Source organism: Vibrio sp. Hal054 (assembly GCF_037162405.1).
Lineage (GTDB): Bacteria > Pseudomonadota > Gammaproteobacteria > Enterobacterales > Vibrionaceae > Vibrio > Vibrio diazotrophicus.
Window position 1 is genome coordinate 230,686 of sequence record NZ_JARLUT010000002.1, and the last position, 57,671, is coordinate 288,356.

General features: G+C 41.5%; 51 protein-coding genes and 2 pseudogenes (2 of these 53 only partly in view). 29 read left to right on the top strand and 24 right to left on the bottom strand.

Annotated features, from left to right (window positions below; genetic code table 11):
• From P4S58_RS17005 to P4S58_RS17045, 9 genes are all read left to right on the top strand, one after another.
• Nucleotides 1–723, top strand: partial view of an ABC transporter substrate-binding protein gene (locus P4S58_RS17005; RefSeq protein ID WP_337164854.1) — the end only. The gene continues 1,197 nt to the left of window position 1, outside the view; the window shows 723 of its 1,920 coding nt (coding positions 1,198–1,920); the start codon falls outside the window, past its left edge; its stop codon occupies nt 721–723.
• Between the two features lie 170 nt (nt 724–893).
• Nucleotides 894–1,901, top strand: a complete 1,008-nt coding sequence (locus P4S58_RS17010) for an ABC transporter permease (protein WP_337164856.1) — start codon at nt 894–896, stop codon at nt 1,899–1,901.
• Between the two features lie 2 nt (nt 1,902–1,903).
• A complete protein-coding gene (locus tag P4S58_RS17015; RefSeq protein ID WP_337164857.1) occupies nt 1,904–3,064 on the top strand; it encodes an ABC transporter permease in 1,161 nt (386 codons plus the stop codon).
• Nucleotides 3,064–4,752 (top strand): dipeptide ABC transporter ATP-binding protein, encoded by a 1,689-nt coding sequence (locus tag P4S58_RS17020; RefSeq protein ID WP_102953532.1) that lies wholly within the window; start codon nt 3,064–3,066, stop codon nt 4,750–4,752. The genes P4S58_RS17015 and P4S58_RS17020 overlap by 1 nt, the downstream gene beginning before the upstream one ends.
• A gap of 63 nt (nt 4,753–4,815) precedes the next feature.
• On the top strand, nt 4,816–5,511 hold the full coding sequence (locus P4S58_RS17025) for a hypothetical protein (RefSeq protein ID WP_337164859.1): 696 nt from the start codon (nt 4,816–4,818) through the stop codon (nt 5,509–5,511).
• A gap of 59 nt (nt 5,512–5,570) precedes the next feature.
• Complete coding sequence (locus tag P4S58_RS17030) at nt 5,571–6,785, top strand: methyl-accepting chemotaxis protein (RefSeq protein WP_337164860.1); 1,215 nt, start codon at nt 5,571–5,573, stop codon at nt 6,783–6,785.
• Nucleotides 6,786–7,099: 314 nt separating this feature from the next.
• A complete protein-coding gene (gene kdgR, locus P4S58_RS17035; protein ID WP_337164862.1) occupies nt 7,100–7,888 on the top strand; it encodes a DNA-binding transcriptional regulator KdgR in 789 nt (262 codons plus the stop codon).
• Between the two features lie 225 nt (nt 7,889–8,113).
• Complete coding sequence (locus P4S58_RS17040) at nt 8,114–8,464, top strand: helix-turn-helix transcriptional regulator (RefSeq protein ID WP_337164864.1); 351 nt, start codon at nt 8,114–8,116, stop codon at nt 8,462–8,464.
• 205 nt (nt 8,465–8,669) lie between these two features.
• Nucleotides 8,670–9,677, top strand: a complete 1,008-nt coding sequence (locus P4S58_RS17045; protein WP_337164866.1) for an IS481 family transposase — start codon at nt 8,670–8,672, stop codon at nt 9,675–9,677.
• A 120-nt stretch (nt 9,678–9,797) separates the two neighbouring features.
• On the opposite strand, the gene P4S58_RS17050 is transcribed toward P4S58_RS17045, so the two are convergent.
• The 3 genes from P4S58_RS17050 to P4S58_RS17060 form a co-directional block, all read right to left on the bottom strand.
• Nucleotides 9,798–10,121 carry a cupin domain-containing protein gene (locus tag P4S58_RS17050; protein WP_102968626.1) on the bottom strand — a complete coding sequence of 108 codons (324 nt, stop codon included), beginning with the start codon at nt 10,119–10,121 and terminating at the stop codon, nt 9,798–9,800.
• A gap of 13 nt (nt 10,122–10,134) precedes the next feature.
• Entirely contained in the window at nt 10,135–10,653 is a 519-nt protein-coding gene (locus P4S58_RS17055) for a YgjV family protein (RefSeq protein WP_112403647.1), read from the bottom strand.
• 328 nt (nt 10,654–10,981) lie between these two features.
• Complete coding sequence (locus P4S58_RS17060) at nt 10,982–11,524, bottom strand: helix-turn-helix domain-containing protein (protein WP_102965858.1); 543 nt, start codon at nt 11,522–11,524, stop codon at nt 10,982–10,984.
• Nucleotides 11,525–11,623: 99 nt separating this feature from the next.
• On the opposite strand from P4S58_RS17060, the gene P4S58_RS17065 reads away from it, so the two are divergent.
• The 3 genes from P4S58_RS17065 to P4S58_RS17075 all read left to right on the top strand — a co-directional run bounded on the left by P4S58_RS17065 (nt 11,624) and on the right by P4S58_RS17075 (nt 14,381).
• Nucleotides 11,624–12,784 carry a benzoate/H(+) symporter BenE family transporter gene (locus P4S58_RS17065; protein ID WP_337164869.1) on the top strand — a complete coding sequence of 387 codons (1,161 nt, stop codon included), beginning with the start codon at nt 11,624–11,626 and terminating at the stop codon, nt 12,782–12,784.
• A 231-nt stretch (nt 12,785–13,015) separates the two neighbouring features.
• A complete protein-coding gene (locus P4S58_RS17070; protein ID WP_258005500.1) occupies nt 13,016–13,759 on the top strand; it encodes a hypothetical protein in 744 nt (247 codons plus the stop codon).
• A gap of 169 nt (nt 13,760–13,928) precedes the next feature.
• Complete coding sequence (locus tag P4S58_RS17075; RefSeq protein WP_337164871.1) at nt 13,929–14,381, top strand: EF-hand domain-containing protein; 453 nt, start codon at nt 13,929–13,931, stop codon at nt 14,379–14,381.
• A 60-nt stretch (nt 14,382–14,441) separates the two neighbouring features.
• On the opposite strand, the gene P4S58_RS17080 is transcribed toward P4S58_RS17075, so the two are convergent.
• Nucleotides 14,442–14,984 (bottom strand): glutathione peroxidase, encoded by a 543-nt coding sequence (locus tag P4S58_RS17080; protein ID WP_337164872.1) that lies wholly within the window; start codon nt 14,982–14,984, stop codon nt 14,442–14,444.
• A gap of 299 nt (nt 14,985–15,283) precedes the next feature.
• Nucleotides 15,284–16,042 carry a DUF2931 family protein gene (locus P4S58_RS17085; protein WP_337164873.1) on the bottom strand — a complete coding sequence of 253 codons (759 nt, stop codon included), beginning with the start codon at nt 16,040–16,042 and terminating at the stop codon, nt 15,284–15,286.
• A gap of 97 nt (nt 16,043–16,139) precedes the next feature.
• Here P4S58_RS17085 and P4S58_RS17090 point away from each other — a divergent pair.
• A pseudogene (locus P4S58_RS17090) lies at nt 16,140–16,327 on the top strand (3-oxoacyl-[acyl-carrier-protein] synthase III C-terminal domain-containing protein); the annotation flags it as partial.
• Nucleotides 16,328–16,462: 135 nt separating this feature from the next.
• On the opposite strand, the gene P4S58_RS17095 reads toward P4S58_RS17090, so the two are convergent.
• Genes P4S58_RS17095 through P4S58_RS17110 form a run of 4 tightly spaced genes read right to left on the bottom strand, consistent with a single transcriptional unit; the run spans nt 16,463 to nt 22,134 of the window.
• Nucleotides 16,463–17,218, bottom strand: coding sequence for a DUF2931 family protein (locus tag P4S58_RS17095; RefSeq protein ID WP_337164874.1), 756 nt, complete (start codon nt 17,216–17,218; stop codon nt 16,463–16,465).
• On the bottom strand, nt 17,208–19,304 hold the full coding sequence (locus P4S58_RS17100) for a phospholipase effector Tle1 domain-containing protein (protein ID WP_337164875.1): 2,097 nt from the start codon (nt 19,302–19,304) through the stop codon (nt 17,208–17,210). Before P4S58_RS17100 ends, P4S58_RS17095 begins: the two co-directional genes overlap by 11 nt.
• Complete coding sequence (locus tag P4S58_RS17105) at nt 19,301–20,080, bottom strand: DUF4123 domain-containing protein (RefSeq protein ID WP_102969830.1); 780 nt, start codon at nt 20,078–20,080, stop codon at nt 19,301–19,303. The genes P4S58_RS17100 and P4S58_RS17105 overlap by 4 nt, the downstream gene beginning before the upstream one ends.
• The gene (locus P4S58_RS17110) at nt 20,077–22,134 is read right to left on the bottom strand and encodes a type VI secretion system Vgr family protein (RefSeq protein ID WP_337164876.1); all 2,058 of its coding nucleotides are present in this window, start codon (nt 22,132–22,134) and stop codon (nt 20,077–20,079) included. Before P4S58_RS17110 ends, P4S58_RS17105 begins: the two co-directional genes overlap by 4 nt.
• A 559-nt stretch (nt 22,135–22,693) precedes the next feature.
• Between P4S58_RS17110 and glgC the strand changes: the two genes are divergently transcribed.
• The gene (gene glgC / locus P4S58_RS17115) at nt 22,694–23,950 is read left to right on the top strand and encodes a glucose-1-phosphate adenylyltransferase (RefSeq protein ID WP_102964766.1); all 1,257 of its coding nucleotides are present in this window, start codon (nt 22,694–22,696) and stop codon (nt 23,948–23,950) included.
• Nucleotides 23,951–24,108: 158 nt separating this feature from the next.
• Here the strand turns inward: glgC and P4S58_RS17120 are convergent, their stop codons facing one another.
• The 3 genes from P4S58_RS17120 to P4S58_RS17130 form a co-directional block, all read right to left on the bottom strand.
• Nucleotides 24,109–24,435: a hypothetical protein gene (locus P4S58_RS17120; protein WP_337164879.1), complete on the bottom strand. Its 327-nt coding sequence runs from the start codon at nt 24,433–24,435 to the stop codon at nt 24,109–24,111.
• Nucleotides 24,436–24,456: 21 nt separating this feature from the next.
• A complete protein-coding gene (locus P4S58_RS17125) occupies nt 24,457–25,536 on the bottom strand; it encodes a hypothetical protein (RefSeq protein ID WP_337164880.1) in 1,080 nt (359 codons plus the stop codon).
• Between the two features lie 282 nt (nt 25,537–25,818).
• Entirely contained in the window at nt 25,819–26,784 is a 966-nt protein-coding gene (locus P4S58_RS17130) for a nitrilase family protein (RefSeq protein ID WP_337164881.1), read from the bottom strand.
• A gap of 98 nt (nt 26,785–26,882) precedes the next feature.
• Between P4S58_RS17130 and P4S58_RS17135 the strand changes: the two genes are divergently transcribed.
• From P4S58_RS17135 to P4S58_RS17145, 3 genes are all read left to right on the top strand, one after another.
• Nucleotides 26,883–27,770 (top strand): LysR family transcriptional regulator, encoded by an 888-nt coding sequence (locus tag P4S58_RS17135; protein ID WP_337164882.1) that lies wholly within the window; start codon nt 26,883–26,885, stop codon nt 27,768–27,770.
• Between the two features lie 247 nt (nt 27,771–28,017).
• A complete protein-coding gene (locus P4S58_RS17140; protein ID WP_102953523.1) occupies nt 28,018–28,362 on the top strand; it encodes a YajD family HNH nuclease in 345 nt (114 codons plus the stop codon).
• Nucleotides 28,363–28,668: 306 nt separating this feature from the next.
• Complete coding sequence (locus P4S58_RS17145) at nt 28,669–29,220, top strand: DUF4019 domain-containing protein (RefSeq protein WP_337164885.1); 552 nt, start codon at nt 28,669–28,671, stop codon at nt 29,218–29,220.
• A gap of 516 nt (nt 29,221–29,736) precedes the next feature.
• Here the strand turns inward: P4S58_RS17145 and acnA are convergent.
• The 4 genes and pseudogenes from acnA to P4S58_RS17165 form a co-directional block, all read right to left on the bottom strand.
• Entirely contained in the window at nt 29,737–32,460 is a 2,724-nt protein-coding gene (gene acnA / locus P4S58_RS17150; protein WP_337164887.1) for an aconitate hydratase AcnA, read from the bottom strand.
• 246 nt (nt 32,461–32,706) lie between these two features.
• Nucleotides 32,707–32,909, bottom strand: a pseudogene (locus tag P4S58_RS17155) (cold-shock protein).
• A 409-nt stretch (nt 32,910–33,318) separates the two neighbouring features.
• On the bottom strand, nt 33,319–34,452 hold the full coding sequence (locus P4S58_RS17160; RefSeq protein WP_337164889.1) for an alanine/ornithine racemase family PLP-dependent enzyme: 1,134 nt from the start codon (nt 34,450–34,452) through the stop codon (nt 33,319–33,321).
• Entirely contained in the window at nt 34,449–35,654 is a 1,206-nt protein-coding gene (locus P4S58_RS17165; protein WP_337164891.1) for a DUF1611 domain-containing protein, read from the bottom strand. The genes P4S58_RS17160 and P4S58_RS17165 overlap by 4 nt, the downstream gene beginning before the upstream one ends.
• Nucleotides 35,655–36,024: 370 nt before the next feature.
• On the opposite strand from P4S58_RS17165, the gene P4S58_RS17170 reads away from it, so the two are divergent.
• Together P4S58_RS17170 and P4S58_RS17175 are read left to right on the top strand one after the other, a co-directional pair.
• Nucleotides 36,025–36,618 (top strand): LysE family translocator, encoded by a 594-nt coding sequence (locus P4S58_RS17170; protein ID WP_337164892.1) that lies wholly within the window; start codon nt 36,025–36,027, stop codon nt 36,616–36,618.
• A 13-nt stretch (nt 36,619–36,631) separates the two neighbouring features.
• Complete coding sequence (locus tag P4S58_RS17175) at nt 36,632–37,462, top strand: AraC family transcriptional regulator (protein ID WP_102966894.1); 831 nt, start codon at nt 36,632–36,634, stop codon at nt 37,460–37,462.
• A 219-nt stretch (nt 37,463–37,681) separates the two neighbouring features.
• Here P4S58_RS17175 and P4S58_RS17180 read toward each other — a convergent pair whose 3' ends face one another.
• Nucleotides 37,682–38,071: a helix-turn-helix domain-containing protein gene (locus P4S58_RS17180; RefSeq protein WP_042487382.1), complete on the bottom strand. Its 390-nt coding sequence runs from the start codon at nt 38,069–38,071 to the stop codon at nt 37,682–37,684.
• A 90-nt stretch (nt 38,072–38,161) separates the two neighbouring features.
• Here P4S58_RS17180 and P4S58_RS17185 point away from each other — a divergent pair, with 90 nt between their 5' ends.
• Nucleotides 38,162–38,656: a DUF2938 domain-containing protein gene (locus P4S58_RS17185; protein ID WP_337164895.1), complete on the top strand. Its 495-nt coding sequence runs from the start codon at nt 38,162–38,164 to the stop codon at nt 38,654–38,656.
• Between the two features lie 419 nt (nt 38,657–39,075).
• Here P4S58_RS17185 and gcvP read toward each other — a convergent pair whose 3' ends face one another.
• Nucleotides 39,076–41,937, bottom strand: a complete 2,862-nt coding sequence (gcvP, locus tag P4S58_RS17190) for an aminomethyl-transferring glycine dehydrogenase (protein WP_337165816.1) — start codon at nt 41,935–41,937, stop codon at nt 39,076–39,078.
• Between the two features lie 88 nt (nt 41,938–42,025).
• A complete protein-coding gene (gene gcvH / locus P4S58_RS17195; protein ID WP_042487376.1) occupies nt 42,026–42,406 on the bottom strand; it encodes a glycine cleavage system protein GcvH in 381 nt (126 codons plus the stop codon).
• Between the two features lie 585 nt (nt 42,407–42,991).
• Here gcvH and P4S58_RS17200 point away from each other — a divergent pair.
• The 4 genes from P4S58_RS17200 (at nt 42,992) to P4S58_RS17215 (ending at nt 48,355) form a co-directional block, all read left to right on the top strand.
• Complete coding sequence (locus P4S58_RS17200; protein ID WP_337164897.1) at nt 42,992–43,615, top strand: helix-turn-helix domain-containing protein; 624 nt, start codon at nt 42,992–42,994, stop codon at nt 43,613–43,615.
• Nucleotides 43,616–43,905: 290 nt separating this feature from the next.
• Nucleotides 43,906–45,039, top strand: a complete 1,134-nt coding sequence (gcvT, locus tag P4S58_RS17205; RefSeq protein ID WP_337164898.1) for a glycine cleavage system aminomethyltransferase GcvT — start codon at nt 43,906–43,908, stop codon at nt 45,037–45,039.
• 117 nt (nt 45,040–45,156) lie between these two features.
• Nucleotides 45,157–46,167, top strand: coding sequence for a S1 family peptidase (locus P4S58_RS17210; protein WP_337164899.1), 1,011 nt, complete (start codon nt 45,157–45,159; stop codon nt 46,165–46,167).
• A gap of 223 nt (nt 46,168–46,390) precedes the next feature.
• Nucleotides 46,391–48,355: an LTA synthase family protein gene (locus P4S58_RS17215; RefSeq protein ID WP_443089022.1), complete on the top strand. Its 1,965-nt coding sequence runs from the start codon at nt 46,391–46,393 to the stop codon at nt 48,353–48,355.
• An 11-nt stretch (nt 48,356–48,366) separates the two neighbouring features.
• Here the strand turns inward: P4S58_RS17215 and P4S58_RS17220 are convergent, their stop codons facing one another.
• The 3 genes from P4S58_RS17220 to P4S58_RS17230 form a co-directional block, all read right to left on the bottom strand.
• Nucleotides 48,367–50,106 carry an EAL domain-containing protein gene (locus P4S58_RS17220; protein WP_102963987.1) on the bottom strand — a complete coding sequence of 580 codons (1,740 nt, stop codon included), beginning with the start codon at nt 50,104–50,106 and terminating at the stop codon, nt 48,367–48,369.
• A gap of 299 nt (nt 50,107–50,405) precedes the next feature.
• Entirely contained in the window at nt 50,406–51,710 is a 1,305-nt protein-coding gene (locus tag P4S58_RS17225; protein WP_042487356.1) for an inosine/guanosine kinase, read from the bottom strand.
• 115 nt (nt 51,711–51,825) lie between these two features.
• Nucleotides 51,826–52,308, bottom strand: coding sequence for a CreA family protein (locus tag P4S58_RS17230; RefSeq protein ID WP_102969229.1), 483 nt, complete (start codon nt 52,306–52,308; stop codon nt 51,826–51,828).
• A 208-nt stretch (nt 52,309–52,516) separates the two neighbouring features.
• On the opposite strand from P4S58_RS17230, the gene P4S58_RS17235 reads away from it, so the two are divergent.
• From P4S58_RS17235 to cutA, 4 genes are all read left to right on the top strand, one after another.
• Nucleotides 52,517–52,876 carry a hypothetical protein gene (locus P4S58_RS17235; protein ID WP_337164901.1) on the top strand — a complete coding sequence of 120 codons (360 nt, stop codon included), beginning with the start codon at nt 52,517–52,519 and terminating at the stop codon, nt 52,874–52,876.
• Nucleotides 52,861–52,989 (top strand): hypothetical protein, encoded by a 129-nt coding sequence (locus P4S58_RS17240; protein WP_337164903.1) that lies wholly within the window; start codon nt 52,861–52,863, stop codon nt 52,987–52,989. Before P4S58_RS17235 ends, P4S58_RS17240 begins: the two co-directional genes overlap by 16 nt.
• Nucleotides 52,990–53,180: 191 nt before the next feature.
• Entirely contained in the window at nt 53,181–53,837 is a 657-nt protein-coding gene (locus P4S58_RS17245; RefSeq protein ID WP_042487349.1) for an HAD family hydrolase, read from the top strand.
• Between the two features lie 449 nt (nt 53,838–54,286).
• On the top strand, nt 54,287–54,604 hold the full coding sequence (cutA, locus tag P4S58_RS17255) for a divalent-cation tolerance protein CutA (protein ID WP_337164905.1): 318 nt from the start codon (nt 54,287–54,289) through the stop codon (nt 54,602–54,604).
• On the opposite strand, the gene P4S58_RS17260 is transcribed toward cutA, so the two are convergent.
• Complete coding sequence (locus tag P4S58_RS17260) at nt 54,601–55,206, bottom strand: DUF2238 domain-containing protein (RefSeq protein WP_337164907.1); 606 nt, start codon at nt 55,204–55,206, stop codon at nt 54,601–54,603. The genes cutA and P4S58_RS17260 overlap by 4 nt on opposite strands.
• A gap of 236 nt (nt 55,207–55,442) precedes the next feature.
• Between P4S58_RS17260 and P4S58_RS17265 the strand changes: the two genes are divergently transcribed.
• Complete coding sequence (locus tag P4S58_RS17265; protein WP_042487342.1) at nt 55,443–56,063, top strand: DNA-J related domain-containing protein; 621 nt, start codon at nt 55,443–55,445, stop codon at nt 56,061–56,063.
• 65 nt (nt 56,064–56,128) lie between these two features.
• Here the strand turns inward: P4S58_RS17265 and P4S58_RS17270 are convergent, their stop codons facing one another.
• Nucleotides 56,129–57,671 carry the 3' portion of an ABC-ATPase domain-containing protein gene (locus tag P4S58_RS17270; RefSeq protein WP_337165820.1) on the bottom strand. It continues 107 nt past the right edge of the window, so 1,543 of the gene's 1,650 nt are visible here — the last part of the coding sequence; its start codon lies off the right edge, out of view; its stop codon occupies nt 56,129–56,131.

Genomic DNA, 57,671 nt, shown 5'->3' on the forward strand with positions numbered 1-57,671 from the left:
GGCCCTCATCAGGCTGCTCCAACGGATATTTCGCCTTTCTATGACAAAGATGCTGTAGAGCAGTACACGCAATATGATGTTAAGAAAGCCAACAAGATCCTTGATGATTTAGGCCTGACTAAACGTGATTCGGAAGGCTATCGTTTGCTTAAGAATGGCGAGCGTCTGCGTATTGAAGCGATATCTGAAACTCGCAGAAAAGGCGTATTTGCAGATGCATTAGAACTGATCAAAAACCAATGGAAAGACGTCGGCATCTTCCTAGACATCCGTATCATTGAATCTAATCACCTGATCAACCTTCGTCTAACGAATGATTTCGATTTGATTCCTAACCTAGGTGAAGGCGGTGTTGGTGTTATTGATGAAGCTCGTTACTACTTCCCATTCAGCCCTGAATCTACATGGGGTATGGGTTACTACCTATGGGCAAATGAGCCAACCAACGAGTTTGCCGTTGAACCACCAGCTTACGTGAAACAGCAGCTTGAGTTGTGGAAAAAGGTAACAGAAACCTCTTCTCAGGAAGAACAACAGAAATACATGAAAGAAATCATGCAAATCGCGAAAGAAAATTTCTACGTGATTGGTATTGTTGAAGCTATGCCTGCTGGTGTTGTGGTCAGTAATAAACTGCATAACGTTCCGGAAAATATGCCTCAGTCTTGGAACTTCCCAACGCCTGGACCAATGCGCATGAGCCAGTTATGGAAAAGCCAATAATCCATAATGTCTGATCGTCCTTGCCCCACGGGACCGTGGGGCAATTATTAGCACGAATAACAATAAATAAACCTATAAAGCTGCAGCTTGAGAAGTGTTCAATTTCTCCAAGCTCACATTCATCACACGTCAGTGGTAAACAATTTGGTGTCACTATTTAAGGAACAGTAATGAACATTTTTTTTCTGTTTGCAGGTAAGCGGCTAGTGTCTATATTTGTCACTCTTTTGGCCGTATCAATTGTCGTTTTTGCCGTTATAGATCTGCCTCCAGGAGATTTTGCTACGGCCAAGATCGCTGAACTTCAAGCGATGGGACAAACTGTGGATCCGCAGATGATTCATACCATGCGCGAAATGTATGGTTTGGATAAATCTCTGGGCGAACGCTATGTCAATTGGATTGCAGGACTGTTAGTTGGCGATTTAGGAATATCGCTAACCACTAACCAGTCTGTGTGGGAAACGATCGAGCCACGTATATGGCCTACAGTTTCACTTGCTGCAGCCGTATTCATTTTCCAGTTTCTAATCGCTATTCCAATTGGCATGTATTCAGCGTTACGTCAGTACTCTTGGGGAGACTACATAGCGACGATTTTTGGATTTATAGGCATGGCAACACCTAACTTTGTGATTGCAATCGTCGCTCTGCTGATTGGTTATTACAGCTTTGATACTGTGGTTTCCGGCTTATATTCCGATGCATATCTTGACCAGCCTATGTCTTGGGCAAAACTCATGGATGCTGCTTCAAGAAGCTGGATTTACATCCTAGTTGTCGGTACCGCAGGTATGGCTGGCATTATTCGTATCATGCGCGCGAACTTACTCGATGAGCTGAAAAAGCCGTATGTAAAAACAGCGCGAGCGAAAGGGCAAACGGAGGCAAAACTCATTTTGAAATACCCAGTTCGTATTGCGATTCTTCCGATTGTATCAACTATTGGCTGGATGCTTCCTGCGTTGCTGGGTGCAGACATTATTGTAAGCCAGGTAATGAACATCCCAACTCTTGGCCCACTAATGCTCGCGTCATTACGTTCTCAAGATATGTATGTTGCGGGTGATGTTCTACTGATCATGTCCATTCTCACCATCATTGGTACCTTGATTTCTGACCTTTTACTGTACTGGATTGACCCTCGAGTACGTGTTGGCGTTGCGAAGGAGTTTTAATTATGACTACGTCTGCTATTAGTAATCTTGGGCATCTGTTTAAGCGTCGCAAGAAAACTATTGATTTAAGTACTGCAACCCAGTGGCAGCTTATAGGCATGAAAATGCGTCAGCACAAGCTGGCATGGTTCAGTTTGAAGTTTTTGATCATTGTGTATGTTATTGCTGCGTTTGCCGAGTTCTTTGCACCGTTTGATCCGAGTGATAACTGGAGACGCTATACCTATGCTCCGCCACAATCTGTGAGCTTGTTTGAAAATAGCCATGATGGATGGCGCTGGGCTCCTCATTTGGAGTTTTATAAGAGTGAAACAGATAAGCGCACCTTAAAGAGGCATTATCAGTTGGATCCAGAGACTAAAGTTTACTTTTCATTCTTTGGAAAAACAGAGTCTTATGAACTGATGGGCTTTATCCCGATGAGTTACAAGTTCATCGTACCGCACGATACCAAGCAACCTTTCTTCATTTTGGGTTCAGATCGTATGGGACGAGATATGTTGTCGCGTCTTATTTATGGTGCACGTATTTCCTTGTCTGTTGGCCTTATGGGGGTATTCACAACATTTGTTTTGGGTATTTTGATCGGTGGTGTATCAGGTTATTTTGGCGGTACAGTCGATAACATCATTCAGCGTACGATTGAGTTCATCAAATCGATTCCGACACTTCCGCTGTGGATGGCGCTATCGGCGTCTCTGCCTGCTGAGTGGAGCTCACTAACCAAATACTTCTTAATCACCATCATTCTGGGCTTAGTTTCTTGGCCTGATATGGCTCGAGTGGTGCGTAGTCGCTTTATGTCATTGCGTGGCGAGGAATATGTGGCAGCGGCTTGGCTGGATGGCAATAGCCCGTTTGAAATTATCCGACGTTATATGGCGCCGAACTTCATGAGCCACATTATCGCTGTAGTGACACTCGCAATTCCTATGATGATTTTGGGTGAGACAGCATTGAGTTTCCTTGGCTTAGGTCTACAAGCTCCTATGGTGAGCTGGGGTGTACTACTTCAAGAAGCACAAAACATTCGAGCTTTGGCTGAAGCTACTTGGCTACTCATTCCTGCGGTAGCGGTAATTATTGTTATTCTAGCGATGAACTTCGTTGGTGATGGTCTGCGTGATGCCTGTGACCCATACCATGATCAGGGAGCAAAATAATGAGCGATAAAATTCTACAAGTTAAAAACCTTAATGTGAGTTTCCCGACCAGTATGGAGCACTTCCATGCGGTTAAAAATGTGTCATTCGATTTGTATCGTGGTGAAACACTGTCTGTTATCGGCGAGTCGGGCTCAGGTAAGTCGGTCACTTCGTCTGCAATTATGCAGCTCTTAGATAAACCAGGGCGAATAGATTCCGGTGAGATTCTTTACACCACCGAAACGGGCGATGTTATTGATATTGCACAAGTGGATCCACGCAGCAAGAGTATGCGTTCATTACGCTGTTTCAACTTTTCACTAGTTTCACAAGAGCCGATGGCAGCGTTGAGCCCAGTGCACACTGTCGGTGATCAAATCAAAGAAGTATTGTGTCTGGTTGACCCAAGCATCACGAAACAACAAGCGCACATGAGAGCAATTGAACTGCTTGAACAAGTGCAGATGCCGGAACCATCAAGTCTAATTAATAAATACTCATTTGAGTTATCGGGTGGTCAGAGACAGCGGGTCGTGATTGCAATGGCGATTGCTTCTCGTCCTGACATTCTAATTGCGGATGAGCCGACAACGGCGCTTGACGTTACCACGCAGGCAGAGATTTTAGATCTGTTTAAGAAACTGCAAGATGAAATAGGTATGGCGATTCTGTTCATCACTCATGACCTTGGTGTAGTAGCACAAATTTCAGACCGAGTTGTTGTGATGGAAAAGGGTGAGGTGGTTGAATGTGGAAATATTCGCCAAGTCTTTGAACGTCCTGAACATCCCTATACCAAAAAGTTGATGGAAGCGACGCGATCTCTAGAAAAACCTTCAAAAGTGAAAGTACCATATTGCTTGCATGAGGGCAGTAATGTTCGTCCGATTCTGGATTTGAATGGTGTAACGAAAGTTTTTCATAAGCCTGCAAAAATGTTCCAGAAAAAAAGCACGATGACAGCGGTTGATAATGCTCACCTCAAACTGTATCCGGGAGAGTCGTTGGGCATTGTGGGTGAATCTGGTTCGGGTAAGAGTACTTTAGGGCGAGCCATTCTTGGTATGTCTCCTGCGACATCAGGTACGATTCAATACGTTGATGAGAAAGGTAACGTTGACATTGAGCTATCTGACTACAAACGTGTGGTACGTGACCCGCTGTTTGCGGACCTTCGATTGATATTCCAAGACCCTTGGTCGTCGTTAAATCCACGTATGACTGTATTCGATATCATCGAAGAGCCGTTAATTAAACTGCGTACTGAAATGAACAAAGCGGAACGTGAAGAGCGTGTTCGTAACATCATGAAGTGGGTTGGGTTGCCACCTCAGTTCTCAAGCCGTTATCCCCACGCTTTCTCTGGTGGTCAGAGGCAACGTATCGTTATTGCTCGTGCGTTGGTCACTATTCCGAAAGTTGTTATTGCAGATGAAGCGACGGCAGCTCTGGATGTATCGTTACGTTCTCAGGTTCTGGATTTGCTTATCGAGTTTCAGAACGTATATGGAACAGCATTCATCTTAATTACTCATGATATTGCGACGGTTAAGTACTTCTGTGACCGAGTATTAGTATTGCAGCATGGAAAGATCGTGGAACAGGGTGCGGTGGAACAGGTGATATACCATCCGGAACAGGCTTATACCCAACAGCTAATTTCAGCCGTTCCCGTCGCAGAATTAGCGCCTGAAATATCCGTTTAATTCTATTATTCATAGCCTTCTCATTAGGGATATTGAGAAGGCTTCTTTCGTTGGAGATCTAGCATGAGTATTTGGAACAAAATGTCTATTGTTGGTAGGTTCTATTTTGTCACTAGCCTTTTGCTGGTGGTCATTACAGCGATAGGAGGCATTGGCTATTGGCAAAGTCAGAAGCTGACGGAGCAGTTAGATTACATTGGCAAGTTTTCTATGGATGAGCTGTCTCGCTTATCGGTCGTTGAAACTGAGTTGGTCGATTTGGAAAACGATATCGCTCATTTTAACAATGAGACTTGGAAGGAGATCAGTGAGCACGTACTGGTTCACGTCAACTTCTCAAAACAAGAAATCGCTCAAATTGACAATCAACACAATGGGTTAAGTTTACAGTGGGTGGTACCAGAAAGCTTTGAGCAAGATTTTCAACGTTTGATGAACATGATGGAGATGCACGGTGAACTGTTATCGGAACAGCAAAAACGCAAACAAAACTACCGCTTACTTTCTTCACAGGTAAAGCGCTTTATTTATACCTTGAGCGCTACTGAGAAAGATATGAACAGTGCCATGATGGTGGAGAACTTAAGTAGTCGTTTAGACTCCCTTATGTTCAATACAGACAAGGCATTGGATTCAACCAACCTAGAAGAGGTTGAAACTTTTTTCGTCAAGAACAAAGAAGTCAGTAACCAAATCATTGCTATGGTTTCGGAACTCGCCGAGCGCAGTAACAGTGTGTCGAAAAAAATCAGAAGTTAATTGAATCACTACTAGCGCACGGTACTCAGCATGATGGTGCGGTTTTTAATCATTTACAGATGATCAAGTTATCTGCCGAAGAGAAAAGCATTACGCAGAATCTCTCTTTTCATGTGCGAGAACAAATAAATGCTTTAGAGACCTTTAGAGATGTTTTAATTGTTAAAGCCCAAAACAAGGTCTTGGAAGTAAAAGAGCAGCAGAGTCGTTATATGTTGCAGTTGGTTGCCTTCATCGCCGCTGTGGGGGTATTGTCATTAGGGCTTGTCATCGCGACTTCTCGAAATATACAAGCTGGCTTAAGGGTATTAAGAGCGGTTCTAAATTCGATGGCAAATCGTGATCTCACCTTGCAAGCATCGTATAGCAAAAGTAGAGAAATGGCGTGGTTGGCTAAGCACGTAGAATCGGTTCGTGAGTTACAATGTGGATTATTGGGGCAACTGCAACAATCCTCTCATACCCTGAATGAGGTCGTGGAACATAACAGCGCCCATGCGTGCCAAACTGAGCTAGCGTTAAAACACCAAGTTGAGTTAACCGATGAAGTCGCTTCATTAACCGAAGAGATGGAGGGCGTTATCAAACATGTGGCTCAGCAGGCCAAAGCAACCAGCGACAGAATGGCGTTAGCGGTTGATGAATCTCAAAAAGGCTATGAACATATAAAGCTCAATGACCAGTGCATAGCTTCGACGTCAATGTTACTCGATCAAGCAGTAGAAACGATTGGCCATCTAGTAAAAGATGCCAAGCAAATAGAATCTGCCCTTGCGATGATCGAAGAAATTGCAGATCAAACAAACTTACTCGCATTGAATGCAGCGATAGAAGCCGCCCGGGCAGGAAAACATGGCCGTGGCTTTGCCGTTGTTGCTGATGAAGTTCGCCAATTAGCGACTAACACCACGCAATCAACCAACGGTATTTTGGGCAACATTCAATCACTGCAACAAAGTGTTTCTCAATCGGTACAACTGATTCAACAATGTAAAAGTAGCATGTTAGAAGCCACACACAGTTCTCAAATCTCTTATGATGCGGTGAAGGAAGTAAAACTATGCATTGATACTGCTGCCGAGATGTCACATGCAATATCCGTTGCAACGTCGCAACAACTGACAACAAGTCATGTCATGGTGGAAAAGTTGACAGCAATTAAAATCAGCGCGCAAAACAATACCAAAAGTGTTGAGGCTCTTTCCGATAGCATCAGTGAGATCAAGCAAGTCTCTTCTAAACAGCGCGCCTTAGTCAGTGATTACGTCATCTGAGCTCAAGATAGATAATGTTAATGAAACTGTATGTAATTTCTTGACTATCAGCCATTTTTTGTTGAAAAGGCCATGAAAATCACTAAAACAGTTCACTTCGGCGATTAATTGTGAAAAAAGATAACTGAACCCTATTTTTTTTGAGCACATTATTTTAAATTAACGGGTAGACGTTTAGTTGTTTGGAAACGTGTTTTAGTTTTTTTGAAAGCTGCTCTAGGCGGCATTCTATCTGAATCGAGCTCATGCCAACTGCTCATTGGGCGATAAAGAGTATGTCGATAAAAATGAATATGAATAATAGGTAAGACAAGATGACAGCTGACAAGCAACCCGAATCTGTTTCTTCCGTATTGAAGACATTTGGTATTTTACAGGCACTTGCGACGCAAAAGGATATTGGCATCAGTGAGTTAGCTCAAAGATTGATGATGTCTAAAAGCACGGTATATCGTTTTCTGCAAACGATGAAATCTCTTGGTTACGTTGCTCAAGAAGGTGAAACCGAGAACTATTCGTTAACTCTAAAGCTGTTTGAACTCGGTTCAGCTGCACTTGAGTATGTTGATTTGGTGGAGATAGCGAACATCGAAATGCGTCGCATCTCTGACCTGACTATGGAAGCCCTCCATTTAGGGGCTTTGGACGGTGATAGCATTATCTATGTGCATAAGTTGGATTCTAAATACAACTTACGTATGCAGTCTCGTATAGGACGACGCAATCCGCTTTACTCGACGGCAATCGGTAAAGTATTGCTATGTACTCGCCCTGAGCAGGAAGTTCGCGACATTCTTTCTGAAGTTGAGTTTGTTCAAACAACAGAGCGTACGCATAAAGATGTGGATTCTTTACTCGTTGAGCTAGCGCTGGTTAAAGAGCAAGGTTTTGCAGAAGATGTGGAAGAACAAGAAATCGGCTTGCGCTGTATTGCCGTACCTGTATACGACCGTTTCCATCAAGTGATCGCGGGCTTAAGTATTTCTCTTCCAACCATACGTTTTACCGAAGAGAAGAAAGTGGAATATGTTACTGAGTTGCATGCTGCTGCTCGACGTATTTCTAAGAAGCTAGGCTGCGCTGATTATCCGTATGAAGACTAATTAACCATCTTTAACAAATGAAAGCCGTGTATAGCCTTATCTATACACGGCTTTTTACTTTGTTCTGCTTAAATGTTAAACAGAATATTTCATTCAGATATTGCAACAGCAGAATGAACGGAAATTACCAAAACCTTGGACAGAATCTCACTCTGGACTGACATTTTTCTCATGATGATTTGGCATTGTATTTATATGTTTGAGTAATGTTTTAAGAGATATGACATGGAATTTTGCCAAGAAGATCGAAGAGCCCTATATGATGTATGGATGTCGCAGAAAGCGAAAATGCATCTTACCCAAATGGAAATAACCAAACGCCTTGGTGTAAGCCAAGTGGAGTTTTCAAATCTTCTACGTGGTAGCGAACCCCTATCTATGTCATTCGTGACAAAGTTCTGTAAACACCTTCACGTTGAACCGGAAAACGTATTACCGACGTTGAGACAGAAGAGTGGAAGAGGGGAGTCTGTCGTTTATTTGCAGAACCGAGTTAGTGTGGATGGCGAGATTCAGAAAGTACATGTGGAAGGTAATCAAGTCATCATTGAATATGTGCATGTAGCGAAGTTGTAACGAGAATGGGCGCGATTTAAGATTGTAGATTGATAAAAAAGCCAGTCATAGAGACTGGCAAGGAGATCGATGAGTTTCTATTTCTAGGGTGTTGTCTATGTATTAGTTCAGACTAGATCTGACACTTCAATTTGAAATGAAGAGAGTTACCCACTTTGATTAAAGGTGCTTAATCCGAAATCAAAGAAACTAAGAGGTAACTCTCATGCTTCATACTAGCAATCCAATTATCAAACACAAAGCTGGTCTTCTCAATCTTGCAGAAGAACTTGGCAATGTATCAAGAGCCTGTAAGGTTATGGGCGTATCAAGAGACACTTTCTACCGTTATCAAGAGCTGGTTGAAACTGGTGGTGTTGACGCATTGATTAACCAAAGTCGAAGAGCACCAAACCTTAAAAATCGTGTCGACAATGAAACTGAACAAGCGGTTTTAAAGTACGCAATTGATTTCCCTGCACACGGCCAAGTGAGAACAAGCAATGAGCTGCGAAAGCTAGGTGTGTTCATCTCTCCAAGTGGTGTCCGCTCAATCTGGCTTAGGAACGATCTTGAGAACTTCAAAAAGCGACTTATTGCTTTAGAGAAACAGGTTAATGAGAACGGCATCATTTTAACGGATGAGCAAGTTGCAGCTCTAGAGCGTAAAAAGCATGACGATGAAGCCTGCGGTGAGATAGAAACGGCTCATCCAGGCTACTTAGGCTCTCAGGATACCTTCTATGTAGGCAACTTGAAGGGAGTTGGACGCATCTACCAACAAACCTTTGTCGATACCTACAGTAAAGTCGCTTTTGCTAAGCTCTACACCACGAAAACGCCTATTACCGCAGCAGATATGCTAAATGACAAAGTGTTGCCGTTCTTCGAAGCACACGAGCTACCAATGCTGCGAATACTCACTGACAGAGGTACTGAATACTGTGGCCGAGTTGAGCAACATGACTATCAGCTTTACCTCGCTATAAACGATATCGATCATACGAAAACCAAAGCGATGTCGCCGCAAACGAACGGCATCTGCGAACGCTTCCACAAGACGATATTAAATGAGTTTTACCAAGTCACCTTCAGAAAGAAACTATATGGCTCGATGGAAGAGTTGCAGAAAGATCTGGACGAATGGATGGACTACTACAACAATCATCGTACTCATCAAGGAAAAATGTGCTGTGGCAGAACGCCAATAGAGACATTAGAAGATGGGAAATAAATCTGGGCTGAAAAAAATCTAGCCCAGATATAATCTGACAGGCACTGAGTCAAAAATGGGTAACTGTCAGATCAGGTCTGAATTAGTACATGTCATATCGTTGTTTTAATAAATTTTTGATCAGGCGATGAAGTCTTTACGCATTGGCGTAAAGTTATCTAGCAAGACGCCTTTTTCTAAACAAACACAACCGTGCATTACGTTTGGTTCTTTGTAGAGCGCGTCTCCTGCTTTCACGATTTTCTTTTCATCACCTATGGTGAATTCGAATTCGCCGGAAAGGACATAAGTTAGCTGTTCGTGTGGATGGTTGTGTAGAGTACCGACCGCACCTTTTTCAAAATAGACTTCTACGCTCATGATGTTCTCGCTGTATGCAAGGATTTTGCGAGATACACCATTGCCTAGATCTTCCAATTTAACGTCTTTGTTGTATATGAACATAGCTTGTCCTTACTTATATAACTTCTGATGGAATTACGGCTTTCTTGGTGTCTCTAACCAACCGAAACATGGTCAGTAAGTTCACGCAAATCAATGTCGCCTCAAGCATGGTTCCACCAATCGAACCGACGATTATATTGTTGATTAACCAGCAGACTCCTCCCACTAAGAAGGCAATGCGCATCGCTATCCCTCTAAGCATAAACACTGCGAACGTCCCAATAACTGTCCCAACAATCGGCCACATGTCCCACCAGTGGTTTGAAATACTTAACCCTAAACTTAGCCCCAAAACTATAAATACGGCGGCAACATATCTAGAGGAAGTATAAATCGATGTCCCGGTCCTTGCGGCAGATAATGCAGCACTTAAAGCCGAAGTCATTGAACCGAGTAACAAGTAATGCAACAGATGGTTCATATTGAAAATCAGCATGATGATTTTCAACTTACGGTCATCTTTTTGATAAAACGTTGATATACCCAAAGCAAAACTGACTAACCCTAAAGCCTGAGCCAAAGAAAAATCCATCAAACTCTCACACTCGAAAAGTAATAGACAACTGAGCAAATCATAAAAATTACTCAGAACCCTTTTCAAATGGACTGCGCTTGATGTTTACCTTTTGACATGCTCAGCGAGCCATTTTGCCTATCCACTCTTCCCACTGATTCTAATCAAATGCAATTTTAACAAGTATTTAGAAACGCCAAGTAAACTACTATTCATCAGTATCTGAGTGTTTTATCGTTGGTACGATATACAAAAAGCACATCAATTACAATTAATATTAAAACACCTTTTCAATAATGTGTGGGTGATTAAATTTTTTTAAATCAGCGCTTAGATATAAAGCTAATTATCTTCTTGGATAACAGACTATGTTCTGAAATACAGTCTTATCTGTAACCGCTTTATAGCCATGGGGTTGATCAGCCATGAAACGAATGCTTCCTCCTTGACCAATAAGGTGCCATTGCCCCTCAAAGTAGAGGTTTAGTTCGCCACTTAGGACGTGGACATGCTCTATTACTCCTACATCATGGGCTTCCGACATCTGTTGATGCTGGTCGGTTAAGGTTATTTCGAACATTTCAAAGCCTGCGTCTTCCCTAAAGGGGAACAAAGTATTTACTTTCATTTTTGGATCGTCAGGAAAGGTCAGTTCACTGCCTCGTAGCTCTGGTTCATCAGCAAAGAAGGCTGAAAACGAGGTTTCTAATCCACTGGCTATTTTCCAAAGTGTTGAAATGGTTGGGCTTGATTCGCCTCTTTCGATTTGCCCAAGCATGGCTTTTGAAACTCCAGTTAGTTTTGACGCAGCATCTAAGCTCAATCCCTTGTTTGTTCTTAAAGAGCGTAAGTAATTGGCTATCTGAGTTTTGAAAATGGTGTCGTCCACAAATAAAAATCCTTGTTGTGCGTTATAGCGCACGGTGATATTCTCAGTAGTGTACGTTATAACGCACGCGTGAAAAGATTTCTAGGAAAAGGGTATGAAATGCAAAAAGGAATATTTAATTTAAGTCACGTTTCGGCAGGCTTTACCGCAGTATTAGTGGGTTACACCAGTTCGGTGGTAATAATTATTCAGGCTGCAACGGCCGCAGGCGCTACTTCTTCTCAAATAGAAAGTTGGCTACTGGCTCTTGGTCTGGCAATGGGCATCACTTCTATTATCTTTTCTTGGTATTTCAAGAAGCCAGTTTTAACGGCTTGGTCAACGCCGGGAGCGGCTATGCTTGTCGCCGCTGTCGGGCAATATGATATGTCAGTGGTGCTAGGCGCATTTGTCATCTCAGGCTTATTGATTGTATTGACCGGGCTGATATCGCCACTGAGTAAAGCACTGGCTAATATCCCTCCGCAGCTGGCGACAGCGATGTTGGGAGCTATTTTGCTTTCGTTCTGCGTGAAAACCTTTAGTCCTGTGATGACAGACCCGATTATCTTCTTCTGTATGTTTGCCGCATTCATAGCAGGAAAGAGGTTTGTGCCTCAGTACACTATGGCGATATTGCTGATTGTTGGCATTGTTTATTCAGTGATTAGTGGTGCATTCGATAATCAAAGTATTGATCTGACGTTTGCAAAACCGGAGTGGATCACGCCGAGTTTTAGTATCGCTGCGATGATCAACCTGAGTTTTCCGCTTTATATCATTACTATGCTTTCTCAGAACTTACCTGGTATTGCAATGATGAGATCGCACGCTTATGAAGTCCCTGTTAAACCATTGCTTCTTGGAAGTGGTATAGCCAATATTCTGTTTGCCCCTTTTGGTGGCTTTAGCGTGAATTTGGCGGCTATATCTGCAGCTATTTGTATGAACAAAGATGTTGATGAAGATCCTGCTCAAAGATACCGAGCTGTGATTTGGGCTGGCATCTTCTATGTGATAGCAGGTATTTGGGCGACCACGGTGGTGGCCACTTTTCTAGCTTTGCCTAAAGAAGTGACGCAGATTCTTGCAGGTCTCGCCTTGCTAGGCACCTTACTGATGTGTTTTCAGACGGCTTTTAAAGACGAAAATATTCGCGAATCCGCGCTGTACACATTTCTGATTACCATGTCTGGAGTAACATTTCTTGGGATTGGTTCCGTGGTGTGGGGCTTAGTTGTTGGATTGTTACATCTACACTTTATAGCCCCAAAAGCTTAGAACGCTATTTACAAAAGTTGTTGTTTACAAGATTCGCTGCGGTTTAGTTTTTACGAATATATCTCCTTAGTGTTCTAGTGCTTTATTACTGTAATAGGAGTCTGAATTTTTCCAGACTCCTATATTCTTAATATTGCTATTAATTGAATTTATACGAGAAATTCCTAGACGCTACATCAACAAGTTAGCTAGCATCATGAAATGTTTTTAATGTGTATGGTTGCATATTAAATGTATCCATTATTATCTATTGATCCTGCAAATGGTTGGAGCGCAGCGGTGAGTTTAAAGTTAAATCCTAAATCGATACTTTTGACGTTTTTATTTATTATATTACTTATTGTTGTTGCCAATATGGCGGGCATTTGGGCTCGGTTTTATCTACAGTTCCCTCATATTAAGAGCTTCATTCGTCTTGTTGACGTCGATACAGAAATGAATATTCCAACACTCTATTCTTCATTTGCAATGTTTGTTGCAAGCGCCTTACTTGCTTTGGTTGGTTATATGCATAGAGTGAGGAGAGAGTCCGGTTTTCCTTGGTTTGGGTTGGCATTTATCTTTATTTTCTTATCAATCGATGAGTCTTCAGAGTTCCATGAAATGCTGGTTGGCCCAGTAAGAGAGACTTTACATACTTCAGGTGTTTTCTATTTCGCATGGGTTATTCCATATGGCATTGTGGCAATTGTGTTGGGTACTGCTTACTTTCGATTCCTGCTGAATTTGCCAAAAAATATGTTGGGACTGTATCTGCTATCTGGCGTAGTGTTCTTATCAGGTGCGATAGGGCTTGAACTGGTGGGCGGTGTGATCGCGCAGAAATCGGGAACAGAGTCGTTTATTTATGCCATGAGTTACACCTGTGAAGAAACGCTGGAAATGTTGGGTATTGCTCTTCTCATCTACACAACTAGCCGCTATATCGTTCAAGTATTTCCTAGTACCAAACTTGAATTTGTAGAGTCAAAATAATCTAGTATTTATTCGCATCAAGGTCTTTGGTTATGAAAGAAATCAGAGGCCTTTTTAAACTCTGATTCCAATCTTTATTTTTAAAACTATTTACTTCATTTATAGGGCTGCAGTTAGCGTTAACTATTCTATTATTAAAAGGTCTTTAGTCATGAGTAGGTACCTAACTATGAACAAACTAAGTGTCGGATTACTAGTGTGTGCGAGCGTATTGTCTGTTAACAGTTTTGCGAGTGAAGAGACAGATACTCGACCAATGAGAATGATGCCTTCATTTGAGAGCGTGGACACCGATGGTGACGGCGTGATCAGTATGTCTGAATTGGATACATACCGTTCAAGTATGCCCATGCAAATGAATCAGGGAAGTGATTCAACTACGAATGCAAAACAATTGAATAAGAGAGACTCAGTGAGCGCATTTGCCTCATTCGATAAGAACAAAGATGGTGTGATTACCCAAGAAGAATTTTCAGCCCATAGTCGTTATTCAAACCCTGGTAACGGTACAGGTGAAATGAAGATGTATAAAGAAGAAAAGACTAACCGCAACAAATCTAAAAATGATAATGGTGGTGGCAACAGCAACAACAGCAACGGAAAAGGCAATAAAAATAATTAAATAGATAAGACATAATCCCCTGAACTTGATGGCTCGGGGGATTAAATACTGGGTAAGGAATTATGCTAGAGCTTTTTCAATCGCCTTAGCTAGAATTTCGTGGTCTGGAGTCATATCTGGAGCAAAATGCCCAATAACTTCGCCATCCTTACTTACTAGGAATTTTTCAAAGTTCCACATAATATAGCCTTCTTTCGCTTCGATACCATGACCTTTGAGCTTTTCTGCAAAACCGCTTTCTGGCGCAGTAGTGCGCTCTGGTAGAGCAGAAAACAGATGTTGGTATAGAGGGTGACGACCTTCGCCGTTAACTTCGATTTTGCTAAATAGAGGAAAAGTTACGCCAAAACGCATGCTGCAAAATGACTGAATATCTGCCTCTTGACCTGGTTCTTGTGCGCCAAACTGATTACATGGAAAACCAAGAATCTCTAATCCATTCTCTTTTTCAGCTTGGTAAAGCTTTTCTAAACCTTCATATTGAGGTGTGAGACCACATTCAGAAGCAGTGTTAACGATCAGCAGTGTTTTACCTTTAAAGTCAGCTAGCTTTTGCTGTTTACCTTCGATTGTCACTAAATCAATATCATAAATTGAGCTCATTATTCTGTCCTTGTATTCCGGTTGAAGTACTTTTAGTTTCTTATTTTCTCAATGAAGTTTTAGCGGCAATAGCCGAGACTTCAAGTCCGATTAACGTTCACAATATCAAGGTATCGCACAATTATATTGTGAGCAATGATAAATTAGTTAACGGGTTAAAGACGAATCGATTTCTATAGTATTCAAGTATTCTGTTAGAGAGACGTGACAATAGAGATAGTAGAGAGCGTTCTTACCGTTAAACTAAGAGGCATTTAAATTATTATCTGTGTTAGTTGCACGAAGTAAATCTTAATTATCTATTTCAAAGCATCATCAAGTGTTTGTATTGTATCTCTTTTTTTGTTGTACCAAACTTTGTCTACTTTATCCCAAGGTATTGGGTCTATAGTGAGGCCCTCCTGTTTAGCGGCGTAATAAGCACTTGAAGTTTCTTTCGTCCAATTTGGGCTTCTTAACTCGGAGCGAGCAGGGGCAAACACTCCAACATACGTATAAATATTGCATCCCTCCAGCCAAAGTTTTGCTCGTCCATCGGGTAATAATCCGAACTTAAAAGTAGTCTGATAGCAGTTTTGTCCTTCGAATCGCCAACTTGGATGTGGATAAGGCTTTTTCATGGCGGCTTTTATTTGTGGTGTAACTTTTACCACGGTCGCGTAATGTCTATTAGTGAAACTTGAGTTCCAATAGAGATAGAGTTCATCTGGCAGAGTTTTGTAACCTAAGCCAATTTGATTGGGAGTAAAGTCTGAATGTCCAAGTGCAATTCCATAGCCATCATAGTCTTGCCGTTGCAGGTCTTCCCGAATGTAATTGATGTTTCTTCTGCTATCGCTTAACAATAGTTGACTATATGGCAGCATTAGACTTGTCCAATCATTCTTTTCATTCACTCCATAAGCTTCTGTTACGCCGGATACGTAGACCCATGGTATAGCGACTCCTATTCTCCATGGATGGAATCGTGCGTCTTGAGGGAAGTCGTCAGTGGTTGAACATGCTGATGCATTCGAAGCCATAAGTATCACGGCTATAAGTTTTAAACTACTGTTCACATTTGTTCACATTCAAGTTCCTTACGTTGATAAGTATTATCAACCAACTTGGCTTTAAATGGTTTGATAGCGCCAGCTCCTATACTTACATCAGATGCGTGCAGTGTGTGGTATAGGAGCCGCTTTTCAGCAAGTACAGCAACGAAGCGTCGGTCAAACGACGATGTTGATGTCGTTATTCTACACCTAGCGAACATTCGTATAATCCAGTCGTTGTGTGATGTATCAGGTATCAGTCAAGACAAAGCGTTTGTAAACATTCAAAATTACGGTAATACATCCGCATTGAAACTATGTACCGAGTAGATTGATGTTCATTTGAGTCCAATACGCCTGATGAATTTTATCGGGCGTATTAGATTTTGGAGAAGTACTCGGTCGATATATATCAACTAACATTTTGTTAGATGTTTGAATCTACTATCTCAACGCTTCTTCAAGTGTTTGCATTTTATCCCTTTTTTCGTTGTACCAGACTTTGTCTACTTTTTCCCAAGGTATTGGTTCTATAGTTAAACCTTCCTGTTTAGCCGCGTGATAAGCACTTGAAGTTTCTTTCGTCCAATTTGGGCTTCTTAACTCGGAGCGAGCAGGGGCAAACACTCCAACATACGTATAAATATTACACCCCTCCAGCCAAAGTTTTGCTCGTCCATCGGGCAATAATCCGAACTTAAAAGTAGTCTGATAGCAGTTTTGTCCTTCGAATCGCCAACTTGGATGTGGATAAGGCTTTTTCATAGCGGCTTTTATTTGTGGTGTAACTTTGACCACGGTTGCGTAATGTCTATTAGTGAAACTTGAGTTCCAATAGAGATAGAGTTCATCTGGCAGAGTTTTGTAACCTAAGCCAATTTGGTTAGGGGTAAAGTCTGAATGTCCAAGTGCAATTCCATATCCGTCATAGTCTTGCCGTTGCAAATCTTCCCTAATGTAATTGATGTTTCGTCTGCTATCACTGAGCATCTGACCATATGGAAGCATTAAACTGGTCCAGTCTTTTTTCTCATTTATACCGTAAGCTTGTGTTACACCGGAAACATAGACCCATGGAATAACGACACCAATTCTCCATGGATGGAATCGTGCGTCTTGAGGGAAGCCGTCAGTGGTTGAACATGCTGAAACATTTGAAGCAATCAATATTAGAGTTATACATTTTAAGCTAATGTTCACAATCATATTCCTCACGCATATAACGATTACCAACTAAGTTGGGTTTGAATGGTTTGATAACGCCGCCACTAATGCTTTCATCAGCTGAATGATGTACAAGATTTAGCGAATGAAATGTTTTTGTTAGGTCAGTCTGAGATAATTCATTGCGCAATTCCTCAATTTGTCCTTTTTTTGCTAACTCCAAGATCTTTTCGCAGTAAGTATTAAAAGTGAAGCTCTGACTTGATTCGTGTTTAGCCGACATTTTTTCTGAAATAGGATAGTAGAGATGTCTTTCAAGTAAGCTTTCAGTGCAGTTCCAAACATCAGTAGTTTCATCTCTGTCATTCATAGGTACTCCTGCGTGTTCAGCAAGCCCAAACATCACTCTTAAGTACAATCGAGATAAATCGCCTTCTGTACAGTTACGATACAATAACCTCGCTTCTGCATACTTATTGTCTTTGGCTGCAAAACGAATTTTATGTTTAGGTATAAGATAGCTGTCTTTACTCCAGCCATGTGACTGGTCGAATTCTTTTGATTTTTCTAGCCGGGATAGCATTGAATTAACTATGCGTGTTTCCTCAAAGCGGGGAATATTGTCTTTTGAGATAGACTTAATTAATTGGTTTTCGAGTAACGGAAGTAAGTAGCTTTTATCACTAAACGCTTGTCTAGAATGATAACCTCCTCCTATATCTGAATGCGCGCCCGGCACCACTATTTCATCAAAGTGTGGTGCTTTATTTAATAAGTTCACACTGAAGTTGTGGCGGTATTCAGTATGGCTACTTGCTACGAGATGAACGGCTTTCGCTACGCGGTCTGGGTTTAACCAGAGTTTGATAGGACCGTTATCATTATCATGAGCTGAAAAGTCCAGCTCCCAAAAGTTTGCCACTGCCGCAACGGTATCGAACAATCCCGCAAAGGCAATGCAGCAATGTTCGTTGCTATTCCAGTCGAAATTATGAGTCATGTCGAGCTTGTATGATTTACATGTTGCGGAAAACGATTTCTGGAATAAGCCCTCTGTAGTATCAAGAACGTCGTTTATAAAGTGTCTTGCCGCCGCCGCGCCTCGACTGAATCCGAAAACATCGAACTCAACTTTATGAAACCCATCTAGCGCGAACTTTCTTTCTACATTGAGAATGATTTGTTCCATTTGACTACAGATTTGTTCTATACCAGTTTTTACTTTCTCCGAGACTCCGTATTTACCTATACCCATGCCTTGACCGCATTCTTGATCTTCATCAGCGGGAGCTATCTCTGTACTGTTTCCTGTACCAATTCCTGTTATGTATTGAGCATGATAGTAAGCATCTTTGTTATCGCTGAATTCATTATTTCTGTATAAATCAAACAACTTTTGAATATTGGTGAGTTCGTTTTTTGCGCTAGCACATTCAAGATTTTCTATTTCTGCTGGGTATTCAAAACATTTATCTATTAGCTCTACGGCCGATAGGTGTTCCTTAAATATCCCCTTGTCACGTAGGATGGCGTTTGAAGCCTCATACGATGTTTTCCAAAGATTCACATGTTTATCGAGTTGCTTTTTGCCCCATTTGGCACTGTAGGTGTTGTTTGCTGTACCATCAAAAAATACTCCCAGACGTAAAGTGATATATCGACACCCTTGAATGGTTATATAGTGACTCTTGCCTGTGACGAGGTTTGGCGTTTCACATGCATTAGCGAGGTGACGTTTAGGGATCTCTTGATTTGGTTTTAGTTGAATGAAATCTCCCAAAGCTAATGTTTGACTCTTCCAAGCGCTTTGGTTGTAACCATGTGGATGTAAACTAAGCCAATCCTTGAGACCTTTGGCTTTACCTTCTGCAGGTAAGCGACTTTGAGTTGCTTCTAGCCACAAATCGTTTTCTAGTGTTATTGACACACGGCCTGAAGCTAATGAGTCTAAAAAGATTGGGTGTTCTCCAACAGTGATTGGATAAGTAGCACCACAAGCACCTGTGAGGATGCCTTTTATGTTTGGGAAGGGCCTATTGTGTTCATCACGAATCACAATTTCTATCCAGTCTTTATATTGTTCACAGCTGAGGCAACAACTGTTAACGCCAAGTGTACTCATGCTTTAACCTCACTAAATTTTACTAATGTGGTAGCGTCACTGCTGGATAAGTGGAATTTTTTGGTTATGTCTGCGATAGAAGAGTTGCTTGTTACTAGCAGTTGTGAAAGAGCATAAAGTTCAGCCTCATCAATAGACCATTGCTGATTTGAAGCATAGATAAGTGCGTCTTTGATGATGATATTGGAAGTAACGTTAGCCTCCATGACTTCGGGTACGACATTCCAAAAACGTCTATCTAAAATCTGGCAATGAATATCTAGATCATAGGAATTCACTAAATGCTCAGGTTGAATAACCCACCAAGGTTCTTCATGTTGTTTATGGCAATCATGTAGCGGATTGTTCAACGTGATGGTGGTTTCGAGATGGCAATAACGTAACGTTTTAATGTTTCCCATAAAAAGGTATTTTTCTGACTCTTGCATCAGATTTAACATTGGCGCGATGACGATAGGGTCATAAAACCTAAAAAGAACCTCTTCACCGTCTAATCCCGCAAGCAGCAGGCTGCGCAGATGGTCCAACACTTCATTTGTCGGGTAGTCTGATTCCAGCAGCAATCCTTGTTGAAGGAGTTCTTCATTTAGAACTGTTAACGATTCAGAGGGTAGCAGCCAAGGTGACATCGGCATCAAGTCTTTAAATTGACCGATACAGAAAAGGGGAATGGCTTCATCTGCTGGCATGTTTTCATTGAGTGCCTTTTTAAATAGATCAGCGGTAACCAACCAGTAGATGTGATTTGAATGATCTAAAACCCACTCTTTCATCATCTATTCTCTTTTACTAGTGGGCATGTTTTAACTGCCGGTACGTGATTTTTTTCAGCGTTCAAAAGTTGCTGATATGAGACTTGACTGGAGCTTTTTACTGGAGGTTGTCGTTTTTCAACACCATTTGGGAGTGTGGGAGATTGACCGTTATATCCGCTTCCGTTACCTGCTCGACCGCCGGAATTCAGGTTGATTGCTGGGCCTACGATACTGACACCAGAAGCGTCTATTTTGACGAAACTACCAGCGGCTTTAAATGTGATTTCTGCTCCTGCTTCAATGACTATTTTGGTGCCACTTTGTAAGTGAATTTCACTTCCTGCGATAGTGGTATACAGGCTACCCACTTTATGGTGATGGTTACCGCTTATTATTTGGGTGAAGTCTTTCACGACTTTTAAGCGGCTTTCTCCGTTTACAGTGATGTGCTGATTGTTTTTGATATAGCTAAATTGGTCGTTATCAACCGTTAAGTGCTTGTCCTGTTTTATGTGGGTTGAATGATCATTGAGAACATCGGCTTCATAATCTTTTTGAGCATGCAGATAGATTTTTTCCTCGTTGGCTTGGTCTTCAAAACTGAGCTCGTTAAATCCTGTCCCTTTATGGGTTTCAGTGCGGATAACGGTTTTGGTTTTGTTCTCCGGCAGCAAGTAGGGTGGAGTGTTTGTTGCGTGATAGGTACGCCCTGTCACGATAGGTTGGTCAGGGTCGCCATTTAAGAATGAGACAATCACTTCATGGCCTATGCGTGGAACCGCTATAACACCGTATTGGCTTCCAGCCCAGCTTTGCGATACTCGAACCCAACAAGAACTGTGTTCGTCTCCTTTCGAGTATCTGTCCCATGGGAAGTGAAGTTTTACACGTCCGTGTTCATCACAGAAAATCTCTTCGCCCTCAGGCCCGACGACGGTGGCAATACAGGGGCCGTCCACTTGATGTTTCGCCATTGGCGTAGCTTGCCAGTGTATGTGTGCAGGAATCAGTTTGAGTTGGTTTGAGTAGGTGGTCGCGCCATGCCCACCGGCTTCTTCTAAAGCTTGTGGCTGGGTTGCGGAATGTTGAGCATAAACGACCAGCCAATCGCGATTATTGGTGTCGTCCAGATGTTCTTCTAAATCAAATTTATATCCCGCTTGAAGTGCTGGCTCGTTGCTTTTCGCAATTGCTGTCTTCGCTTCTCTGCGCAAAAAGCCTAATCGAGCTTGGCTGTAAGCTTTACCGTTTTCGTTGTCTTTGAATCGTCCTGGAAAATCAAAGTGTTCGTATGTTTCTAATTGGTAATCCAATTCAGTGCCAGCGCTAGTTTGGCGGAAAAGATAATCGGGCTTTTTGAAGCTATAGTCAGAAAGCTGAATCTCAGAAACATCGGATTGAGTGCTCTTGATGAGAGAAAAAACGAAGGTGGAATCCGCCGTCCCACCAGCGGCAGCATTGTAAGGAATTGGCGTATTGCGCTTTGGTTGAGTATTGCTGTCATCGTTAAAAAATAACGAGTGTTTACCATTCTTATGGGCGAAGTGGTAAACGATGCCTTCTTCTGCTGCGAGTCTTTGCACGAAATCCAAGTCACTTTCACGGTATTGAACACAAAACTCTCGTTTCTTACTGGACTGTTTCAAGGAAAAGACAAAATCACAGATGCCCATTTCATTCAATAACAGGGTGATGATTTCAGGAACGGTTTTTAACTGAAAGATCCTGCAATTCTGGCGCAGCGACAAACGTTCTAATGAGGGAACTAAAGTGACGGAATAGTAAGAGTGCGAGTGCCCAGTGTCACCTTGGCTGAAACTTCGAACGATGCCGTTGACCTGCTGAACCTCCTCTCCGTTTCTGTACACCTTCAAATGCGCATTTCGGTCGACGATATTGTTAGCCGTGAGGTTTGCCCGACGGCTTGCTAAATCAATGTAGTAGCGAAATCCATAGCAAGTATCACCGTTGTCTAAAAGGGTGTCGGATAGAGATTCATAGCCTTTGTATTCGCGTACAACAAACGTGTCTTCAGGTAGTCCATCAACCGTTAACGTGAAATTAAGCTTTGTCATGTATCCCTCTGAACAACGTTTATCGCATACGAGTAGAGGGAGTAGGCAAGTGAAGTGCCAATTATAAAGTGTCTATATTTCAGTGGCTTAATGATTTTTTATCAAGTGGTGGGCAAGTTTTTACTAGTCAGCGAGCAATAAGTGACACTTGGTGCAAGTTTTTACTTGGATGTATTCACTATTCGCAAAAGGTGAACTCAGTGTGTAGCCGAGGAGTATTAGACAATAGTTAGGCATAACACTGGAGCAAATAAAGTTTGTGACTTCAAACAGCAAAACAACCGAGAAGTGAAGCAGGCAAATAGGTTTCGACCTAGCTTTAAAGTAAGTGAGACTTGTAGGTGAGCAATGCCTTGTTAGTTCTTTAATTATTTCAAATTAGCTCAACCTGTCTAACTGCAATGCCCTGAGTTAGTCACAGTTTAACGGTTGATTGAACGATATAGTAACTAACATAGATTCAATAGACAGCACCGCTGCCCGTTCTTTAACTACGCCTTTTAATAACAAAACTAACTAACTAATAAATCTATATAAATCGTACGCTCAGGAGGCCTCTATGTCCCATAACTATGACAGACATATCAGTAATTTGACTAAAGATACATATGCTTTGATATTGGCAGGAGGCCGTGGTAGCCGTCTTTTTGAACTCACTGATTCTCGAGCCAAGCCAGCTGTTTATTTTGGTGGCAAGTTTCGTATTATCGATTTCCCATTATCAAATTGTTTCAACTCAGGTATTCACCGAGTAGGTATCGCAACTCAGTATAAATCACACTCGTTGATCCGCCATATTAGCCGTGGTTGGGGAAGTTTTAGGGCTCAACAATTTGTTGAAATTTTGCCAGCTTCACAACGAACCGGTGATGATTGGTATGCTGGTACAGCAGATGCGGTATATCAAAATATTGATATCATTCGTTCTCATAATCCTAAATACATTCTAATTTTGTCTGGTGACCATGTGTACCGCATGGATTATGGTACTTTGCTCGCTGAGCATGTGGCGAATAATGCCGATATGACAGTCTGTTGTCTTGAAGTCGATACCGAAGAAGCAGCGGGCAGTTTCGGTGTTTTGACTGTAGATTCTAAAAGTAAAATTGTTGCCTTTGATGAGAAACCAGCCCAGCCAAATGAAATACCTAATAAACCGGGTAAGTGTTTGGCCTCAATGGGAAATTATCTTTTCAATGTCGATTTTCTTTTCAACCAGTTACTCAAAGATGTGGATACCGAAGGCTCGACCCATGATTTTGGACACGACATCATTCCTTCAATTATTAATGAGAGCAATGTTTTCGCGTATTCTTTCAAAGACCCTGACAGTGACAATCAACCTTATTGGCGTGATGTGGGCACATTAGACTCATTTTGGGAAGCCAATATGGAGCTTGTTACTCCTAAGCCACAACTTGATCTTTATGATAAAGCTTGGCCAATATGGACATATCAAGAGCAGCTTCCACCTGCTAAATTCATTTTTGACAACGACGAACGACGCGGAATGGCCGTAGATTCAACGGTATCAGGAGGGTGCATTATTTCAGGCTCTACCATTCGAAAATCATTGTTATATTCGAGTGTTCATGCCCACTCATACAGCCTTATCGAAGAGTCAGTATTGTTGCATGGTAGCCATGTGGGTGAGCGCGCTAAGTTGAAACGAGTTATTCTTGACAGCTATTGTAGTGTCCCTGCCGGCTTATGTATTGGTTATGATAGAGAGCAAGATATAGCGAATGGTTTCCGCGTGACTGAAAAAGGAGTGACCTTGGTCACTAAAGCTATGCTGGATAAACTCGCAAAATAACCGTACTGAATTATCGCTCTAGGGAAACTCTGGTCAGAGACATCGCTTGCCGAGAAACAAGGCAAGCGAGATTGATTGGTCTGACACTCGAATTAAGGTCTTGTCTTCACTTTCTGAAGATAAGACCATTTTGCAACTCGTCGTAATCCAGTACATCGCTACATATACTTAACGACTTTCGATGCCACTTTTTCCACTTTGTTAATTGCACCCGCCAGTTTGTCGATGGCATTCGATATCTTAGATATATCGTTCTTAGCTTCCGTTGCCTCTTTAGTGATCTCCTTCAGTGCATCCAGAGCTTCTTGTTGTTCTTGAGACGTTGCTGTTGATTTGCCTTTTATAAGTAGCTCTAGTTTGTTTATTGCTTCGATTACAGTAAGTTCAGCGATACGTCGTTTTTCGTCACTTAAAATCGGAATATTTCTGTTTGTGATCTTTATCGTTTTAACTAAATGTTCTTCTAATTGGGTTTCAATATCCATACATCATTCCTTCTGACGTCCTTAGCCTTCATTGCTACAAGTGTATGTTTCATCTTCTAACTTAAGTATGCCTTTGCATGAAGCGAGCAGTTCATGAAAAGAGTCAAGTTGCTTGTAATAGTCGTTAAGTTCGCTGACAGTATTCGATATTTCTGAGCTGGTAAATATATCTTTTGAAACTTCGGATTTTAGAGTGTTATGTGAGACTCTTATTTTCTCAACGGCTTTGACTAAAGCATTGCTCTTCATTTCACGGGCACTGTAATCTTTCCATGTTTCATAAATATCCTTGATCATTTGTTTGCGCTGTTGTTTATCTAGTTTGTTCGCTCGCACTAAGTCATTATAGTTTGTGAATAATTCCCTTAAAGAGGTCTGCTCATAGGCTTTTTTTAACTTCCCAAAATGGTCATTGTTAAGTTCCTGTTCCATTGACTTCGTTACTCTTATAATCCATGGATCAGCTTCTTTTATAATAGTTTTTAGCGCCTTACGTCGTTTTGCTTCAGCTACTGAGCGTCCTATGGCAGCTATCGAGCCAGAGACAATATCTAGGGTTTTATGGAAATCTTCATTATATGCCGTGTCGCCCGATAGAGCCTCGTATTGCGTGTATAACCCCACGAGTGAACTATCGAGTTTGATCGTTGCAGATGTAATTTCTTGAGCGGAGCCTGCGTCATTAAGCTTTTGGAGACTCTGAGCATAAGATTGCAATGCTTTGTTGGCCTTATAAAGGTAGAGTGACTTTATCTCATTCTCTGGAATGACGGGTGTAATATCTTCAAATGTCGGTAATCCTATACGAGTACAGAGATTGCTATTACCGTCAACGTTGTCTGTTATTTGCGAAACAACGATGAAGCATCCACCATTGGAAGAATCCTTGTTAGCCCCGTAGTGGCTTTGCTCCGCTATTCTTGACAACTTATAGTCGACACTCAATTGGTTAGTCTCGTTTATGGTAGCGTCAATCTGGCTTGTAAGTTGTTCTACAGCAGCACCATAACTACTGATTTGGGTTGATGTTGAAGAACAAGCGGAAAGTACTGTTATTGCCCCAAGGGCGATAACATATTGTGATAATTTGATTTTTGTCATCCTAGCGTCCCTGTTTAGTGAAACAGCTAAAAGCGTAGTAGACGTTTAGTATTGAAAGTAGTGTGAAGCTCTCAAAATAATGTTCACAGTTCGGTGTGCTCTAAGGAAGAAGGTGTACTACTGTCCAAAAGTGAATTGGCTTATATTTCACTAGATTTGCGTCCTTTTTATCTGATGTTAATTAGCATCAAAAGATTGGCAAGTTGTTAGCGTTATTGGAATACTCAATATGGACACTGACTACAGTTGTTAACTGTGTCAGTGTCCAATGTAGAGGCACACCTAATCTATTTTTTCTTTTGAAAATCTAGCATCAAAAGGTGACAGTTCACTACCTTTGGCCGTGAGCGGTTGATAGAGTTCTGGTCTGCGGCCACGAATCCAACGTCGCCCTGTACACATATCTAACTCGTGTGCTTTGAGGTCGGCGATGACCATATCGTCTTCGACGCAATCTGTTTCAGCTATGATTTGTCCATATGGATTAAGGATCATGGAGTTACCTGTCCTGACTTCATCCATGTCGACACCAACGCCATTACTGAATATTAGAAACATCCCGTTGTCATGAGCACGTGACGGTAGCCAGCGCATTAACCATTCACGTCCTTTCTGTCCTTGCATTTCGTTACGTATGGCGTCAGGGTTTTGTTTACGGTCATACCATAGTTGGGTGTCAATGAGTCCCATGGCATTAGGACTGCGGGAATTACAGCCACCGGTTTGATGAGGTGCAACGAGGATATCTGCGCCTTTCAAAGCGGTGATTCTGGCATTTTCGACTAGGTTATTATCCCAACAGATAAGTATACCTACACGGCATCCATGTGGTGTGTCAAAAACGGTATATTCACTACCACTTGCCATGTGTTTGCTGACAAATGTATGAAGTTTTCGATGCTTCTTTAGTCGGCCATCAGGCATCGCCATTATGTAGGTATTGTAGAGGTTACCTGCATCGTCTATTTCAATTAAACCCGCACCAATACTGATTTTGTGCTTAGCGGACATAACTAATAAAGCCTGACATGTCTCTCCCTGGGGAACACGCTCAGAGAGGGTTTGAATCTCCGACCTACTGAGTTTTGATACATGCCAATATCCAGTTACGCACATTTCGGGAAACACTATAATTTTCACATCTAATAGTGCGGCTTTTTCTACATAGTGCTTAATGACTGAGAGATTGTAGATTTTGTCATTAGCTTTATGATTGAACTGGACTGAGGCAACACGCACGTCTTTCATTGAGAGCTCCTTTGCTGTTCTGAATTGACGTCACCAGTATAAAAATTCAAATACATTCCATATAATGAAAAATATTCTATGTTTAATGACGGTATGGAATGGATTTCGATCAATTACGCACTTTTTGCCAGTTAGCTATAGATGGTAACTACCGAGTAGCATCTGAACATCTTTGCATCACGCAGTCGGCTTTAACCAAAAAGATTCAGCGTCTCGAAGCGCATACCGGATTGGTTCTTTTTGAGAGAGGAAGACAAGGTGCTTGTTTGACTCAGGCTGGTCTGACGCTTCTGCCCGAAGCACAACGTATGGTGGATAACTTTAATGCCTTTCAGGCTTTAACTCATTTGGTGGCTGAGGGAACGACGGGAACCCTTAAAATAGGCTTTGGGATATCTTCCTATCATCTTGCTCCACACTATATCGCACAGTTTAAACAGGCGTTTCCGAATATTCATATTGTGCTCAATGACATGCCATCACAGCTACAAACTGAATCCTTATTACGCGGAGAACTTCACCTTGGCTTTAACCGACTACCAGCCATTCCTCCACTTAAAGGTATAAAGTTTTCCTCAGATCATTTAGTAGCCGCAGTTCATCGTAGCCAATTGATTGACGAAAGCGAGCTTTGGAATTCATTACGTCATTTAGATTACTTAAGACTCACACCAGAACGTGGGTTAGGGTTAGCCAAACAGATAGAAAAGTTACTGATAGAGCAAAATCAAACATTACATCCAGCACAGGAAGCTGATGATATTCTGACACTTCTAGCACTAGTTTCAGCAAATATAGGCTTTACCATTGTTCCTGCCAGTGTTGAAAATATAGCCAATGAAAGTGTTCGTTTTATTCCATTACCTAGTTCAAGTGCTATATGGGATGTTGGTTTAATTTGGAACGAGGAGTTGGGTAATTCTGCTAGAGATAGTTTCATAAAATTCATTGTGAAAGAGAAGCTGGAAGAATTAAAAAGTTTATAAAGTTTATTATTTGCGGCATTACGACTGAATGACGTTAAGCGACTTTTTATACCTGTAGCTATTCATAAATCGCTAACTTAATAAAAGTACTGACAAACTTTGCCAACAAGGCGCAGACTGCTTTGGCTGGTTGAGTTAAGGTCCATTTTGCATCAATCCCTGATTGCGAACAGCGAAACATTGGTCACTTTTCCCCAATTTATACTCGTGCTAGCATCTGAGTTTAAATACGACTTAGGGTACAAACATGTCATCAGACCATTACGGAACCAGTGCCAATTACGCACGTAAAGAAGCAGGCTATAGAGAAAAAGCTCTAAAACTCTATCCCTGGGTATGCGGAAGGTGTGCTAGAGAGTTTGTATATTCAAATCTGCGTGAATTAACGGTTCACCACAAAGATCATGATCATACGAATAACCCCGAGGATGGCAGCAATTGGGAGCTATTGTGTCTCTACTGCCACGATCATGAGCATAGTAAATACCTAGAACATGAACTTTATGGTAGTGAGATAAAACCAGGTGAAGATGAACACAAAGGGGCGACATACAATCCATTTGCTGATTTAGCAAAGATGATGAAGAAGTGAATCTAAAGCACATGAGCGATTTGACTCTTGTGCGCTAAAGTATTGATCCTGCCCCAAATTTCGGACATATCGCTTTTGTCATTAATTGACCGATTTTGGGTAATTTTAAAAGAGACTAACATCATGTTGGCTATTCACTATTTCCTAAAGTGAATATTCAATCCTCAACGGATTCTCGCTGCATAATTTAGTAAAGCTAATTGCTTAGGCTAGTGTTTGGCGTATGTGTCGTATGACTGACGTGGAAAACTAATAACACTCCTGTAATAATTTGTTTTCGTATTTTCTCTGGGAAAGTTGGAATAGATGGTAAATCAAGAACTAATCAAAAAACTTCGTTCAGGAAAATTCTGGTCTCAGGAACATCTGGCACTCATTGCAGGTATCAGTCTTCGCACAGTTCAAAGAGCGGAAAATGAAGGTAAGTGCTCGTTGGAATCACAGAAAGCTATTGCAGCTGCTTTTGAACTAGATGTTGCTGATCTAAGTGTTGAATCAAATTCAACGGTTTTAGGTATAAATGATAGTAAAAGAGATGCGGCTATATCATGGTTAGAGATTGTTGATTCAGGTGAATATGCCTTGAGTTGGAGTAAAGCTGCGCCTGTGTTTCAAGAAAGGATTTCAAGTTCCAAATGGATAAAAATGCTTACTGAAGTACGCACACCTTTAGGCAAAGTTATTTCTCGCTCAGTTAAAAGAGCTTCTGAACACAATTCTCTTCCTGGGGTTACTGATGGTCAGTATCTTGTTATCAATTTCGCAGTAAGTTTTGGGAAAAAAAGCTCGGCTATAGAAACTGTGACGTTGCAGAAAATAGCCAGTGAATGGCGAGTGGCAGGGTATTTCATCAATTAAAAATTGATTTAAAAGGAGTTATTTAACTCTAAAAATATACCTAATCTTCAAACACTGTTACTCATTCTGAATCCATTATGGGAACAAAATCAGCTATGCCTCCTTTTCTTTCTTCATCAATGTATTTTCTCGGCTCTTCGATTTTGTCCCGGTTTCTTTTATGAATGGTAGGTTTTATTGTTCTTCGAGAAACATGAGGTTCTTGGGAGTTCGCAACGTTTTACTCTTCTCTCTAGTAGAGGGAATGATTTATCAGGCGATATGTTAGCCAGTTTTGGTTTTACGATGGTCTTGTTTATCTAGGAATTGGCATATAGCCCTGACCACATTAATGCTATAAATCTTGGGACTTTCTCAGCTTCCATCTGTGCAACATTGCTCGTTCTAACTTTTACGGTATTTCTCTGTGAGAGAGAAAAGAAGAACAACATCAGATCTGAAATATAGAGGGGCGGCAGTCTGCGGTAATAAATTATCGCAGAAGCCGCTATTCCATCTCCAGAGGGGCAGATTTCACTATGACATTTTAGGTATATTCGCTTTCAGCTGCTTCAGAACATACTGAAGAATACCTCCTGAGTTGAAATACTCTAGCTCCTTGTAATTATCTATACGTGCAATAACTGGAATGGTGAGTTCGGAACCTTGAGCGGTTACCACGATAATATTCAAGTCTAATAAGGGCTTTATAGGTTCATTCGGGGCGATAAATACGGTCTCATTACCCTCTAGAGTCAGTGAATTCAATTCATCTGGTCGCGTCAGTTGAAGAGGCAGCACGCCCATACCGACTAAATTACTGCGATGAATCCGTTCAAACGATTCCGCGACTACCGCTTTTACATTCAATAACAAACATCCTTTTGCCGCCCAATCTCGACTAGAACCTGATCCATACTCTTTGCCAGCAAATATTACCAAAGGAACTTGAAGTTCAATTGATCTCCTGCTCGCGTCGAAAATAGGAATAACTGGGGACGCTTTCTCAGTGGTCGACATGTTACAGTCATTAAGTTTGGTATCGCCGTGACATCTCGTGAAACCGCCTATAGTCGGGGAGGCAATTTTGTTCTCCAAACGTGAATTTGAAAAAGTCCCACGAACCATGATGTGATGATTTCCTCGGCGTGAACCATAGCTATTGAACTCCCCTGGTGGGACGTTTTTCGAAAGTAAATATTGGCCCGCCGGACTATTTTCTGAAATGAGGCCTGCTGGTGAAATATGATCGGTTGTAATCGAATCCCCCAAAATTGCTAATACACGCGCTGATTCAATAGGAAAAGTTGGTGATGGTACTTCCAAAAATGGTGGGCGTTGTATATAAGTGGAGTTTTCGTCCCACGGGTAGCAGGGACTATCTTTCATCGACAATTGTTCCCATTCTTCATTGCCTTCAGTAATATCGTTGTAGCTCAATCTAAAGTGGCTCTCATGTACTTGATTCAGCATTTCATTTAGCGTGGATTGGCTTGGCCAAAGATCTCTTAGAAATACAGGTTCATTGTTACCATTGATAGCAATTGGTTCGTTTTCTAAGTCAATACAGGTTGTACCCGCTAGCGCAAATGCGACGACTAATGGTGGTGAGGCAAGCCAGTTTAGGCTAACGGATGGGTGAATTCGGCCTTCAAAGTTCCGATTGCCTGATAATACTGCCGATACGTTCAGGTTGTTTTCTACGATCTCGGTTTCAAGATTATTTTTCAGTGGGCCAGAGTTACCAATGCATGTTGTGCAGCCGTATCCAACGCGATGAAATCCCAATAGGTCTAGGTAGTGTTGTAAACCAGTATCGTTGAGATATCGAGCGACTGCTAATGACCCGGGTGCGAGAGAAGTTTTGACATAACTAGGAACGGTCAACCCTTTTTCAACTGCTGCCATAGCAACCAGACCAGCAGTAAGCATAACAGAAGGGTTCGATGTGTTAGTGCATGATGTGATAGCTGCAATGACGACATCGCCATGGTTTAAGTGCTTATATGAGTCTAAGCGGTCCAACTTTGAGGCACCTTCAATAGAACAATGATCAAGAGTCACTTGCTTAATTGCACTGATGTTAAGTCTATCTTGCGGTCGTTTGGGACCTGCTATTGAAGTGACAATATCAGATAAATTCACCACAACAGTTTCATCATATTCCGGTGAAGGGCTGTTTGTATCCAACCATAGTGCTTGTTCTTGAGCATAAGCACGAACTCTATCAACTAATGAAGAGGGGCGGTTTGTAAGTGTTAAATAGGTAATCGTGTTTTCGTCAATCGGGAAAAATCCACATGTGGCGCCATACTCTGGGGCCATATTGGCTAGAGTAGCACGGTCGGGCACAGATAAATGAGCTACGCCACAACCAAAGTACTCTACGAACTTACCGACCACTCCGTGGGACCTCAATCTTTCTGTAATCGTTAAAACCAGATCAGTAGCTGTAACGCCGGGACGCAATTGCCCATCAAGACGCACGCCGACAACACGTGGGACGGCAATATTGAGCGGTTGACCCAGCATTACAGCTTCGGCTTCTATACCTCCCACACCCCAACCCAACACACCCAACCCGTTAACCATAGTAGTGTGGCTGTCGGTTCCTATAACAGTATCTGGTGTTAACACTCCATTTTCGTTTACACGAACCACTTGAGATAGATACTCCAGATTCACTTGATGGCATATGCCCTTACCTGGCGGTATAACGGTCAAGTTACGGAAGTTTTTTTGTGCCCACTTAAGGAATGTATAGCGCTCTCTATTTCGAGCCATTTCATGTTTACGATTCGTATGTATTGAGGATTCAGAACCTGACTGGTCAACAATTAACGAGTGGTCTATGACTAGATCTACCGGGCACTTAGGTGTTACATGGCACGGGTCTCCGCCCCCTTGAGCTACAGCATCTCTTATCGCGGCAAGATCGACCAAAGCAGGTATGCCGGTATAGTCTTGCATTAGCACTCTGCTGGGATAGAAATTAAATTCTGATGAGTTACTGCTGCTCTCGGAATCGAACGTCGATTTTTTAAGAAATAAAGCTTCAATAATTCGAGATGATTCTTTTAAGTCAGAGGGTTGACGCATTACATTTTCAATAAGCAGGCGCTTAGTAAAGGGAATGTTGGACAGGCTTACTTGATAATCTTGGGCAAGTTTTCTTAACGACCAGTATCTATATTCAATACCTTTTACATCCAGTGATCTTAGATATGTTTGGCACCATGATTTTTCGTTGGTAGGTATCATGATTTGTTTCCTTTCAATAATGGTTGACCTTTGTAAAAGGAACCTCCTTGTCGTAGAGATGTTTTTTGGGCATTTTTATTTTTTCCCATATCCAAATAACTTTAATCATTTCAAAATCTATAAAGTGAAAGGATCAGAGTTGAAAATCCAAAAGAAGGAATAAGTTGGAATGGACTGTTGCCACCAAACAATAACTAGACTCAAAAAATGAAGGAAAGCTTGTGATTACTGTGCCTTCAACCGTATCTAGATGAGAGCCACTTTTGTTGCTTGCGGACCTTTCTCACCAAGTTCAACTTCAAAACTGACTTTTTGTCCGTCCAATAGGGTCTTAAATCCATCAGATGAAGTCGAACGAAAATGTTCTTGCCATCACTATCCTTGGTGATAAAACCAGATCCTTTATTTTCGTTAAACCATTTTACTGATTCATTGCCTCTATCAGACATATATACCACGATTATTTTATAGCCTAAGGATCTGATAACTTGAGTTATTTCATAGTCACTCAAGAGGGCTGTCGCAGAAGTTAAACGAAAAATTTCGAGAATTACTGTGAAAGGAAACTTGTTTTATAATGAAAAAAATAACTCAAACTGGCAGAACTACTTTAAGTATAAGACTTAATTTTAAAATAGTTGCTTTAGTCCTCAGCCATATATTCTTTTAGTTATACGGTGATGATATTTATGAAAAAATATCAGCAATATTTTTAACGTTTTGGTTAATTGCGATGATTCCATAGATAGTAGCGCTTAGATTGAATATCTACTGACTTGATAGACACTTTCTGGATAAGCCGTCTAGTTTTGAAGGTTAGGTCTTTGCCAAACTTCCAATGATTTGAAATTTACTAATCTAGCAAGAGCTGTAACTGATTATGTTCAGCTTCGACTTGGACACACCCGGCTGAAATATTTTTGCCCCTTTAGGTGCCTTGAAGTATTTATGAATATAACGTGAAGACATAGAAGATAAGAGAGCACTATAATCTAGACTGAATGTGACTGTTTCCCCTACAAATAATGGTTTCTGTGAAGATTCAAGGACAAGATGATCGCTGGTTGAGGACATGATCTTAATCCCATTCGGAGCCTTAAGACCGCTGACACAAACATCTTGGCGGCCTAATGCAAGAATAGCTTGTGAGACCACCCCTCTATCTTGAAGCCTTTGATTTTCACCAAAAGCATTTAACCCCCGATTTCCCCAAGGCAAAGTCGGTTTAATATTGGATTCAATCACTTCTGCGGTCAAAGAAACCGCGTCTGTATGTAAACCTTTAATATTTTCCTGCTCTAAAGGTTCACAGCCTAAAAAAATTGCTTCTCCTATACGAAGGTTATTTACTCGAGTTAGGCCAGTTCTCTGAAGAGCCCAGTTAACAGAAGCAGAATTTCCCCCTGAAATAATCTCTAGGCTGATTCCAAATGTAACTTCAATCCCATCGGCAAGATCAGAAAGAATCTTCATATTTTGATCATCTGGAGCGACACCATACCGACAGGCCAAATTTGCACCAATTCCTTTTATTGTGATGTTCGGTAAAGAAATAATCTCACGGACAAAATCAATCATGCGATTCGGCATCACACCTTCTCTAAGATCGCCTAGCTCAACCATAATAATAATATCGTGACGACAATTTTGTTGTTCCGCTAAATATGAAAGCCTCTGAATAACTTCTACTTCAGAATTTAAACTCACGTCACTATACTTAATTACGCTAGCCGCTTGGCTTAGCATGGGTGTGCGTATCAGCATTTTAGGGATAGAAATGCCAGATTCTGTCATCTTTTGAAGATTTTCAATTCTTGAATCCGCTAACATTGTTGCGCCAGCATCAATAAGAACTTGTGCGATGATAGGGTGGCCGAGGAAGGCTTTTGTTACAGGCGTAATTGAGATGTTTTTCAGTGAGAGCTGAGTAATAAGGAACTGAGCGTTGTGGTGAATTTTCCCACAGTCGATGTCTAACCTAGGGTAGTTCACTCTTTTCCGGCCAGTTTACTTGCGATTATAGGGAAGGCTGACACTACGATGTTCAGTAGATCTTCAACAGGTTGTGATAATGCATCAGTAACAGGTATACCAAATTCGGTGTTATACCTATCTATCGCACGGTATGTTTCATCCAAAGACATACCTTCATGATTGAGCGTTAGTCCAATTACATTGGTATTAGAAAATGTTTCGATAAGATTGATTTCCGAGGCAATAGAGGGCATTGGGCAATCAGGAAAATCAATACGATATAAACGCTTAGGGGCGTGTTGTAATATCACACCTGTAGGACAACTGCCACGTAAGATAAAAGCGCTGGTTGAAAACGCAGGGTGACTTAAGGCTCCTTGCCCTTCAATAATAATCAAGTCAGGGTCCTCTTTCTCATAGGCCTGTACAATGACAGATTCCAACTCACCTGCACAAAATTGTGAAGGAACAGCATCAAGTGCAACGCAGTATTGTGCGCCTTGCATAATGCCCGTTTGACCGGTGGCAATAAGAACAACGTTAAGGCCTTTTTTTGTTAGTTCACTTGCCAATATCGTTGCTGTTGTTCGTTTTCCTAGCGCACAATCCGTTCCCATTACAGCAATTCTCGGACATTTAACGCTGTGTATTGTCCCGCTAAACGTTTTCATGTCACTTTTATTTTTGGGTTTGCGAGTATCTAATATTCGAACGTTATTCTTTAAGCTAGCTTCTAAAAATAGAGGATCATCGGTAAGAAATTCATGTAAACCATTTACAATGTTCATTCCTAGTGACATGGCATTTAAAATGATGCTTTTATCTAAGTCAGATAAAAAGCCACTTGATGGCGCAATACCAAAAATGAAGTAATCGGGAATGCTTTCTGCGTGATTGATAGCCTCTTCTGTATTAGCAAGGATAGGTATTCCATTGGCTTTGTTATCTAGTACTTCTCCAGTATCTAAGCTGGCAGATTCACTATCAATAACCGATAGAATACGATAGCTTAATGAATGCCTAACTAGACCATTTGCTGTTTTACCATCAATTTTACCGAAATTGCCTTCACAATATATAATCGCAGACGGGATGATAGGTTTTACTTTCTGAGCTAGCGGTAACCAAGGTGCTATACGGTGGGTGTCATTGTTAGTTTCTACATTTTCACTTCTAGTGAGTTTGAATATGTTTATTAACTTTGGGGTTGAAATGGGCATAACTAAAGCCTGTTGTGAGGCTTAGGAGGGCAACTAAGGAGTGCCGAGATGCGAGTTCGGAAAAGAAAAGAAGTCCCTACTAAGCGGTAGGGATAAAAACTAAGGTAACACACTTACTATACTTTTGTTGGTTATTATTAACATGCTTTCTGCATCCGTCACTTTCAAACCTTACTAGAGTTAATTGGGCAAATTTGGGCTCATTAATTCAGCAAGCTTTCTTTCGTGTTCCATACTGTCTTCGTATCAATCATTGACCTAATGAATATTTGAATCTTTTAATCAGAAACGTCACTGCAATATCATTCAATACTGTCATTTTATACCTGTTATTTTTACCTATATGGCTCTAGATAGAGAAAGGAATGGAATGGACAGTATATTTGTCGCGATGGTTAGTTTCGCATTTGTTGGCGCAGTTACTCCTGGCCCTGTGAACCTCATTGCAGCTTCGACGGTCGCTCAACGCGGTAAAAATGTCGCAGTAACGTATGTGTTAGGAGCTTCGATAGCTTATACAATTGTTGTGTTTATCACTGGTATTACTCTAAATACCTTTGTTGAGTGGTTGCCCAAGGTCGAGCTTTGGATGCAGTTTATAGCGAGTGCATTCCTATGCTATCTTGCCTACAAGTTATATTCGGCTCCTTTGGAAAGATTGAGTGTCGAAGATGGGCATCATTTAGGTTGGGCAAATGGGGCGTTGGTTCAGTTGTTAAACCCTAAAGCTTGGTTAGTGTCTATGTCAGGTGTTAGCCTTTTTGTTGTTGGGCAGCATGAACAACAGTCATGGTTATGGATGTACACATTAGTATCACTAATTGCTTGCTTGGTCGGTGTAGGTATATGGGCAGTAGTTGGTTCAATGCTCACCAATTACCTAAATGGCAAAAGAAGACAGCAGATATTTAATCGAGTAATGGCGATGATACTACTTGTGTCTGTAATCATGATTTGGAACTGAGAAAACATCTGGTATGAAAAGAGATAACAGTACTCGTTTTAAGCAAAACTCTGTTCTTCCGTGGGTAGAATTGCGAGTTGCTAATAAGAGCAACGCTTGCTACGGAGCTCACTCGCATGACGAGTTTTCCTTTGGTGTTATTCGCCAAGGTTGTGCTGTTTATAAAAATCGAAACAAATCTCATGTTATAGGGGTTGGAGACTTAGTAACAATTAACCCTTCTGATATTCATTCCTGTAATCCAGAGCAAGATGTATGGTCCTATAGCATGTTGTTTGTTAATGCTTTTAAAATGGGGCAGATGCAGCAAGATGTCTTACGTGAGAAAAGTCAGTGTATTAGCTTAGACTACCAGCCTTTCAACGCTGATTATGAACGCAATGAATCCCTGAAACATCAATATCTAGCACTATTTTCTGCATTAGAAGATGAGTCTTCTAGCTTGAACATAGAGTCTTGTTTTTATGATTTTGTTGAGTCCAGTCTCTACAAATCGAGGTCAATCAAAGAAGAAAAACTCCTCGCTCCTCCTATCAAGCGTATCAAGGAAAAGTTACTTGATGGAATAGCAGAGCATCATGAACTTGAGAGCTTAGCGAAGGAAGCCGGGATGAGTCGATACCAGTTACTTAGAGCATTTAAGATCCAGTATGGGCTACCTCCTTACGCCTATTTGATGGATGAGAAGATAAAACGTTCTAAGGTGATGTTGAGAACGGGAAGCTCTCTAACAGAGGTGGCTCATAGTTTAGGCTTTTCAGATCAAGCTCACTTCCAACGCCAGTTTAAAAAGCGTTTGGCGGTTACTCCCAAATATTACCAGTCACATTTTATTGGTATGTGAATGTTTAACTGTTGGGAGTTGGAAGATAAATAGGAGAGAGTCAGACACATAGGAAGACGGAATTGCAAAAAAATGGGACGAGAATGCTCTCTCATGTAAACCTATATGCAATATGGTCTTCCAGTTTTTCCGTACCAGAACTTTAAAGTTTGATACTCCAAAATGCCATCGAATACGATTCTCTTAATGACTGGAGGATAATGGCTTTCTATACAGCGTCTAAGACATATAGTGCTTAACTGACTTCATCATTTTTTGGAATGATGGGCACTCTAAGTGAGATGGTTGAGGGCACGTCGCTACATGATTTAGACTATCTCGTACCGCTTTTAGCCGTTTAATTTGCGCATCAATCTCTATCGTTTTTTGAGTAAGCAAAACTCGATCAATAGCCAATTCATCGTTTTCATTAAACATCGTTGAAATTTCACTTAGTGATAATCCAGCCAAACGCCCTAAGGAGATAATATTCAGTTTATTCAACACATTTGGCGCGTATTGTCGTCGTAGCCCTTTTCTACCAATAGAATGAATAAGTCCGAGTTTTTCATAATATCTCAGTGTTGAAGGTTTTAACCCAGACTCACTAGACACGGTCGCAATATCCATAAAATCCACCATTGACTTAAAGTCAACTTCAAGTTGTATCATGCGAGCTAATCTACCAAGTTCTTGATGAAATACAATGAGGAATATCGAATGGATACAATGGACTGGCTACAAACAATTTTGATTGGTATTGGTGCCACTCTAATTATGGATGCATGGGCATGTTTTCAAAAACGAGTACTACGAATTCAGTCTCTCGATTATGCACTTGTAGCACGGTGGGTAAGTTTAATCCCAAGAGGTCAGTTGATTCACCATACAATAATGGACACAACACCTATACAAGGAGAAAAAATTTTGGGTTGGAGCCTACATTATTTGATAGGAATCGTTTTCGCCTTAGTTCATGTATTACTATTGGGCGAAGTATGGCTAGTTGATCCGCATATGCTTCCAGCTCTAATAACCGGTATAGTTACCCTGATTTTTCCTTTCTTCATCATCCAACCTTGTCTGGGCTTTGGGGTTGCAGCGAGTAAAACTCCCTCTCCATGGAAAGCTAGGGGACTCAGTTTATTGGCTCACAGCTTCTATGGAATTGGCCTATTCTGGTCGGCTTTGGTATTGAACTATCGTTTCTTGTGAAATTTAGTAGCCCCAATAACGAACTCTTTCCACTAAATGAGTGTTTTGATATAGGTGTAGTGTTCCACCTGTGGGTCATAACTATTAGTTCGAGTATCTATACGTTGATATCCTTTTTTTCGTAGTATTGATAGCTGCATTTGTTGTCAGCAACAGAAAAAGGCCATGGAATCAGTTTACAGACAGTAGCTGCAGCCAAACCTCTTATTGCAAGTGGTGAGTTGGTAGGGCTGCTAACAGAGTGGGAGCCGAAACCTCTGGGCGTATATGTGGTGTATGCAAATCGAAAATATGTGACACCGCTTTTGTCCAAGATTGTTTTGGCTTAATAGCAAAAAGGCGAACCACTCGGTTCGCCTTTACTCTCTGTAACTTAGTTAGTCACAAAATTTATTAATAGTCATCAACAGATTCAATCGCTACTCGTAGCTTTCAATGCTAGGGCAAGAACAGATTAGGTTGCGGTCGCCATAGACGTTGTCAACTCGGTTAACTGTTGGCCAGTATTTTGACTCTTTCGTTTGCTTACTTGGGAAGCAAGCAATTTCACGTGAATATGGGTGATCCCACTCTGTGCTTGATAGATCAACTTGAGTATGAGGAGCGTTAACCAATGGGTTGTTTTCCAGTGGCCAAACACCGTTATGAACTTGGTTGATTTCTTCACGAATTGCGATCATTGCATCACAGAAACGGTCTAGCTCAGCTAAATCTTCAGACTCCGTTGGCTCTACCATTAATGTACCAGCAACAGGGAAGGACATAGTTGGTGCATGGAATCCGTAGTCCATTAAACGCTTAGCTATGTCTTCTTCGCTGATACCTGTTTCTTCTTTTAATGGGCGAATGTCGATAATACATTCATGGGCTACACGGCCATTTTTACCACGGTACAATACTGGGTAGTGTGGGCGTAGGCGTTCCATCACATAGTTAGCGTTCAGAATGGCCACTTTGGTTGCATCAGTTAGGCCTTCTGTTCCCATCATTGCAATATATGCCCATGAAATAGGAAGAATAGAAGCACTGCCGATATCGGCTGCTGAAACCGCATAGTCGGTGCCTTCAACGCCATCTTCGATATGACCCGGAAGGAATGGTGCTAAGTGAGACTTAACGCCAATTGGTCCCATACCCGGACCGCCACCACCGTGTGGAATACAGAACGTTTTGTGTAGGTTCAGATGCGAAACATCTGAGCCGATGAAGCCCGGAGAAGTTAGGCCAACCTGAGCGTTCATGTTTGCACCGTCTAGGTAAACCTGACCGCCAGCTGCATGTACCATGTCACAAACTTCACGTACTTGCTCTTCGTAAACACCGTGTGTAGAAGGGTAAGTGATCATAATGCTTGAGAGATTGTCTTTGTGTTTTTCAATCTTATCTGCAAGGTCGCCTAGATCGATGTTTCCGTTCTCATCACATTTAACCACCACCACTTTCAATGAAACCATTGATGCTGTAGCTGGGTTAGTACCATGTGCAGAGCTTGGGATTAAACATACGTTGCGATGACCTTCTCCACGGCTTTGGTGGTAACGTTGAATCGCAAGTAGGCCAGCATATTCGCCTGAAGCACCTGAGTTTGGCTGAAGAGAAAATGCATCGTAGCCAGTAATCTCACATAGCTTCTCTTTTAGATCATTCGCTAGAGCTGTATAACCAGCAGCTTGTGCTTTTGGCGCAAACGGGTGTAGTGCTCCGAACTCAGGCCATGTCACTGGGATCATCTCTGCAGCCGCGTTCAGTTTCATGGTACAACTGCCTAGTGGAATCATACCGTGAGTCAGAGAGAAATCTTTATTTTCAAGCTTCTTCAGGTAACGCATCATCTGCGTTTCACTACGGTGCGTGTTAAACACTGGGTGAGTCAGATACTTAGAAGCACGACGGCAGTTCTCAGGAATAGCCGCGAATTCATTACTTGCGATTGTGTTTGAAAGTTCAGAGATATCTTCTTTAACGTCGAAGATAGCAAACAAAGCTTCTATATCTGCCAGGGTTGTAGTTTCATCGAAGCTAATACCAAGCTGATTTGGAAGTTTGCGTAAGTTGATATCTGCTTGTTGTGCATTTAGATAGACTGCTTCAGTGTTGCTACCAGTATTGATAGTGATTGTGTCGAAGAAGCTATTGTGGGCAAGCTCGTAGCCTGATTTAGTTAAACCAGCGGCAAGGATTGCAGTTAAATGATGTGTACGACGAGCAATCTTCAATAAACCTTCTGCACCATGGTATACCGCGTAGAAAGAGGCCATGTTTGCAAGCAGAGCCTGAGCTGTACAGATGTTCGAGGTCGCTTTCTCACGACGAATATGTTGTTCGCGAGTCTGCATTGCCATACGAAGTGCTTGGTTGCCTTTGCTGTCAATGGATACGCCGATAACACGGCCTGGCATAGTACGTTTGTAAGCTTCGCGAGTTGCCATAAACGCAGCATGCGGACCGCCGTAACCCATAGGTACGCCAAAGCGTTGAGCAGAACCGATTACTACGTCTGCGCCCATTTCACCTGCTGGTTTTAGTAGAGTGCTCGCCAAAAGATCTGTGGCTACTGTTACTAACGTTTTGTTTGCGTGTGCTTTTTCGATGATATCGGTTAAATCGCGAACTTCACCTGTAGTGCTAGGGTATTGAACAAGTGCACCGAAAACATCTTGCTCTGCAAGGCAATCGATTGCGCCGATGATAACTTCAAAACCAAAGAACTCTGCACGAGTCTTCACCACTTCGATAGTTTGTGGATGAACATCATCCGCTACAAAGAAGCTGTTGCTCTTGCTCTTACCTGCGCGTTGACACAGAGTCATTGCTTCAGCTGCCGCTGTAGCTTCATCAAGTAGTGATGCGTTGGCAATGTCCATACCCGTTAGGTCCATTACCATTTGCTGGTAATTCAACAAAGACTCTAAACGACCTTGAGAGATCTCTGGTTGGTATGGTGTATATGCGGTGTACCAGCCTGGGTTTTCAAGCACGTTACGTAAGATTACGTTTGGCGTGAAAGTGTTGTAGTAACCCTGGCCAATAAATGTTCTTTTGACTTGGTTTTGCTCTGCGAAAACACGCATAGCAGCAAGCATGTCTGCTTCGCTTTTTGCTGGAGCAAGATTAAGCGGAGATTCTAGGCGAATGTTTGCTGGAACCGTATCTGCGATAAGTGCGGTTAAGCTCTCAGCCTTGATGGTGGCAAGCATCTTTGCTTGATCGTTATGATTAGGTCCATTGTGTCGAGCAACAAATTCATTTTGCGTGCTTAGGCTATGAAGTAGTTCAGTCATTTTCCCTTTACCTTCTAAACCACGAGACAACTCGCTTGCGTGGCTTTGAAAAAAGCTGCCCAAATGGACAGCTTTCCTGTTGTATAAATTAGTCTTCTTCGATTGAGCTCAGATACTCTTCGGCATCTTTAAGATCGTCTAGCTCTGCAGGATCGGACATTTTTACTTTCACAATCCAGCCACCTTCATAAGGTTCTTCGTTGATAAGCTCAGGGCTATCTTGTAGCTCTTCATTTACTTCAACTACCACACCAGATACTGGTGCATAGATATCAGAAGCTGCTTTTACAGATTCAACAAGTGAAAAACTGTCTCCAGCATCAATCTCTGTATCTGTTTCTGGTAGCTCAACGAAAACCACATCACCCAGCATTTCTTGAGCGTGCTCAGAAATACCGATAGTTACAGTGCCATCACCGTTGTCACGAACCCATTCATGGCTTTCTGTAAACTTCAGTGTATTGTCCATTGCTAATTCTCCAAAAAAGTATCCAAACTGTACTACCGATTGAATGGGGCCTTGAGTGTTAATGTTCCATTCAATCTTCAAGCATTATCAAATGTTTTGTTGTCGACAGACTTTTTAGATAGACCTTATCAACAACGATTTCAAATTCTAAACAGCTTAAACCTATCTATTCGTGATGATGTGTGAATTCCACATCAAAAGTAATGATAGGCATCTCTGATGCAAAAAGAGATGATTTATTTTGTCTATGCTTCGCTTCAAAAATACTGAATGGTTGTGCTCTTGGTATTGTGATTATTGCTTGAGCTTCGCAATGTGAACTCGGTCGATTCTGATAAGCATTTTGTTAAGTAAAAATGTTAAATTTAACCGGCTCAGCGATACCACCATTATTGGCTTAGCTAACAAGCCAGTAACATACTCTTTGGTGTGACAACAATCAATGAAAAATTTCCTATAGGAAACATGCATGACGTTTTTGTTAGCCAAAGCACGCTTTATTTCAATATGTGCTCTTTAATGAATCAATAGCTTTGTGCCACAATGATTTTCAAATACAGGAATGCTATTCATTAGAGGGAAAGCATGTCAGAAGACATTTATGATGAGTACCCATCAATGATACTTGCCAAAGAAGCAAGTGAACAAAATATAGAACCTTTAAAACTTGGGCAGAGAATAAAAGATATCCGAACAAAGTTAGGGATCACGTTAGAAGAAGCAAGTAATCGAACGGGGTTGGCTCGCTCGACATTAAGCAAGATAGAGAATGAACAGATTTCGCCAACCTTTCAAGCAATGCAAAAGTTAGCTCATGGTTTGCAAATCGATATGCCGCAACTGTTTGAGCCGCCTAAGAAAATTTTAGCGACAGGCCGTAGAGATATTACAAGAAACAGTGCGGGTAAACCCCATCCGACACAGACCTATGAACATGAACTTTTAGCCACTCAGTTATCAAATAAGAAAATGATGCCATTTAAAAGTCGAGTTCGAGCTCGTGCTTTTGAAGAGTACAGTGACTGGGTTCGCCATGACGGAGAGGAGTTTCTTCTTATTCTCGAAGGTGTGGTTATGTTCTATAGCGAGTTTTATGAACCTGTCCGCCTAGAAGAGGGTGACAGCGTCTACTATGACGCCACAATGGGGCATATGCTGGTTTCATTAAGTGAAGATGATGCTCATATTCTCTGGGTAACCGCAAAATAGACTCAAAAATACAAAGTTTCCTATAGTGAAGGCAAACGTTTGCATTTTGTTTTGATTTGAAGAAAAATACGCCGCATTGATGTTTATAGAATCAATGCGGCGTTTTTGTTGCTTACTCAGAATGTGATTGAGTTGTTAACTTAGATCTTGGTCACTGTTTGAAACTTGTTAATCAGAGAAAACAGGCGCATTCTTGTTTACTATTGGAAACATGGTTTCCGCCTTATGGAACTTTTGCTTTTTGAGATGGCTGACTCTACGTATAAGAGCTTGGCAAAATGGAGAATAAAATGACTCAAGAACATGCGACTCAGGAACTTCTAGTTACTCCTTTACATGCTTTGCACATTGAAGTTGGTGCAAAGATGGTTCCTTTCGCAGGCTATGATATGCCTGTTCAGTATTCACTAGGCGTAAAAAAAGAGCACTTGCATACTCGCGAGGCTGCGGGACTGTTTGATGTTTCGCATATGGGTCAGCTTCGTCTGCATGGTGTAGGTGCTGCTCAAGCACTAGAAACTCTAGTTCCTGTGGATATCGTGGACTTGCCTCAAGGTAAGCAGCGTTACGCATTTTTCACTAATGAAGAAGGTGGGATTTTAGACGACCTTATGGTCGCTAATTTAGGTGATCATCTGTTCGTGGTCGTTAATGCGGCTTGTAAAGAACAGGATATCGATCATCTGCAAGCTCATTTACCTTCTGAGGTTGAACTTGAAATTATTGAAGACAGAGCGCTGTTAGCACTTCAAGGCCCAAAAGCCGTCGAAGTTCTAGCTCGTTTGCAACCTGCTGTTGCCGATATGCTCTTTATGGATATTCAGCAAGTTAGCATTGATGGCATTGAATGCATTGTTAGCCGCAGTGGTTACACCGGCGAAGATGGCTATGAGATTTCAGTTCCAGCTGACCAAGCTCAAAAACTGGCTCGTAAGCTGACTTCATTTGAAGAAGTTGAATGGATTGGTCTGGGTGCTCGTGACTCTCTACGCCTAGAGTGTGGTCTATGTCTATACGGACATGATTTAGATACAACAACTACGCCAGTAGAAGCAAGCTTGCTATGGGCGATTCAGCCAGTACGCCGCACAGGCGGTGCACGAGAGGGCGGTTTCCCTGGTGCTGATATTATCCTCAATCAGATCGCGACTAAAGATGTGGCACGCAAACGCGTTGGTTTAGTTGGTCAGACTAAAGCACCAGTACGTGAAGGTACCGAGTTGTTTGACGCAGATGGTCAACATATTGGTGTTGTTACAAGTGGTACTGCGGGGCCTACAGCGGAAAAACCAGTTTCTATGGCTTATGTTCGTACTGACTTTTCAGCAGTCGGTACCGAATTATTTGCAGAAGTTCGTGGCAAAATGCTCCCTATGTTGGTAGAAAAAATGCCGTTTGTACCGCAAAGATACTACCGCGGTTAAGTGAATCTAAGTAAATAGGTTAGTCCTAAGAGCCGTAAGTCTAGTCTTACGGCTCTTTTTTATTTACAGTAGCCGTCTAAAATTATCAGTAACAGATGTAAGTAACGGATTACCACTATGAAGAAAAAGGCTGCAATACTTTCAACTCTAATCGGTGTGTGTAGCCATGTATCAGCCGCGGAAGATTATACCGCGTATATAGTAAATGGCTCTTACGCCAATATTACTGAGTTTTCTTCCTACGTTGCTTTGTTCGTCGATTTGATTGAATACAACAATACTTATTATACTGGAAGTTATTGTGGTGGAACAATTTTAGATGCCAATCACATCCTAACGGCTGCTCACTGCGTTTATAGCTCGGACCCAGATAACAACCTCTATTCGCTGTTTACTGTAGTTGTACCTGAGTTGCAGAAGGAAAGTTTTTACCCCTATAGCATCAATGAAAAAAAACGCGTTTCAAAGGTCTATTATAGAGATGACTACAATAGCACCACGTTAAATAATGATCTGGCAATACTGCAACTGGAATCGGCACTAACAACTATCAACTCTAGTTATTATGCGACTAGACCTTCGACAGGTACTACTTACCGTAGTGCCTCTGAGACTTTTTATGCGGTCGGGCATGGTAATACCAAAACTGGTGTTGATGATAATGATGATTTACAAGTGGCTTCATTAACTTATGTCGAAAATAGTTCTTGTAACTACAGCAATATGACAGACACCAAACTATGTATGGAGGGAGCGGTTAATCCATCAAACGGCTTAGAAGCCAGCACTTGCCAAGGGGATTCTGGAGGCCCTTTGTATTGGTACTCCGGTGGCAGTTACATTCAAGTGGGATTAACCAGTTTTGGCCCTTCTACATTTTGCGGGGATGCTAGCTTTAATTCTACTTCAGTCTTTACCGAAGTTTATGACTATCAAGATTGGATCGACGCCGTACTAGCGGGTACCGAAACAGCAAAATATATCTCGACTGATGCAAAAAGACAGTCTTACGTCGACCGTATTGGACAAGAATCTTCTAGCTCAGGAGATTCTGGCGGAGGGGCATTCGGTTTTATGTCACTATTGTTTATGACTATTTTGGCGTTAGTGAGGCGTAACGCTCAATAAAATACTTAACTACCTTTCAACTATTTCTTTAAGTCGTTGCGCATATACTTGCGCGACGACTTTTTTCACATCGTGTAATGCACAATTCATCCGCTTTCTAATTACTGGGATCTAGTTCTATAGTTTACTGCTCCCAGCTTGTTTACATATTCTTTACATGCGCAATGGTTATCATATATTGATAATTGTATTTGTATAACTGATTAACTATAAAGAGAATTTCTTGAAAAAGTTTAAGTTTTTATTGGGGCCGATTTACCCTTTAGCCGCAGCTTCCGTTGCGATGATTGTATTGTTTACTCTTTCACGCATAGGATTGTCCTTATGGCATTTCGATCGTGTATCGGATGTTAATGGGTGGGGAGATATCCTATTGAGTGGGTTGCGCGTTGATTTCGCATCTGTCTCATATCTTTTTATTCTTCCAGCGCTATTAACTTCATTTCTATCTGGTGATCACGTTATTGGTCGCGTGTGGAACTGGATTCTTAGGATTTGGATAACGGCTGGTTTGTGGTTAGTGGTTTATATGGAAGCCGCGACACCGCCTTTTATCATTGAATACGATTTGCGACCTAATCGATTGTTTGTTGAATATCTTATTTATCCTAAAGAAGTATTTGGCATGCTTTGGTCAGGCTACAAGCTTGAGCTATTTTTGGGGATCGCTGTAAGTGCCATAACGCTTATTGTTGGTTGGAAATGGTCTGCGTCTCTCGTTAAATCATTAACATACCCACGTTGGTACTGGCGGCCTTTGATTGCTGTTGCTGTGGTTGCTATATGCTTGATGGGGGCTCGTTCATCTCTTGGACACCGACCATTGAACCCTGCGATGGTGGCATTTGCTGCTGACCCTTTAGTAAATGACTTGACGTTAAACTCCTCTTATTCAGTAATATTCGCAGCCAAACAAATGGGCTCAGAAGCGAGCGCATTTGAGTTTTATCCAAAAATGGATAAGCAACTGATTGTTGATCAGATCAAAGATTCTATGAATATTGATTCAAAAGCATTCACTGATAATCAAAAACCAACACTGGCTAATCATGTTGCGTCTTATACCGGTCCAAGAAAGAATGTTGTGATTCTGTTGCTGGAGAGCCATGGGGCACGTTACGTAAAGAGTTTGGGTGGTATTGATGCTTCTCCAAATCTGGACAAACTGATTCAAGAAGGCTGGGCATTTACAAGAATGTACGCCACAGGTACTCGCTCAGTTCGCGGTATCGAAGCGGTAACAACAGGCTTTTCTCCGACACCAGCTAGAGCTGTGGTTAAACTGGGTAAGAGCCAGACGAACTTCTTTACCATCGCTAATTTGTTGAAAGCAAACCAATACCACACTCAATTTATCTATGGTGGGGAAAGCCATTTCGATAATATGAAGAGCTTTTTCTTAGGTAATGGCTTTGTCGATATGCAAGATTTTCCAACATTTTCTTCTCCAAAATATGTTGGCTCTTGGGGAGCTTCGGATCAAGACCTCTTTACGAAAGCCGATGAACAATTTGCACAGCTATCAAAAACAGAACAGCCGTTTTTTAGTTTGGTGTTTACCTCTTCTAACCATAGCCCGTTTGAATATCCAGATAGTGTTATTGAGCCACACAACCAACCTAAACAAACCGTAGAAAATGCGGTTAAGTATGCTGATTATGCTTTAGGCGAGTTTGTCGAAAAGGCGAAGAAATCTAAATATTGGAACAACACTGTTTTTGCAGTGATTGCGGATCATGATGCTCGTGCGACAGGAACGCTTCCAGTGCCAATTGGACATTTTAAAATCCCTGCAGTGATCTTTGGTGGCGGTATTGAACCTCAAATGGATGATCGTTTGGTGAGTCAAATAGATTTGGTACCGACACTACTATCGTTGGCTGGCATCAGTAGCCAGAACCCTATGATAGGACATGATTTAACACATGAAGTCCCTGTTGAAAAACAACGAGCAATGATGCAGCGCGATAAGAACTTTGCTTGGATGACAGCAGATAACGAGGTGGTGATTATTCAGCCAGAGAAGGGCATTTCTACTTACACTTATAATCCAAATGAAGATTCGTTGACCGCAGCACCTCTCAGTGAAGCGACGGTGATTAAAGCTCACGCCAACGCTATGTGGGGGAATTTAGCATTTGACAACAATTACTATACGGCTCAAAAGAGCTACGCTGTGAATCAATAACAAGAATCTCCTCAAGCAGTTGTTTTTGGCACTGCTTGAGGAATAACGTCACTTCTAAGCAGTGTATAGCGGCTAGCGCTGGCAACAGACAGGGGTTTAGAGAACCAATAACCTTGAAAATAAGATGCGCCCATGTCTTTGTATTTTTGGAACATGGCTTGATCTTCAATCCCTTCAAACACAATATCAATCCCTTTTGAGCGGCATAATTGAGTAATAAACTGTAGATACTGCTCATACGCATCATTGGTCATCGACTTCGTTGTCATCACTCTATCTATCTTAATTTGTTTTAGCGGTAAGCCTAAGAAGCTGTGAATCGAACTGAAACCGGACCCAAAATCATCAAGTGACAACGAAAATCCCATACTGCTTAGAATATAAATCTGGTTTAGTGCATTCTTGTTCCCGTCGAGCATGACGGTCTCTGTTAGTTCCAGAACAATGGATTTTGGTTCGACATTAGAATTTACAGCGAGAGTAAAAAGATTGGTTGGGAAGTTAGTGTCTAAGAGTTGCAATACCGAAACGTTTACGTTTACACGTATGTTGGCTTTGTTTAATTGGTTGTAGCGACTAATGAATTCACACGCTTTAGCAAAAACTAAATACCCCAGCTCATTAATCAGTCCTTTTTTTTCAGCAATAGGAATAAATTCATCGGGGTATATTTCGCCATAACCTTTAGACCTCCACCGGACTAAAGCCTCGAAACTGGCAACTTTGCCATTGGCTGCGTTGATTATGGGTTGGAACTTTACACTCAGAGAGCGAGAGTGTATTGCTTCTTTAAGTTCTTTCTCAATAAAAAAGAAACGGTCAACACTGTTCTGAGTTCTGCCAGTATAGATCTCAATACGAGAGCAATTGTTTTCACCTGCAAATTGGCAAGTTCTCGAAGCTATACTTAAGCACTCAGAAGGCGTTAAATTGGTGTCTATGTAAGGATAAACACCAATACTAATTTTGTCCCCATACAACTTGCCATATTCGAGTGTAGATTCTGCATAGTGCTTAAGGATATTTTGGCAAAGTCGTTGAAGTTCTCCAGTGGTGTAGTCGCCGTAAAGCAACACAGCAAAATCATCGGAACGTACGCGATAGTGCTCGCAATCATCATCAGGAAGTACACGTAACGCACCCGTTAAGTGTTCAATAATCTGCTGAAAAACATCTGTGCCATATTGGTTAAGATATGACTTAATATCGTCGATCTGGATATAGATAAGGGCGGCGTTTAGTTGTGGTTTTTTGGCGAGGGCTTCTATGTCGTGTATCAGTTTGGTTCTATTTGAAAGACCAGTGGCGTTGTCAAAAAAGGCTGCTTGGTGGAGATAGGATTCCATCAGTTTTTGGTCGGAGATATCTCGATGACTTCCAATCATAAAGGCATGCCCGCATATGTTTTTTGTCGTTGCGACACCTTCAACCCATATGTACTGTCCATTAGTCTTTCTTAAACGGTACTGAGTAACGACATTCCCACCTTCATCAATATGTTGGCCGATTCGGCTATCAAGCAACGCTGCATCTAAAGGGTGTACTATGCTGAACCAATCTGAGAGTTCAATAGTCTTCGATTCGAATCCGAATTGATGATAAAACTCAGGATTATAAAAAGTCATTAAACCCTGTTCATCCATATAGAAAACACCGTGTTTAAACACGTCGAATATATGCACTAAACGCTTTAAATACGTGTCATCTAGAGCATTCTCTATAACAGATAATTTATCTTGTTTTAACGACATAACCGCATACCAACTCTAACAACTGCTAACCATAATGCGAAAAATGGATGAAAGAAATATGAACCTAAAACATCTGTAAGGCTAGAGCTTTAGAGCATTAATCCTAAACGATGTTTCAATTTAAATCTAAATGAATAGTGATTCAATTATTGATAATAATAATTGTTGCTAATCGTGCTATAGCGCAAGCTTTAATAACAAAAAGTACACTTGTAATAGCGCATCTCTTTGATGTTTAAAACAATAGACCTATAAAAATGCGGCTAAGCGCCGCATTTTTGTTTTCGTCAGAAATGTGTTTAGCGTTCCCAATACGCCTCTTCCAAACTGTCTTCGCGTTCAGGCAACGATCGAGATAAGCGAGGTGAGTGCTGTGTTAACACTTCATAGCTGACACGGTTTGCGTATTTACATACCTGAGAGAGAGAAGAGTAAGTCAGATATGGCTGATCGTGCTTAACGGAATTTGGCACATTAATCAGATGGAAGGCGTTGGCCGCCATATCATGCAACAGCGCAGATAAAGCACCGTCACCCGCTCCGTTGGTATTCTTTATTTCTAGTGGACCACCAAGATAAGGGCCAATGTGTGAATAGATTTTGACTGGGTTTGTACAGTCATTTTTGCGCATGGCACGGCTGAATTCGTACTTATTAAACTCTGGAATGTTGCCCGGAAGTAGTGGTAGTTCTGTTTCACGCTTACTGGATTCGTCAGTATAACCAGCCATAAACAAGCCGATTGGTCCTGCGGTACAGAGAACTAAATCGACCCATTGAAGAGCGGCGTCTGATGCAAGAAGCGGATCTTTATGCCCCGTTAACGCTTCACCTTCTTCTTCATTCATAGCCACGACAGTGACGTTTTCCTTTAGAAACTCTTGCCACCATTTCTCATTGCCCTCAATGACGTACTTGGTGCCCAGAGTTAACACTACAGGAATGTTGTTTGCCTTGGCTAATTCAATCGCTCGTTGAACCGCTTGAGGCATAGGATCTTCAGGCTTTCCACGCATAAGATAAGAAGAGACAACCAAAGCCGACGCTTTTTCGAATACTTGCTCAGGAATACTATCCGGACGCAACTTATTCATGTGGCCTTCATTTATGGCAAAGGTACGTTCGCCATCTTCGGTGATTAACGTATAGCAACGACCTATAGGTCCATCAACCGTTTGAAGATGATTGAGGTTCATGCGTGAAGAAGTTCGACATAAGTAACGATAGGCAAATGAACCTACTTCGATGTTTTTAGACATAACACCAAGAAGCACAGATTTGCTATCTGCCAGCACGGAATAGTTGTGTAGCGTATTGCCAATGGTGTCACCCGGATGTTGATGGGTGATGAGATTCAGCTCAACCAGCTCCCTATATAAGGCATCTGCTTTAGCCTCTTCTAGGACAAGAGAATGACCTTTGCTCAAATTGTATTTGGCTAAGAAATCGTTATCGACTCGAGCTTCTATATCAACAATTGTTTGGCCAACACCAACGATAGTTGGACGATGTAGCTTTGGTGCTTGTTGAATGTGGTTAAGTAATGGATCTCGAGCATGTGTCGGAAAGTAGTGCTTAGATTTACGCTGTCCGGGAAACTTCATCTTGACTGTAAGGGGAAAGAAATATTTCGTGCATAATATCACAAATATATTTTTATATTTTCATTTTATTACACGGAAAATGGTTTTTGTGGGTACCACTTTCCGTGCATCTGACTCATTGTTGAGTGGTGGTTTGATTGTCTGGAAAAGCGTTATAGGCTTTTGTGCCCCAAAGTGGAACAGTTGACAGGCTGTGTTTAAAACTACCGTCCGTTTCCTTGGTTGTATAGGACAAATAAAGAAGTGTTTGATTTTCTGGATCAAAAATACGTCTGACTTTCATAGTCTTAAAGAAAATACTCTTCGACTGCTTGAACACTACCTCACCAGATTTACTCTTATCGATTGATGCGATCATGTCCGGAGTGATATCGCCCGTTTGTCGACACGAGATTGAGCTGTCACTCGGGTCTGAAAGACTTAAATTTGCTTCGATGGACGCTATATGGCAAGTCACACCCTGTATTTTGTCATCATGAAGCGATGCGATTTTAATATCCTTCATGGTAAATACGCCTAGAGATACATCACCAACTTCATTATCTGAACATCCGACTAGTAGAGTAGACAGTCCTACCATCAAAAGTAACTTTTTCATTGCTTATCCTATGGTGCCGCATACAAAGTTGAACTTATCATAACTCAAGTTGCAAACAGATGCCGAAGCAAATATCTGACTGTAAATAAAGAAAGATGTGTAGATGAGATATCAAGACTTGTGAGATTGAGTGTACCTAAGTATCCTTCGCTTATTCATTACTGCTAAATGTGGTTTTAGCGTAAGTACTTCAATAGAAGAATATTTCATGACAGATTCCTATCCAAACGTCGTTAAAGTGAAAAATCAGTGGCTGTTTGATCAAGTTGAGGTTGAGTTTCCGACGCCTGAAAGTTTAAAAGGCAGAGCCATTTATCAGTCTCTTTGTGAAGAGAATACTGTGACTCCGTTGATTCAAAGTACGCAAGAAACAGACATCAATTTAGATGAAATATATCTGGTTGATTTTCATCGTTTGACTGTGATGTTCTCATTACTTCAAGCATTGCGAGGACGTGACGAACAAGAGCAAAATTATCTTTTGGAGTTTTTCACCAAATTATCTTCTCTGAGCCTTGCTACCTTTATGTCGGATTTAAGCAAGCTGAACCAGTGGCTGCTGCTTTAATTACACAATCTGAAAACGAACTTTTGGTTTCAGATATTGTTGTAAAAGACCTTACCTATAGTTCTGCTGAGCAATTCGCTCTGGCAGCAACGCAAAAAGTGGCTAAAAAGTAACGAATTTTCAGGCTCTTTCTATATCGAACTCTAATATTAAGCGGCAAATTGAGTCAGAAAATTCCGGATTGTTTTAAACAGTGACGGTGCTACAAAATATCGACATTGCTGTGTAAGCAGATTTCAAATTGTTAACTGAATCATTTTTCCTATTTTGTTTGTAATTAAACTGCATAGAAAGGAGAAATATTATGGTTGGCAAAAAAACGAACTGCGTTATTTTCGATTGTGAAGGTACATTGGTCGACAGTGAACGCTTGTGTTGTGAAGCCCTTGTGCAAGTCTTTAATGAAATTGGGGCAGAGCTATCTATCGAAGATATTATTGATAACTTTGAAGGTGGCAAAATTGCCGACATTATGCATTCCACTTTGCAACTAGCAGAAAAAACTGCGGATATTGATGTGTTGGAACAGCGATATCGTGAAGTGTTGGAACCTCTCTTCTTACAGAAGCTCACACCAATGCGCGGTGCAGTTGCATTGTTAGATTGGCTTAGAGAAACAGAGACAGAATTTTGCGTTACATCGAACGCGCCCAAAGACCGTATTGAATCGATTCTAAAATCGGCAGGTTTATACAGCTATTTTCAAGGAAAAATCTTTTCAGCCTTCGAAGCAAATAGTTGGAAACCAGAACCGGATTTGATCCGCTATTGCGCTATGAATATGGGCTTTATGTTAGATGAATGTGTTTACGTTGATGATACGCACAAGGGTGTGAAGGCGGGGCTTAATGCCGGTGTAACCACCTTTCAAATCACGCCTTTAACTTGGCAAAATAGAGTGTCTCACCCCAAAGTTACAGTGCTAGAGAGCTTAGAACAGCTAACCTTGTATTTAGCTTAAGTATTGATATTAAAAATTCAATTAATGAAGCGTGTTCTCCGGCACGTGGATGTACGGGGTTAGCACCAGGTTAGTGGCTAATATTGTAGGCTCAATGTTACTCAATTCTTCCGTGTGGAAACCACATTTGCCACAGAGAAATTTTTCACCGCTTTCAGACAGCAAATATTCATCACTTTGACACAGTGGACAGCACTCGATCATTTTCATCACACATTCTCTTCAAATCGTTTTTATTATTTAGTTTTAGCTATTGCTTCTTTTATGCTCAGAATAAACGGAATGTCGGTCGGTGATTGTTATAATTACATTATTCTTTCATTTTTTGAGATTCAATTCATAAATCTATGAATTGAGTTTGTTGATTTCTAAACCTTAATTAACGAACTCAGTGATTTTGAAAGAAACTTCAAATACACAAAAAGAAAAACTTTAGTGGGGTCGAAGAAATGGATGATAAATTCTGTATCGTTTTAACCACAACAAACAGTCAAGATGTAACCCAGCAACTGATTCGATATCTTTTATCAAACCAATTGGCTGCATGTATTCAAACAATGCCTATCAACAGTCATTACATCTGGGAAGGTGAGGTATGTAATGATGAAGAGATCCTTCTAGTGATAAAAACCCAATCCAAATTATTCGAGCAAATAACGGAAGCGATTGAGCAGTTTCATAACTATGAAGTTCCACAAATTGTTCAAGTGCCTATTAATGATGGCTTCAACCCTTACTTGCAATGGATCGAAGCCAATACGAATTAGGCAGTTAATCGATTGGGGTTAATTCGAATCTGTACTGCGAGTAATGACAATGAGGCTAATGCACCTAAGGTATCGCACAGCATATCTTTTTGGGCATCCCAGATATCACCTTGAGAACCTAAGAAGGCGATACCTTCGTCCCCGCCAGCCAAAGCGGCATACCACCATTCAACAATTTCGTAGCCAGCGGCAATACTCATAATACAAAACAGAGCATAGCTACTGGCAAAAAATGGTTTAGCCAGTTTGTTTCGTATAAGCAGTTCGGCAATTGGGTATGCGTACAAGCCTATGGAAAAGTGCGCGACACGATCAAAGTTATTGCGCTCTGAACCAATCAGGGTATTGAACCAATCAAAAGGAACTTCTGAGAAGGTATATTTCGCGCCAATCGTATGCAGAGTCAGCCAAATGAAAAAGAGAGTATAAGAAGTTGTGCTCAATCTCTGTCTCATTGAAACCAGCCACACAATCGCAAGAATCAGTAGTGCAGGTATAATTTCGGCAACCCATACTGCTCGTGATGCGGGAGAGATGGCGGAAAAAATAAACACGGCTGTATATGCCAGAGTCAGTAGTGTCAGGCTTCTCGGTGCTGTCATATTTTAAATATCCTTTACTCAATTTCATAAAACATGTTTACATCATTTGAAACAGTGTTCAATTAAGTTGCAGTAAAAATCGAGTAGATTAATCTTAGAGGTAATTAGGAATTACTCGTATTCTAGAGATGAAAAGTTGAATAAAGGTCAAAGCCTTAATAGTTTCGTCCTATTCTTACTCGACAAAAAGCCTCTCATGGCTTTGAATAAAAGAAGGGAAAATTGAGAGAAACTATATGACTGAAGCACAGCAATTGTCTGCATCGTTTCGCAACTATGTTGAGAATCCTTTATTGTGGCCAATTTTGGAAGTGTTGAAACGGCAACCATCCGGTTGGAAAGTTCATACGCTTGCGGCGCATTTGGGTGAACTTGAACTGATGCCGACACTGGATGAAGCTCCAGAAAAAGATTTGTTCAAACGTAATTTTCTTATCATGAATGCGCTTTACCAACTGCAAGAGACTCTCTATCCGAAGCAATGGCTTCAAGTTGAGGCGATGGATATTATTCTGATGCCGATGTTTCGCAATGCCTCCCACGTAATTGATGTTGAAGATCCTTTGCGCGAATACTATTCACAGTGGGAGCACTATGAAGCAAGCGAAGGGGAAGTTAAACGCCTTCTCAATGAGTTTTGGACTCGCTATCGTAAGTTTGTTGGTGGCAGTAGCAAAGACTTAAATCGACAACAAGCCTTACGCTTATTCGAACTCCACGATGATGCTACACACTTTGAAATCCGCAAAACTTGGCGAAAGCTCGCTTTAAGATGGCATCCGGACAGAGATAACGGCAATGCGGAGAAATTTAGGATCTTATGTGAGGCTTGGAACATTCTGCGCCAAGAGGCTTAGAGATCTTTGAGCAGAAAAAAACAGCGCAAATTTGCGCTGTTTTTTGTTTCGATAACTCTTAACTCTTAATTCTTGAACTTAGCTTTGCGCATACGGTTCAGTGCTGCCATCGCATCCAGTATGCGAGGTTTCGCCAAATCGCCGTGGTTTGGCATGTTCTCGTGCCAATTGTCGTTAAGAAAGGCTTCGAAATTTTTAGCTGGGTTTTTCGACCAACCTGGCGTCTGTGCAAGCTGGAACCAAAGCCAACCGATAGCATTAACTTCAGAAGGTGACTCTATCTGCTCAAGAGCGCTTAAGTCAGTAAACTCTTTGCCAAAGCGAAGTGAATCTGTGCCTTTTGCTGATACTCGGAATTTGCCTTCCGCCAGTATCGTTTGTAATGCCATGCAGTTTAGAGAACGAGGTGCAATGTTTTCCAAAGGCGTTTCACATTCGTTTTTACGTTCAGTAGGGTGAAGCGCAATCACTTGCTGTGCTTTTTCAGTCACGTCAATCGGCTGGAAATCATGCATTTGAATCACAGTGTCAGCCACATCAAGGTAATCCCCAGAACCACCCATAACAACTAAGCTGGAAATCCCCATTTCATCACGCAGTTGACCAATGCGATCGACTAACGGAGTGATCGGTTCATCACCTTTGCTTACCAATGCTTGCATGCGTTCGTCACGTATCATGAAGTTGGTTGCCGAGGTGTCTTCATCAATCAGCAAAGTGCTAGCGCCAGCTTCTATTGATTCCTGAAGCCAAGCCGCTTGTGAGGTAGAGCCAGAGGCATCTTGAGTACTGAAGTCGCGAGTATCGCGGCCTAGCGGCAAATGGTTGATGTAGTTAGAAAGATTGAGATTGTGTACGCAACGACCGTCTTCAGCGCGTATTTTCATGGCATTAACATCAGCGACAATACCTTCACGTCCATCACCCGGAATATGGTTGTAGATTGAACGCTCTATTGCTGTAAGCAGGGTTGATTTACCGTGAAAACCGCCGCCGACAATCAAAGTGATACCTTTTGGAATGCCCATTCCGCGTACATCACCTTTATTTGGTGCCAGCAAAATGGTTTCCAATTCTTTTGGTGACTGGAATGCAACAGCATCTTTCATCGGTAGGTCGCAGTTACCAGCTATACGTGGCAGCACACTTCCGTTTGCCACAAAGGCAACCAGGTTTTTCTCATCAAGTTGAGAGCGCAATGCTTCTTGGTCCTCGATGGTTTCACAGTGATGAGTCAGCGCCTCAATATCCAATTCACGAGCATTGGTTGCTTTGCGAATGAATTTAGGCATATGAAATGTAAGCGTGTTGAGTGCTTTTTTCGCGAGAATGTCACGCCCTTCAGCAGGTAGAGACATACGGAAACGCAACTCAATGCCGTGTTCAGTAAATAATACGGCGGTGCTATCCATTACGGTTTGGCCGGTGATATGGATAGTTACGGAGTTTTCTTGCTTGGCGAATTCTGCGAATGAGCGAGCGATAAAGTCTCGGGCTGCCATTTGATAAGCCGGAGACTTATCTTTCAACCATGCTAAGCCAGTGAGTGACCATGCTCTTTTCGCACGCAAGCGCGAAGCTGACGCGAACGGATCTGACTGAACATAA

Excerpts from the sequence above, each read along its gene's own strand:
- P4S58_RS17015 (WP_337164857.1), top strand. The coding sequence starts at position 1,904 with ATGACTACGTCTGCTATTAGTAATCTTGGGCATCTGTTTAAGCGTCGC.
- gcvT (WP_337164898.1), top strand. The coding sequence starts at position 43,906 with ATGACTCAAGAACATGCGACTCAGGAACTTCTAGTTACTCCTTTACAT.
- P4S58_RS17170 (WP_337164892.1), top strand. The coding sequence starts at position 36,025 with ATGGACAGTATATTTGTCGCGATGGTTAGTTTCGCATTTGTTGGCGCA.
- P4S58_RS17065 (WP_337164869.1), top strand. The coding sequence starts at position 11,624 with ATGCAAAAAGGAATATTTAATTTAAGTCACGTTTCGGCAGGCTTTACC.
- P4S58_RS17265 (WP_042487342.1), top strand. The coding sequence starts at position 55,443 with ATGACTGAAGCACAGCAATTGTCTGCATCGTTTCGCAACTATGTTGAG.
- P4S58_RS17010 (WP_337164856.1), top strand. The coding sequence starts at position 894 with ATGAACATTTTTTTTCTGTTTGCAGGTAAGCGGCTAGTGTCTATATTT.
- P4S58_RS17230 (WP_102969229.1), bottom strand. The coding sequence starts at position 52,308 with ATGAAAAAGTTACTTTTGATGGTAGGACTGTCTACTCTACTAGTCGGA.
- P4S58_RS17225 (WP_042487356.1), bottom strand. The coding sequence starts at position 51,710 with ATGAAGTTTCCCGGACAGCGTAAATCTAAGCACTACTTTCCGACACAT.
- P4S58_RS17245 (WP_042487349.1), top strand. The coding sequence starts at position 53,181 with ATGGTTGGCAAAAAAACGAACTGCGTTATTTTCGATTGTGAAGGTACA.
- P4S58_RS17165 (WP_337164891.1), bottom strand. The coding sequence starts at position 35,654 with ATGCCCATTTCAACCCCAAAGTTAATAAACATATTCAAACTCACTAGA.
- P4S58_RS17080 (WP_337164872.1), bottom strand. The coding sequence starts at position 14,984 with ATGAGCTCAATTTATGATATTGATTTAGTGACAATCGAAGGTAAACAG.
- kdgR (WP_337164862.1), top strand. The coding sequence starts at position 7,100 with ATGACAGCTGACAAGCAACCCGAATCTGTTTCTTCCGTATTGAAGACA.
- P4S58_RS17040 (WP_337164864.1), top strand. The coding sequence starts at position 8,114 with ATGGAATTTTGCCAAGAAGATCGAAGAGCCCTATATGATGTATGGATG.
- P4S58_RS17145 (WP_337164885.1), top strand. The coding sequence starts at position 28,669 with ATGGTAAATCAAGAACTAATCAAAAAACTTCGTTCAGGAAAATTCTGG.
- P4S58_RS17200 (WP_337164897.1), top strand. The coding sequence starts at position 42,992 with ATGTCAGAAGACATTTATGATGAGTACCCATCAATGATACTTGCCAAA.
- P4S58_RS17140 (WP_102953523.1), top strand. The coding sequence starts at position 28,018 with ATGTCATCAGACCATTACGGAACCAGTGCCAATTACGCACGTAAAGAA.
- P4S58_RS17180 (WP_042487382.1), bottom strand. The coding sequence starts at position 38,071 with ATGGATATTGCGACCGTGTCTAGTGAGTCTGGGTTAAAACCTTCAACA.
- P4S58_RS17105 (WP_102969830.1), bottom strand. The coding sequence starts at position 20,080 with ATGATGAAAGAGTGGGTTTTAGATCATTCAAATCACATCTACTGGTTG.
- P4S58_RS17025 (WP_337164859.1), top strand. The coding sequence starts at position 4,816 with ATGAGTATTTGGAACAAAATGTCTATTGTTGGTAGGTTCTATTTTGTC.
- cutA (WP_337164905.1), top strand. The coding sequence starts at position 54,287 with ATGGATGATAAATTCTGTATCGTTTTAACCACAACAAACAGTCAAGAT.
- P4S58_RS17100 (WP_337164875.1), bottom strand. The coding sequence starts at position 19,304 with ATGAGTACACTTGGCGTTAACAGTTGTTGCCTCAGCTGTGAACAATAT.
- gcvP (WP_337165816.1), bottom strand. The coding sequence starts at position 41,937 with ATGACTGAACTACTTCATAGCCTAAGCACGCAAAATGAATTTGTTGCT.
- glgC (WP_102964766.1), top strand. The coding sequence starts at position 22,694 with ATGTCCCATAACTATGACAGACATATCAGTAATTTGACTAAAGATACA.
- acnA (WP_337164887.1), bottom strand. The coding sequence starts at position 32,460 with ATGATACCTACCAACGAAAAATCATGGTGCCAAACATATCTAAGATCA.
- P4S58_RS17045 (WP_337164866.1), top strand. The coding sequence starts at position 8,670 with ATGCTTCATACTAGCAATCCAATTATCAAACACAAAGCTGGTCTTCTC.
- P4S58_RS17110 (WP_337164876.1), bottom strand. The coding sequence starts at position 22,134 with ATGACAAAGCTTAATTTCACGTTAACGGTTGATGGACTACCTGAAGAC.
- P4S58_RS17120 (WP_337164879.1), bottom strand. The coding sequence starts at position 24,435 with ATGGATATTGAAACCCAATTAGAAGAACATTTAGTTAAAACGATAAAG.
- P4S58_RS17235 (WP_337164901.1), top strand. The coding sequence starts at position 52,517 with ATGACAGATTCCTATCCAAACGTCGTTAAAGTGAAAAATCAGTGGCTG.
- P4S58_RS17070 (WP_258005500.1), top strand. The coding sequence starts at position 13,016 with ATGTATCCATTATTATCTATTGATCCTGCAAATGGTTGGAGCGCAGCG.
- P4S58_RS17030 (WP_337164860.1), top strand. The coding sequence starts at position 5,571 with ATGATCAAGTTATCTGCCGAAGAGAAAAGCATTACGCAGAATCTCTCT.
- P4S58_RS17130 (WP_337164881.1), bottom strand. The coding sequence starts at position 26,784 with ATGAAAGACGTGCGTGTTGCCTCAGTCCAGTTCAATCATAAAGCTAAT.
- P4S58_RS17125 (WP_337164880.1), bottom strand. The coding sequence starts at position 25,536 with ATGACAAAAATCAAATTATCACAATATGTTATCGCCCTTGGGGCAATA.
- P4S58_RS17220 (WP_102963987.1), bottom strand. The coding sequence starts at position 50,106 with ATGTCGTTAAAACAAGATAAATTATCTGTTATAGAGAATGCTCTAGAT.
- gcvH (WP_042487376.1), bottom strand. The coding sequence starts at position 42,406 with ATGGACAATACACTGAAGTTTACAGAAAGCCATGAATGGGTTCGTGAC.
- P4S58_RS17260 (WP_337164907.1), bottom strand. The coding sequence starts at position 55,206 with ATGACAGCACCGAGAAGCCTGACACTACTGACTCTGGCATATACAGCC.
- P4S58_RS17020 (WP_102953532.1), top strand. The coding sequence starts at position 3,064 with ATGAGCGATAAAATTCTACAAGTTAAAAACCTTAATGTGAGTTTCCCG.
- P4S58_RS17135 (WP_337164882.1), top strand. The coding sequence starts at position 26,883 with ATGGATTTCGATCAATTACGCACTTTTTGCCAGTTAGCTATAGATGGT.
- P4S58_RS17075 (WP_337164871.1), top strand. The coding sequence starts at position 13,929 with ATGAACAAACTAAGTGTCGGATTACTAGTGTGTGCGAGCGTATTGTCT.
- P4S58_RS17185 (WP_337164895.1), top strand. The coding sequence starts at position 38,162 with ATGGATACAATGGACTGGCTACAAACAATTTTGATTGGTATTGGTGCC.
- P4S58_RS17175 (WP_102966894.1), top strand. The coding sequence starts at position 36,632 with ATGAAAAGAGATAACAGTACTCGTTTTAAGCAAAACTCTGTTCTTCCG.
- P4S58_RS17055 (WP_112403647.1), bottom strand. The coding sequence starts at position 10,653 with ATGGATTTTTCTTTGGCTCAGGCTTTAGGGTTAGTCAGTTTTGCTTTG.
- P4S58_RS17050 (WP_102968626.1), bottom strand. The coding sequence starts at position 10,121 with ATGTTCATATACAACAAAGACGTTAAATTGGAAGATCTAGGCAATGGT.
- P4S58_RS17210 (WP_337164899.1), top strand. The coding sequence starts at position 45,157 with ATGAAGAAAAAGGCTGCAATACTTTCAACTCTAATCGGTGTGTGTAGC.